The organism is Centipeda periodontii DSM 2778, assembly GCF_000213975.1.
GTDB lineage: Bacteria > Bacillota > Negativicutes > Selenomonadales > Selenomonadaceae > Centipeda > Centipeda periodontii.
In genome coordinates this window covers 1603548-1661218 of sequence record NZ_GL892076.1, presented here as the reverse complement: position 1 = coordinate 1661218, position 57671 = coordinate 1603548, and the positions used below count along the sequence as shown (strand labels likewise).

Below are 57671 nucleotides of genomic sequence, written 5' to 3'. Positions count from 1 at the left end.
CAATCGAGGCGAGACCTGTGCCGCAGAGTATCTGCGGCGGCAAGGGTATCGGATTCTAGCATGTAATTATCGCACCAAGATCGGTGAGATTGACATCATCGCGGACGATCACGGCACACTGGTCTTTATCGAGGTGAAAACACGCCGCAGCGTACGCTGTGGAACGCCTGCGGAGGCAGTTCACTACCGAAAACAGCAAAAGATTATACAGACGGCATACTGGTACCTGCGTGCACATCATATGGAAAGCTGCCTTTGCCGTTTTGATGTTCTCGAGGTCTACGCGATGAACGACGGTTGGAAGATACATCAGATCAAAGCTGCTTTCGAGGCATAAAAGATTATATGGATGTCCGTGCTTTTCGGTGCGCTGACATCTTTTTATTTTTGCAAAAATTGAATCACCTCAATGAGTATGCTATAATGGTAGTCACAGTATGCGGCGTGTGGAAGCCGCGATAGGGAGGTATCATCTTGAATGTTGCAAAGCCGATTTATGTTATCGGGCACCGCAATCCGGATACAGACTCCATCTGCTCAGCGGTCGGATATGCACATCTGAAACAGGCGATGGGCGTCAACGCAATTGCGGCGCGTGCCGGTAAGGTGAATAAGGAGACAAAGTTCGCACTTGAGTATTTCCATGTGGAGCAGCCGCTCCTCATTCCGGATCTCTATCCGCGCGTCAAGGATATTGCGATGGACTGCAAGATCGTCGTCCGTCAGCATGACACCCTGCGCAATCTCGGTGAGGTTCTGCGTGAAAACGATCTGCGCTCGATTCCCGTGACGGACAGCAAGGGCATCCTCGTCGGCATCGTTTCCGTCAGTGATCTGGCGAAGCGTTATTTTCAGGAACTCGGCATGACGAATCTCTCGGATATGCGCGTGCGCTACCGCGATATCATTCATGCGACAGACAGCAATGTTTTGGTTTCGGGCGAAGAGGGCGAAACGATCAAAGGGCAGATCCGCATTGCTGCCGGCAGTGTGGAGACGATTTATAAGCTCATCAAGGAGAATGACATCGTTCTCGTCGGCGACCGTCGTACGGAGACGATTCTCGCCTGCATTGAGCAGGGCATTGCTTGTCTTATCATGACGGGCGACGGACGCGTTCCTGCCGAAGCGTTGGAGGCGGCAGAGGCGCGCGGCATCTTCGTGCTCTCAACACCTTATGATACCTATACCGTTGCGCGCCTCATCAATCAATGTGTGCCGATAAGGCGCATCATGCACGACAATCCCGTCTGCTTCAAGCCGCTTGACCTCCTCTCCGATATCAAGGGGACGATGGAGGAGACCAATTTCCGCAACTATCCCGTCCTTGAGAACGGGCGTATCGTCGGGCTTGTAAGCCGTGACCGGCTCGTGGTATCAGAGCCCGCACAGGTCATCCTTGTGGATCATAACGAACGCAATCAGGCGGTCGAGGGCATCGAGGAAGCGAAGATCATCGAGATCATCGATCACCATCGCTTCGGCGGAATCAGCACAAGTGAGCCGATCTATACGCATGCGGAGCCGGTTGGCTGTACGGCGACCATCGTTTCCAATATGCACTGGCAGAATGACATCGATATCCCTCCATCGATTGCCGGACTCCTGCTCTCGGCGATTATCTCGGATACGGTACTCTTCAAGTCGCCGACCTGCACGTCGAAGGATAAGGCGGCAGCAGAGCGTCTGGCGGATATTGCGAATGTCGATCTCAATACCTACGGACTTGATATGCTCAAGGCGGGCTCGAGCATCGGCAATATGTCGCCGATGGAGATCGTGCGCAATGATCTCAAGGAGTTCACGATCGGTGCCTATCGCGTCATCGTCAGCCAGACGTCCGTCATGGACACGAAGGAGATCATGGCGAAGGAGGACGAACTGCTTGCTGCGATGAAGACCATCTGCGATACGGAGGGTTTCGATCTGAGTCTTGTCATGATTACGGACATTCTCGAGGAGTCGACCTATCTGCTCTTTACGGGATCGCCGCGCACGCTGATCGGAGAGGCGTTCCGTAAAGATACGAGCGGGACACATCTCTATCTGCCCGGTGTCATGTCGCGCAAGAAGCAGATCATCCCACCGCTTTCGGAGGCGGTCAAGCGGATCAAGACGTAAGGGAATCACCATATGACGGCAGGGGCGGAGTTTGCCATGATGGCGGCCCCGCCTTTCTTTATTGGAGCAAAGGAGTTCTCATGGATTTGTTTCAGGGGCTGAACGAGCCACAGCAAAGAGCCGTAGCCTGCCTTGACGGACCTCTTCTGATCGTGGCAGGAGCGGGCTCCGGCAAGACACGCGTGTTGACCTTCCGTATCGCCAACCTCTTGGAGCATCATGTTCCGCCGTATCGCATTCTTGCCATCACCTTTACGAACAAAGCGGCGCGTGAGATGCGTGACCGCGTCGATACGCTGATTGGAGAAGCTGCACGCGATGTCTGGCTGAGTACGTTTCACTCCTTCTGCGCCCGGTTTCTCCGCATGGAGATCGAGCATCTCGGTACCTATGCGAAAAATTTCGTCATCTACGACGCGTCGGACAGCAAGAATCTGATCCGCGAGTGCCTCAAGGAGCTGAATATTGACGAGAAGCATACGGCGCCGGGAGCTGTGCAGTCGCATATCTCAGATGCAAAGAATCGCCTCCTCGATGTCAAGGCATTTACATCCGAGGCTTCCGATTTCTTTGCGGAGCAGGTGGCAAAGGTGTATGAGCTCTACCAGTCGAAACTGCGCGCGAACAACGCGCTTGATTTCGACGATCTGCTGATGCTGACGGTGGAACTGCTCTCCAACAACGAGGAAATCCGAACAAAGTATCAAAAGAAGTTTCAATACATTCTTGTGGACGAATATCAGGATACGAACGGCGCGCAGTATGCAATTACGAAGCTGCTTGCCGCGGGACACCGCAATATCTGTGTCGTCGGTGATGCAGATCAGTCCATCTACGGCTGGCGCGGTGCGGATATGCGCAACATCCTGAACTTCGAGCGCGATTATCCGGACGCGACGGTGATCCTGCTCGAACAAAACTACCGCTCGACAAAGAATATTCTTGCAGCGGCAAATGCGGTCATCGAGAACAATCTGACCCGCAAAAAGAAGGATCTCTGGACCGATAATCCGACGGGTGATCCCATCATCGTCTATGAGGGGGGGACAGAGAAGAACGAGGCAGCATTCATCGTGCGCGAGGTGGAGCGCCTGCACACGATGTTCAACATGAAATACGGAGATATTGCCGTACTCTATCGCACGAATGCACAGTCCCGCAACATCGAAGAGGCCTTCTACGCAACGGGGGTTCCCTATGCGATGGTCGGTTCGGTACGTTTCTATGATCGCCGCGAGATCCGAGACATCATTGCGTATCTGCGCGTAATCTATAATCCGCGCGATACGCTGAGCCTCCTGCGCATCATCAACGTTCCCAAGCGCGGACTCGGACAGACCACTCTTGGACGTATGATGGAGAAGGCGGCAGAGTATCGCATCTCGCTCTTTGAGCTCATTACGGATGCACAGCTGCTCAGTACAATTTCAAAGCTCTCTGCAAAGGTGAAATTTGAGCTTGAGGATTTTGCTGCGCTCGTCTTTACCTACATGGGACAGCTCGGAACACGGGCCCTGCATGAGATTGTCGAGGACATCATTGAAGAGTCGGGCTATGCTGCCGCCCTTGAGGACGATCCCAAGGAGGATAACCGTGACCGCCTTGAGAATCTGCGCGAGTTTATCAGCGTTGCAAAGAACTTCGAGGACGGCGCAGAGGAGGGGGCAAACGGGCTTGAGGACTTCCTTGCGCAGATCTCTCTCATCTCCGATGTCGACGAAACGGAGCAGTCGGACGGCAATGTCACGCTCATGACCTTTCATGCGGCAAAGGGACTGGAGTTCCCGACCGTATTCATGGCGGGCATGGAGGAGGGGCTTTTCCCGCATTCACGTACGCTGCTCGACGATACGGAGATCGAGGAGGAGCGGCGTACCTGCTACGTCGGTATCACGCGTGCTGAGCGGCATCTCTACCTCACCTATGCGCGTCAGCGAACCATCTATGGGCGTACGGAGATGTCGTGCCCCTCACGTTTCCTTGCGGAGATTCCGGAGGAGCTGATCGAGCGCAAAGAGGCTGATTTCTTTGCGGAATCCGGCAGTGTGCGTGGACGCTCCGATGTTTGGGGACGGGGCGCATCGGGCGGACGGCGCGGCTATCTGCCGCCGCCGCCCCAACATACAGCAGAGGATGGGAGCGTGATCCGTCCCGATGTCGCCGCCAAGTTTGTGGCGGGGGATGCCGTGCGCCACAGCAAGTGGGGCGATGGACGCATCGTTGCCATCAGCGGTGAGGGAGAGGATGCAGAGCTTACAATTGCATTCCCCGGCGAGGGGATCAAGAAGTTCGTGCAGAAATATGCACCAATATTGAAGCTATGAGGGCGATATGAGTGATATCAAGGAGATCAAGAGCGAGCTCACAGAGCTGCGGAAGAAGATCCGAAAATATTCGAAGCAGTACTATGATGAGAATGCGTCCGATATCTCGGACTATGACTTCGATATGCTGATGCAGCAACTAAAAGCAATCGAGGCAGAGTATCCGGAGCTCATTACAAAGAATTCGCCGACACAGAAGGTGGGCGGAACAGCGCAGCGTGAAGTCGGTGTTCTCGTGCCACATGACGTGCCCATGCTCTCCCTTCAGGACGTATTCAGCGAAGAGGAGATTCGTACCTTCGTCACGGGGGTTCTTTCCCATTTTCCGACCGCAGAATTTGTCGTGGAGGAAAAGATCGACGGGCTCTCGCTTGCCCTGCGCTATGAGAACGGTGTTCTGGCGCGCGCAATTACGCGTGGTGACGGCATTGTGCAGGGAGAAGATGTCACACTTAATGCACGCGCAATCAATGACGTTGTAGAGGAACTGCACGATCCTCTGCCGTATTTTGAGGTGCGCGGTGAGGTCTACATGGAACGTGCCGCCTTTGCCGAGGTCAATGAGCGGCAGGAATTGCTCGGGCTAAAGCCCTTTGCAAATCCGCGTAATTGTGCGGCAGGAACACTGCGTCAGCTGGACGCACGCGTAACAAGGGAGCGACAGCTCTCGATGTTTGTGTTCAATTTACAACGTGCGGAGGGGCATTCATTTACTGCCCATACCGAGGCATATGACTTTATGCGGGCACAGGGGATCAAGATTATCGCGAATTACAGCGTCTGTCATACGGCAGATGAGGTCTGGGATGCAATTACGAAAATCGGTGCACAACGCGGTGAGCTTTCCTATGACATCGACGGCGCCGTCGTCAAAGTCAACAACTTCGCACAGCGCGCGGAACTCGGTGCGACGGCAAAGGCACCGCGCTGGGCAATCGCCTACAAATACCCGCCCGAGGAAAAGGAAACAGTTCTTCGCTCGATTGAACTCTCCGTCGGTCGTACGGGGCGAATTACGCCGACAGCGGTATTCGATCCTGTACAGCTCTGCGGTACGCGCGTCGAGAGGGCGACTCTGCACAATCAGGACTATATCGACAGTCTTGACGTGCGCATTGGTGATACAATCCTCGTCTACAAATCGGGTGAGATTATCCCGCGCGTCAAGGCTGTCGTCATGGAGAAGCGCCCGCAGGGAACGCAGCCCTATGTCATCGGCGATATCTGTCCCGTCTGCGGATCCCATGCCGTGCGTGAGACGGATACGGCGGATATGAAATGTCAGAATCCGGCGTGCCCCGCACAGGTGGAGAACCATATTCTGAACTTTGTCAGCCGTAACGCGATGGACATCAAAGGTTTTGGTGAATCGGCAATCATTGCACTGACACATGCGGGTTATTTGCATGATATCGCTGATATATATTCATTACATTTGCATCGAGATGAACTCATTTCCTCCGGTCTGATCGGACGAGAAAAGAGCGTCGACAATCGTCTTGCCGCAATCGAGGCGAGCAAGGCGAATACACCGGATCGCCTCCTCACGGGACTCGGAATCTCTGGCATCGGACGTGCGGCTGCGATCTCTCTCATGCAGGCATTTCCGTCCATCGACGCTCTGGAGGAGGCGGCGCTCGCAGATCCGGAGAAGATCCGCGCCGTTCCCGATATGGGTGAGATCAGCGTGCAGAAACTCTCGGAATTCTTTAGGTCGGAATCCGGACGTGCTCTGCTCAATAAATTCCGTACGGCAGGCGTGAACTTTGTGAGTGCTCCGATGGAGCGCGCCGGCGCGGCTCTCGATGGAAAGAGTTTCGTCATCACGGGGACGCTGCCGACACTTTCCCGTGAGGAATGTGCGGCACTCATCACCGCTCACGGCGGTACGGTAAAAGGATCTGTGTCAAAGAAGACCGACTACCTCGTCGCAGGCGAAGCGGCGGGAAGCAAGCTGCAGAAAGCGGAAAATCTTGGTATTCCGATCTTGGATGAAGCAGCGCTTAAGAATATGATTGCGGCAGAATGAAAGGAGCTCATATGAAACTCAGCAGATATATTGATTCCTCTCCGCTGGGTCCCGCGATGACCTTCGATGAGGTACGTGCGGCGATTGCGGAGGCAGTGCAGCAGGAGTGCTGCTCGGTCTGTGTGCAGCCGGCGGATATTCCGCTTGCCGTGGAGATGTGCCGCAATACCAAAACGCGCGTGTGCACAGTGCTGGACTTCCCGCATGGGAAGGCACCCGCTGCTGTAAAAGAGCTTGAGGCGCGTTACTATATGGAGTACGGTGCCGAAGAACTCGATATGGTGATGAACTACGGGCTTGCACGCTCCGGCAGATGGGCGGAGGTCGAGGCAGAGATACGTGCCGTTGTCAATGCAGCACACGTAAGGGATGTGCAGGTCAAGGTCATCTTCGAGGCAAGCCAGCTGACTCCGGAGGAGATCGCGCAGGCGACAGAGGTGAGTATTGCGGCGGGCGCAGACTTCGTCAAGACGGCAACGGGATTCTTGGGGACGGGTGCAACGGAGGAGCAGCTGCGCATCATGCTCGATACAGCGCGTGGACGGTGCAAGGTCAAGGCATCCGGCGGCATTCGGGACTATCGGACGGCAAAGAAGTTTTTGGCGATGGGCGTTCACCGTTTGGGCATCGGCAGTTCATCTGTCGCAAAAATTCTTGCCGAAGAAACACATTCATAAAATGAGATGAGGGAATGCAATGCGGTTCATCCATACGGCAGACTGGCATTTGGGGAAACTCTTTGGACAGCGTCACATGACGGAGGATCAGGCGTATGTATTGGAAGAACTGCTTGCGCTCTGCAAGGATGTGCATCCAGACGCCCTCATCATTGCGGGAGATGTCTATGACCGCGCCGTCCCGCCGCCGGAGGCAGTGAATCTCTTTAACGAAATATTGACACGGATTGCGAAGCAGGGCATTCGGGTGCTCTACATTGCCGGCAATCATGACAGTGCTGTGCGCCTTGATTTTGGTGCACAGCTTCTTCGTGCCTCCGGCATCTATCCGGCGGGGATTGTGCGCGCCGCAGAGCCGCCTGTCGTGCTCTCGGATGAATACGGCGATGTGTATTTCTCGCTCATCCCCTATGGGGATCCTCCGCATGTACGTGAGGCGTTTGCGCTCGATGAAAACCTGTCCTTCGACGGAGCGCTTGCCGTGCAGATTGCGGCAGCTCGTGCACAAATTCCGCTCTCCGTGCGCAGTGTGGCAGTGGCGCATGCCTTTGTCATCGGCGGACAGACCTCGGAGTCGGAACATGCGCTCTCCGTCGGTGGCAGCGATCAGGTAAGTGCGGAGAACTTTGCCGCATATTCCTATACAGCACTTGGACATCTGCACGCTCCTCAGCGTGCAGGAGCGGAGCACATCCGTTACTCCGGCTCTCTGTTGAAATATTCCTTCGATGAGGCACGTCAGAAAAAAGGAGTCGAACTTATCGAACTTGATGCTGTGGGAGCAGCTTCTCATACGTTCTATCCGCTGACACCGCGCCATGATGTACGCATTGTCAGCGGGATGATGGACGAACTGATGCACAAAGACTTTGACCTTCTCCCACACGACGACTATATCTGCGTGGAGTTGCTCGATATGGACGCCGTGCTTGCCGCACATGAGAAGCTGCGCAAGATCTATCCGAATCTCTTTACCATTACACGGCCAAACATCAACGTGAACCGGCTTTCCTCCACGGAGCGCAGCTATGAGCGTGGAAAGTCCGATCTTCATCTCTTCTCCGAGTTCTATGCCGACGTAACCGCATCGGAAATGACGGAAGCGGAGCGCAGGGAACTCATCCGTGTGATCGACGCGATGGAACAGGGGGCACGTGCAGAATGAGACCGCTGAAACTTCGCCTGCAGGCATTCGGTTCCTATGTCGAGGAGCAGGTGCTCGACTTTGAGGATGCCGTCGTGGATGCTCCCTTTGTGCTGATTCACGGGGCGACGGGGGCAGGCAAGACAACAATTTTAGATGCAATTGTATTTGCATTGTACGGAAAATCGAGCGGCAACATTCGTGAGGGTGCGACACTGCGCTCCTCCACGGCTCCTCCGGAGCGGACAACGGAGGTGGAGTATGTCTTTGCACTCGGTCATCGCCGCTATCGCGTCCTGCGTTCACCTACCTACGAACGCATGTCACGCGGTAAGATGAGGCAGCGTTTAGCGACAGGTCAGCTCTATCAGCTTCCGGATGTAGGGGAGAGTGGGGATGAGATTTTGCTCGCTTCCAATGTGACCGAGGTGTCGAAGCGCATCGGTCAGCTCATTGGATTTGACGCCGATCAATTCTGTCAGGTTGTGCTTCTTCCACAGGGACAGTTTCAGCGGTTTCTGCTTGCCGAGGTCAAGGATCGCAGCGCGATTATGCAGCGCATCTTTCGCACGGAACGATATCAGCGTCTCGAGGAGGCTCTGCTTCAGGAGTCCATCCAGCTCGAGCGTACGGCAAACGAGGAACGCGCACAGATTGACCAGATGCTTCGTTCGGAAAATCTGAACACAAGCGATGAATTGCGCGCGCGTATTGCCAAACTGAAAGAGGCGATTGTCCGCCATGCTGAAGAACTCAAAGCCCTTGAGGACCGTCAAAAGGACGCGCGTCATGCGCGTGAGGCGGGTACGGCGGCAGAACAAAAATTACAAGATCTGGCGGCAGCACAGAAGCGCCTTGCAGAGAAAGAGGCGCAGGGAGATTCTGTGCGGGATTTTCGTATTCGCTTGGAACGTGCCGAACGTGCTCACCCCGTTCTCTACAAAGAGCACATGGCAATCGAGGCAGCAGGATTGGAAAAACGTCGGACAGACGAACAAAGGACAGCAGAGAAACAGCTCAAGGTTGCACAAAAAGAGCTTCATGCGGCACAGCAAAGACGTGAGGCTGCGGAGAAGCAGGAGCCGGAGCGCACCAAGAAAGCGGAGCGCATTCAAGTACTCACGGACTATGTGGAGCGTGCCACGCAGCTCCATACCTGCCGAAAGCTTGTAGAGGAGCTGCGTGCATCGTGTGTGCGTGGCGAGGAGAGCCTGAAACACGGCGCGCGCAGCATCGAGATGCTCGGCATAGAGCACAAGGAAAACGAAGATTGCATCGCCGCACTTGAAAAAATATTGGCGACACGCGAGGCCGTTCAGCATGAACAAGAATGCCTGAAGCGGTGTCAGAGCTCCGCTGTCCGCACAGAGGAACTGAATGTGCAGGCGGCAGAACTGAGCCAAAAGGAAGCTGCCGCACAGAAGGCATGGCAGTCCTCCGTGGAGCTTCTGACAGAAGCGAAATCGAAGCTGCGTCAGATGCAGATGCTCTATGATCTCGGCAGTGCCGCGCGGCTTGCCGAAACGCTTGCGGACGGTGCACCCTGTCCCGTCTGCGGTGCTCTGTCACATCCGATGCCCGCCATCCACACGGAGGATATCCCATCCGAGCAGGTGGTGGAAAAATGCGCAAAAGCAGTAGATTCTGCGGAGCAGATGGTTCAGGAAGCCGCGTACAAACTGGAAAAAACAAAAGCAGAACATACGAGTGCACTGCAGAGCTACGCCCATGAGCAGAAACTGCTGCGCGAGTATCTTGCTTCTGATACGCTGGAAGGCCTGTCGCAGCGTGTACAGAAGCGTGATGAGGAATTAAAAACGGCGGAGACGGATCATGCAAAACGCACGACACAGCTTGCCGCACAAAAGAAACAAATGGAAAAGCTGCTTGTGGACCAGCAGGCGCAGGAGGCAGAAGCACAGAAAAATCGTGATCTCCTGCACAAACACGAGGGCGAACAGGCTGCACTTGAGGCACAGCTTCCGCAGGAATACCGCGACCACGCACAAATTGACGCAGAAATTCGCCGCCTGAAAGAGGAAGTGACGCAGGAAAAAAAGGCATATACGGAGGCTTTGGAGCGGGCTAACGAAAGTGCTGCCGCGTATGCGCGCGCGGAGAGCACACAGGCAGCGGCGCTGCGTGCCGCTGAGGAGGCATCTCAGCGTGCGCGAACGGCCCAGACGGAGTATGCGGCTGCATGGAATGCAGCAGGCTTCACCTCCGAGGAGGAATACCATGCGGCGATCGAGGGAAAGTGGGCGGATAGCAAACATCTGGAAAAGGTGCGCAAGCGTTTGAATCTGTATGACAGTGAGCGCAAGGCTGCAGAGGAGTTGTTTCAACAGGCGAAGAGTGCAGCAGATGGATGCATTGCCCCCGATATGGAGGCACTCAAAACCGCAGAGACTGCTGCCGATCAGGCCGTGCGTGAACACGCACGGGAGCAGGGGAGCCGCACGGAGCGATGCAGCGCACTCCGACGCATGCTGAGTGACATCGAGGAGCTCGAAAAAGTCGGTGCGGAACGTGCAGAGCGTTATCGTGTGATCGGCAAGCTCGCCTCCGTCGCAGCGGCGAAAGCGCCCTATCTGGTGCATTTTCAGACCTATGTGCTCCGCTCGATCCTGAGTGATGTCATTGAAGCCGCAAACGCGCGACTTATCATGATGAGCCGCGGACGCTACCGCCTCATACACGGTGAAGGCGGTGAAAAGAGAAAGTGGTGGGGGCTGGAGATCGATGTATTCGATGAGTATACGGGAATGCCGCGTGTTTCGCGCACACTGTCGGGCGGAGAGACATTCCTCGCATCCCTTGCTCTTGCGCTCGGGCTTTCCGATGTCGTGCAGCACTATGCAGGCGGCATGCACCTCGACATGATTTTCATTGATGAGGGCTTCGGCTCACTCGACAGCGAAACACTCGACGTTGCTATCCGCGCGCTGCTCGAGGTACAGCAGGAGGACGGACGTCTTGTCGGCATCATCTCTCATGTGGAGGAGCTGCGTGCACGTATTCCCGTACATCTTGAAGTCCTGCACACGGCAAATGGCAGCAGGGCTCGCTTTACACAGGGCGGCTTGGAGACATTATGACGGCAAGACTCGAGTTTATCATTGGACGCGCAGGCACGGGCAAGACGCATGCTTCTCTGGCGGCGATGACAGAGGTTCTGGTACGCGAGCCGCTCGGAAGACAGCGCATCCTTCTCGTTCCGGAGCATATGACCTATGCGGCGGAGCGTGCGCTTGCAGAGGCTCTAACGCACAGTGCGGGCTTTCTGCAGACCTATGTGTTCGGCTTTCGACGTCTCGCACGTCAGGTACTCCTCGAAACAGGGGGGGCGCATCTGCCGCGAATCAGTGAAATCGGCAGACGTATCCTGCTCAAGGATATCCTGCTGAGTCATAGGGATCAGTTCTCCGTCTTCGCACGTTCCGTCGGCAAGCGGGGCTTTACCGAAACCCTCGCACGTGCCATTGCAGAACTCAAACGCTATCGCCTGAGTCCCGCGCTTTTGCGGGATACAGCGCAGGAAAGCGCGCATACGCAGGAGCGACTCTCTCAAAAACTCACGGAACTTGCGCTTATCATGGACGAACTCTCCGTGCGCATGGAGGGACGCCTGACCGATCAGACCGATCGCATGGATCGTCTTGCAAAGCAGCTGAAAGACGCTCCCTTTCTGCACGGAGCCGAGATTTGGGTCGACGGATTCGATTTTTTCAATCCGCAGGAAATGGAGGTTTTTCGCGAACTCTTCCAAACAGCGGACACCATTCATGTGACTCTTACGATGGATGGACGCCAAGAGGGCGATCACGTACGTGTCAATCTCCCGGAAAACACACTGAATACGGGGCTCTTTGCGCGCTCCTATCAGACCATGCAGGCACTGACACATCTACTCGTGGAAATAGATCCTGCTTCCGCCCCCGACATCCGTCTTATGCACGGGCAGCAGCGCACACGAAAGCCATCGCTTATCGCAGTTGAGGCGCAGCTGGTTGGACATGCGCATCTCGCCCACATAGAGGATGGAGCTTTGCGGCTTGCAGAAGCGGCGAATCCGTGCCTTGAGGCAGAGGCGACGGCAGCCGATATCCTGCGGCTTGTGCGGGAACATGGGTATCGCTATCGCGATATTGCGGTACTCGTGCGCGATATCGACACCTATGAGGGGCTCTTGATGCCGGCATTTGCGGACTGTGGGATACCATGCTATCTGGATGCAAAACGACCAAGCAGTCATCATCCGCTTGCCGAACTCCTGCGTGCCGCAGCACAGGCGGCATGGAGAGGATGGGGCTATGATACCGTATTTCGCGCCCTGCGTACGGGATTTTTTCCCGTGTGGACGGAGCAATCCGATGAAGCGGACGAGACTTCCTTGCCGTGTGCAGACTGGCAGGAGATCATCGATCGACTTGAGAATTACTGTCTGGCATTCGGGATTCGTTCAGAGCGTCAGTGGACGGCAACGGATGAATGGAACTTTGTGCGCCGCTCCATTCCGAAAGAGGAGCAGGACAGCGCACAGAACGCGCCTCGGATCGCCGAAGAGATTGCGCTCGATGTGATACGTAGACGCATTGCTACGCCGCTCTCCATCCTGACGGAGATCCTTCGCCGCACGGAGAGCACGGCATATGAGCGCACGCGTGCACTCTATGACTTCCTTACGACACTCGAAGTACCACAGACACTCGAGGTATGGAGGACGGCAGCCGATGCAGATGGGAGGCTTGCGGACGCGGCTGCACACAGACAGATCTGGGTTTCCTGTATGACGTTGCTCGAGCAGCTGGTTGAGGTCAGCGGAGACAAGGATATCTCTGCCCGTGACTTTGAGGAGCTGCTCGGAGATGGACTGGATGCTCTCGAAATTGCGCTTATCCCGCCCGGACTGGATCATGTCACGATTGCCTCCTTCGATCAGAACAGTCTCGCGGGAATCCGCGCCGCTTATATCGTCGGCGCGAATGCGGGGACAATGCCGCGTGCAGGAGCGCCGCAAGGCGTTCTTTCGGATGCAGAACGCCTTGCCATCCGTGAATCGCTTGCGCATACAGGGCATACAATCTACGGCGGCAGCCATGAGCAGAGCTTTTTGGAACGCTATCAACTCTACCGCGGTTTCACCGAGGCGCGCGAATATCTCTGGGTATCCTATGCGCTCTCCTCCGTTGACGGCACGGCGCTCGCACCATCGCCCCTCGTGGCACGACTCCGCATGCTCTGTCCGAGCCTCCTTTCGATTCCGCTTGCCATGGTTGAACGCACGGACGATCTCGTCCTGTCTGCTCCGCATCCGGTTCTTTCTTCTCTCGCGGGTGCACTGCTGGAACAGCGGGAGCAGGGGAAGATGCAGCTCCTGTGGAACGATGTCTACAACTGGATGCGCAGCAATGCGGCGATGCATCCGCTGCTGCGCCTGATGGTGCACGGACTCTTTGCCTCTCCGCATGAGGAGAGGCTTTCTGCAGGGATTGCCGCGAAATTGTTTGCCCGCAGCGGACGTATCAGCGGCAGTACAACACGACTCGAAACTTTTCGTCAATGCCCATTCCGTCACTTTGCAATGTATGGACTCGGCCTAAGAGAACGTGATGTCTACGAGTTTCAAAGCAGCGACTTCGGTACGCTCCTGCACGAGATCCTGCATGAATACGGCGCGTGGGTAAGCACGAAGCATAAGAACGATTGGTGTGCCGCAGAGGTCGAGGGCAGGGAAAAGATCGACGAACTGCTGAAAGCTCTCGTGCCGAAAATACGGAGTTCCGTCCTCGATAGCCGTGCCAGTTACCGCCACCGTATCGAACGGATCCGACGTACGGCACAGCAGGTCATTCGTCATCTCACCTCATGGGCAGAGGCGTCGTCTTTTCACCCGCACGGCTTCGAGATCAGTTTCGGACGACACGGCGATCACATTTCGTTGATGGAATTTCAACTCAAAAATGGGATGACACTCTCTCTGCGCGGGCAGATCGACCGATTTGACGCAACGAAAGAGTGTGACTACTATCTCGTAATCGACTATAAGACGGGGGCGACATCTCTGCTCCTGCCGGAGATCAGGCACGGGCTGAAGATGCAGCTGCTGCTCTACCTCTTTGTAATACGCAGCTTTCTCGATCCTACAGACAGCTTTCCCGCAGGAATGCTCTATGCCCCCGTGGTAAATCCAGTCGTCGACACTAAGGTTCGTCTTGATGATGCGGAGCTGCAAAAGAAAGTAGCAAATGGAATGCTGCTGACCGGAATGCTGCTTGACGATGCGGAGATCATGACGAAGATTGATAAATTGGCAGATCATCTTTGTATTTCATTGAATAAGGACGGCAGCATCTCCAAAAATTCGGCAAAGTACATTCATTCACGAGAAGAGTTTGAACAGCTGCTCGCGTATCTTCCGCAGCTCATACGTGAGACTGCCGAGGAAATTCTGCGTGGAAATATAAAGGTTGCTCCATATCGTTTTCGTGAGCGCAACGCGTGCACCTTCTGTTCCTATCGCGCTATTTGCTCCTTTGATCCGGATCTCGGGTACAGCTACCATGATATTGCGGATAATGCACAGGCGGCGATGGGGGAAATTGCACGCATAGTACGTGGGGAGGTGAAGAGCGATGACGCATAAGATGCAGTTTACCGAAGATCAGGAAAAAGCGATTGAGACACGTGGACAGAATATCCTCGTTGCAGCAGCGGCAGGCTCCGGTAAGACCCGTGTTCTCGTGGAGCGTATCATCTCGCAGGTACGCAGGGGAGAACTCTCCCTCGACCGCGCCCTTGTACTCACCTTTACCAAAGCGGCGGCGTCAGAAATGCGCGAACGCATTGAGACCGCACTCAACGAAGAAATCCGCCATATCACCGTACAAGGCGGCGATGATACCGACATTCACAAGCAAATCGGAGCACTTGAACGCCAGCGGGTTCTGCTCACGGGGGCGGACATCTCGACATTTCACGCCTTCTGTCAGCGCCTGATTCAGGCGCATATCGACGCAACGGATATCCCTCCGAACTTTCGCATCGCAAGTGAGCAGGAGATCCGACTGCTGAAACATGACGTGTGTGAACAACTGCTTGAACAGGAATACAAAAACGCGGAGAATGGCGATCCGGATCATTTTCTCACCTTTTCTGATGCCTATGGGGGTATCAAAGGGGATGATGATAAGCTGCAAAGTGAAGTTCTTGCCCTTCATGCCTTTTCCCTCAGTCAGCCCTCGCCTGTAACATGGCTTGCCGCACAGGGAAAGCAGCGTGATGATACGCCGTATTGGGACCGCAGCGGATTTCACGTGCTCGCGGAAGAATTGCGTGAAAATCTTGGACAACTATGTGCAGACTACGAGGAGGCGATTGCATTTCTGTCCGATGGAGAGGAGGCTCTGCGTACAGCAGCTGCAAAATGCATTGTGGCACTCACACACAACAAGGAGCTCTATGAGGCACTGAAAGAGGAACTCAATGAATTTCTGAATGCCAAAAAAGACAGTGCATGGGAACAATTTCGTACGAAAGCGGCGGCTGCAAGAAAAGCAAAAAAAAATATTCCCCGCAAGGCAGTCGAGGATTATGATCCCGAAATCGGTGCACGCCTCAAGAAGCTGACCGGGAAGATTCATGACGGATGGGATGCCTGCCTTGCACAGCTCCCCGCAACAGCAGAGGAATTATGTGCGGCGGAGAATCGGGCAAATGCTGCAATTCGCCAATACACACGCCTTACCATTGCATTTCACGAGGCGTTTCAACATGAGAAATTAACACGCGGCATACTTGATTTCAGTGACCTCGAACACACAGCGCTTGCGCTTTTGTGTAAAACGCCCGAGCGGCTGCAGGAGAACCCGATCATTGCCGCCCCGACAGAGATTGCTGACGAACTGCGCCGGCACTATGAGACAATCATGGTGGACGAGTATCAGGATACAAACGGGCTACAGGAGGGGATCCTGCGCCAGATTGCACGCGAGCACAATCGCTTCATCGTCGGTGATGTAAAGCAGAGCATCTATCGTTTCCGTCTTGCCGATCCATCCCTTTTTCAGAGCACCTATCAGGCATATCGCAGCGGTAACGGCGAGGGTGTACTCGTGACCATGTCCGAGAACTTCCGCAGCCGAGCCGAAGTGCTCGAGCCGATCAACGAGATCTTCTCGCAGATCATGAGCAAAGAGGCCGTTGAGATTGACTATGACACAAACGCGCGCCTCAATCCCGGGCGTGTATTTGAGGAGCCCTCAGAGGGGAAAACATTGGCAGAACCGCTGGAGATCAACCTTCTCCGCGCCGACTACTCCACCACGGAAGAGGAGCCGAGCGAGGAAGAACGCAAAGCGTTTGAGGTAGAGGCTCATTTTATTGCGCGCCGTATTGATGAACTCAAAAAGGAAGGCTATGTCCTTCAAAACGGAAAAAAACTCAAAAATAAGGACATCGTAATCCTCCTGCGCGGGGCAAAAGAACGTGCGGGCATTTTGCTCGACGCTCTGCGCGCAAAGAATATTCCCGCCTATGCGGATGACACCGCAGGCTACTTCGAGGCGAGCGAAATCCGCATGGTATTATCCCTGCTTGCCGTTCTCGACAATGCCCGGCAGGACACCGCGCTTGCGGCCTTGCTCGTATCTCCGATGATCGGTCTTACGATGGAGGAAATGGCGGAACTCCGCATTCATACGCCGCATGGCAGTATCTATGATATGCTGACCGGTGCGACAGGAGATGACCTTGCGGAAGAGCTTGTTAAAAGAGCTGAAAACGCATTGGAACGAATCCGGCACTGGCGCAGCTATGCGCTTGTCCATAGCGTTCCTGAGCTGCTTCGTACGCTCTACCGAGAAACCGGATACTACGATTATGTCGGAGCACTCCCGGGCGGCATCCTGCGTCAGGCAAATCTGCGCATGCTCATCGATCGCGCCGCCGATTTCGAGCGGACAAACGAACGTGGGCTCTTTCGGTTCCTGCGCTACATCGACGCGCTGAAACGACGGAGCACAGATCTCTCGGTCGCACGAACGCTGGGTGAGAGCGAGGATGTTGTGCGGGTCATGACGATTCATCGGAGCAAGGGCCTCGAATTTCCCGTCGTCTTTCTCGCCAATATTGCGGGTGCATTTAATATGCAGGATACGAAGGGCGACCTTCTCTACCATGCACACGAAGGGATCGGACTGCGTGTCTATGAAAATACAATCGCGGGACGGCAAAAATATGACACTATGGCACGTCGAAAGGTCAAGGCGGTCATCGCTCGTGAGACGATGGCGGAGGAGATGCGCATCCTCTACGTCGCTATGACACGCGCACAGGAGAAGCTCATCCTGACGGGAACGCTCAACATTACACGCACAGGAAAAGACGCATTGGAGCAGCTGCGCGAGGTCTGTCTGAAATACACACAGACTGCGGATACAGCATTTCCAACGAGCGCAATCCTCAATGCAAAATGCTATCTCGACTGGATTGCGCTCGCCCTTATGCGGCATCCCGACGGAGCCGTATTGTTCGATGATGCTGATGACATCATGCACCGTCCACCAACCAACGAAAAGGCACGCTTTTCTGTGCGTATATTGGATGAAAGCGTGCACGTTCCGCAAAGAGAGGAGCAGGAAAGCGAGAATTCCGTTCTCGCCGCTGTTCGTGCCGATGAGCCGCTGCCCGAAGGTGGGGAGGCAGAACGTGTTGCCGCGGTTTTGGGGTGGACATACGATCTGCGCGGAACGGCACAGATCCATGCCAAGACCAGTGTTACGGAGCTGAAGCGTCAGCAGGCAGCCGAGGAAGAACATCTCGTTCCGTTTCCGCCCGTACTCGGCGATACGGCAAATACGGAGCAAGAATGGGAGATACCGCGCTTCCTCCGCTCTGCGGAGCGCGAATATCTGAGTCCGATGGAGCGCGGTACGGCAATGCATACCGTCATGCAGCAGCTTGATCTGAAGGACAGCGCGAACATCGCTGCCATCACGCGACAGGCGGACGCACTCATGGAAAAGGGCATTCTCACCGAAGCAGAACGCAGAGGCATTGAAACGGGAAAGATCTGGAAGTTCGTCGGCTCCAAACTGGGGCAGCGCATGCGTCATGCAAAGGCGGTTTATCGCGAGCTTTCATTTGGGCGGCTCCTGCCCGCACGTAAATACTACCCGGAAGCGACGGATGAGAACGATCAGATCTTTTTGCAGGGCATCATCGACGTCCTCTTTGAGGAGGAAAACGGCAACTATGTCCTGCTCGATTACAAGACCGACCGCAAAATCTCCGGTGCTGAAGCACGGGCACGCTATCAGTTCCAGATCGATCTTTACTGCGATGCCGTAGAGACCATCCTTGGAAAGCCGGTCAAAGAACGCTACCTCTTCCTGCTCGATACGGGTATGGAAGTGAAGATGTGGGACACCTAAAAACAGAGCAGTGACGCACAATATGTCACTGCTTTGTTTTTACTGTGGAGGAAGGGGAACGCATGTGCGGCTTTCGGGAACATTATCATATCCGACAATCTTTGCCGTAACCCCGTACAGTTTTTTCAGTCGCTGCTCTGTAATCACATCATTTGTCTGACCGACGAAAAACACGCCGTCCCGTCCCATGACTGCGGTCTGATCTGCACAGTAAAAGGCATGACTGGGGGCGTGCGTCGTCATGATCACCGTGATTCCCGCCGCACTGAGCGTGCGGATACGATTCATCACGAGCACCTGATTGCCGAAATCGAGGCTTGCTGTAGGCTCATCCATGCACAGGAGCTGCGGCTGCTGTGCGATGGCACGCGCCAGGAGGACAAGCTGCCGTTCTCCGCCGCTGATCTTCGTATAGATCTTTTGCGAAAGATGCGCGATGTCAAGCATTTCGATCGCATCGTCCGCAATCCGTTGATCTTTTTTCCCGGGAACGCCAAGACTGCCGATGTGGGCAGCTCGTCCCATCACAACGACATCATGCACGGTGAAGGGGAAGGGGGGCGTATGCACCTGCGGGACGTAGGCGATGCGACGCGCCCGCTCCTGCACGGTCCATGCGGACATATTCTCACCGGATAGAAATATATCACCCGCAAGCGGGGACAGCAGCCCTAGAATCGTCTTGAAGAGCGTTGTCTTGCCGACGCCGTTCGGTCCGAGCAGACAGAGCGTTTCCCCGCGATTGACGGCAAAGGAAATGTTTTGGAAGATGGGAACGCTTCCATAGCATTTTCCTTTCTCGATTGAATCCTCTGAATTGCTGTGTTATCCTAGAATCAACAGATCTGTGAGGAGGTATTTTAGTGAACTACTGGAATCTTTACGATGAGATCATCGCAGGGTTGCCGCAGGATATTTGCATCGATGGCTATGTCGTCAGCTGCCCGTGGACGTATGTCCGTGCCGGTGATCTCGTTGGCGTCTGCATGACGATCCCAGCTTACAGCCGCCCGCGTCTGCGCAAGGAGAGCTTTCTCGGCTGCTCCCTTCGTGAGGCGGGGGAGTATGTGCGCTCGTGGCAGGGGCAGGAGGCATCCATCGCCACGGCCGCTATCAACGCCTACTACAATCAGCCGTCAAAAGTACAGGTGATGCAGGGGTTTCACGGTGAGGATGCATCCGCTGAGACACTGGATGAGCGCAAGAAACTGGAAGCATTCGCCATGTATACGGAGCAGATTCGCGGAAAGAAGGTTGCTGTCGTTGGGCATTTTCCGAACTTCCAAAAGAAGTGGGAACCGATCTGCGACCTATCCATCCTTGAGATGCAGCCGGAGTGGGGGGACTATCCAGCCGAGGCGGCTGAGTTCCTCCTGCCGCAACAGGATTTTGTCTTTATGACGGGGGCGACCTTTGCCAACAAGACCATGCCGCGCCTCTTGGAACTCTCAAGGAATGCTGTGACCGTCCTTGTTGGTCCCTCTGTGCCGATGCATCCATGCCTTTTTGACTACGGGGCAGACGGACTTTCGGGATTCACCGTGACCGATGCCGCCCTTGCTGCCGATCTCGTCCACTATGGATATGGAACGGACATTGCGAGCTGCGGCAAGATGGCGGATGTCCTTCCGCAGAAGAATTTCGCATAGTTACAGCAGAGTTGCCGTACATTCTCGGAACGTACGGCAACTCTGTGTCTTGTATTTCGGCGTGCGTCAGAATGACATATCCACACCTAGCAGGAAGTTTGTTCCCTCTGCCGGATGATAGAGCTTGTCCTGATAATCCCTGTTAAAGATATTATTGACGCGCAGGAAAACGCCAAGATCCGTCTGCGGTTCATAGCGCAGGTCGAGATCCGCTGTAAAATATCCGGTACTGTTCGGATAAGAACTGCCATTCGTCCAACCGCTTACCGCGCGTCCAAGAAGCGTCGAACGCCATTTTCCTTCACGATAGGTCAGACCGAGGTTAAATATTTGATGGGGAATCCCTGTAGCACCTGTTGTTTTTCCGTTTGCCTTGTCCTCTGCACTCATCCACGTATAATTGGCAAAGCTGGAGAAGTTCTGTGTAAATTTGTGCTGATAGCCGAACTCTACGCCGCGAATTTTTGTCTGATCGACGTTGTAATACGGACCGCCGCGTACGAGACGAACAATACGATCCGTAACATCTGTGTAGAATACAGCGAGATCAAGTTCTGATTTTGGACTGAAACGGTGCTTCCAACCAAACTCAAAATTACGGTCACGTTCCGGCTTCGGCACAGGCACATTCGCACGAATATTTGTCGCTGCGGATTTTGCCTGAACAAAAACATGTGTACGACCGACAGAGAAACGTAGCGTATCCGACTTCGTCAAATCATGTGTGATATTGAGAACGGGATCGATGGCGTGGTCCGTACTCTTTATGTTGTTTGCATCCTGTGACAGTGATTCGTGACGCACACCGATCGTCATTCGAGTCTTTGCATTGAAACTCCATGCATCCTCGATATAGAATCCTGTGCGCTTATCCGTTCCCTTATCACTCAAATTTGTGTTGTTCTCATCTGTATGCCAATCGAGCTTGATATATTTTGCGCCAAAACTCAGCTGATGTTTATTGCCGAGTGCGGCAGAGGCATTTGTCTCGATACCATTTCCTGTGGAGAACCAACCACTGCGATACCATTCCAGAGCGGCGTAGCTATAACTTGAGATGCTTCCTCCTTCACTTGTAGAAAGGTTATGCACCCAAAGGTTGTTCTCGTCAATGAGATGATAGTATTTAACATCATATTGCCACTTATCACTCGGACGGCTCTCATACTGAAGAGCTATGTTGGTTTGTTTGAATCCCTTGTAATGCCAGTTGTTGGCCTTGTTGTTCCTTTTTACCGCATTTGGAATATTTTGCGCTAAACTCCAATTGATATTGGCAATAAGTGTCTTCCTTGTAATTGGATCGACGCTATTGGAAATCTCACTGTCCATATTGGAGTAATATCCGCTCAGCATCAGGAAGGATTTGTCACTCATCTTGAACTTGATCTTCCCGTCAAAATACAGTTTGTCATTTGCAGAATTTGGCAAATAACCACCCGTATGACGTTTTGACGCATTCAGAGTATAGCTGATATTTTTATCACTGCCGCTGTAACAAAGGTGCATATCATAGGTATGATGGGAACCGCCCGCAATGCTCAGGCGAAATTTCCCCGCACCGTTGCCGTCCTTCGTCGTCACAAGAATAACGCCGCCCTTATAGTCTGTCCCATACTTGACAGGTCCCGGTCCCTTGATGATCTCAACCTTTGCAATGCTGTCTGCGGGAATCGTAGAGAGATCAGCCGCAGCATTTGATGCAATTCCGTTGAGAGGGAATGCAGGGATGCCGTCGATGTAGACTTTTGTCTGTCCGACTTCTGCGCCACGAATACGCACCATCTTGCTGTTCTTATCCGCCGGTGCCATATAGAGTCCCGGTACCTGCGAGAGGATGTCGGCGAGGTTGCGATAGCCGCGCTCCGCAATCTCCTGCTCTGTGATTGTATTCGTCGTCACAAGATACTTGTCAACGTCCTCAGCCTCGACTGTGATCGCATCGGTCTTATATGCTGAGTCAGCGGCATATACCTGCGGTAGGAACACAAACCCCGCCGCAATTGCCGCCACAAGGGCTGTCTGGTACTTCTGTATTCATTTCATCAATACCTCTCCTTTTCAGTTCACCATACACACAAAAAAGGGACTGTTTCCCGTACAAAGCGCACGACAAACAGTCCCTGCACATAAAAATAGCAGTCCGTTCCTGTCGTTTTCCTTTTCAATACGGGAAGGCTGCCACATTTCTGCGATAACCCTGTGAGCGTAAACATTCCATAAAATGCTTGCTCAGGCGAAATATCATAGGCACTGCGCCCTTAGATATTTTTGCTCGGAAAACAAGTTTATTTAATTGCGAGTTAATTCTACCAAATAGATCGTTACACTGTCAATCACTGTTCTAACAAAGTCGTGATATTTTCGGAAAGACCTTTGAAAAGAGCAGGAATAAACATATTCTTCACGAATTATTTCATTGAGTACATCGAAAGGAAGTGAATCAAATGGCAGACTGTATCTTTTGCAAGATTGCACAGGGGGAAATTCCATCCACAAAGGTATATGAGGATGATCAGGTGCTCGCATTCCGCGATCTCGATCCGCAGGCACAGGAACACGTTCTCATCATTCCAAAGAAGCATCTCGAAAGCGTTCTTGCACTTAAGGCAGAGGATCGGGATTTGGCTGCGCATATTCTGATCGAGGTTGTGCCGGAGATTGCACGCAGTCTCAATATCGATGCGAGTGGTTTCCGACTCGTGACGAATACGGGAGCGGATGGCGGACAGACCGTCGGACATCTCCATTTTCATCTTCTCGGCGGACGTTCACTCACATGGCCGCCGGGCTGACATCAAAATTCATATGAGAGCGTATTAAGGCAGTGTTATGTCACGTTATATTGTGATAAATCCTGCCTTTTTTGTTTAAGTTCCATCGCAGGAAAACGATATTATTGATATAAGATAGAATAGTATGTCAATACCGATGGGAGGTGTCAGCAATGGTAGAACGTATTGAACGAGTGATGCGGATCAAGCGCCTTCGTTTTAACAAGGATGAATTGTTTGAGCGGAGAAAAGGCTTTGAGGAGCGCGAACAGGGCGAGACATTTGCTTCTATTTTTGATGATGAAGTCGAAAAGAGAAAAAAACGTCAGTCGGAAAACGCCTCTTCAAACAGTGCGTATCATTTGGAGGTCGGTCGTCCTACACAATCTCTGTTTTATCAAGGGAAAGCTGATATTTCAGATATGAAGGGGAAACTGCCCCATGCCGGATGATTCCTATGGCATGCGACTGGCACTGGCGGAGGCGCAACGCGCATATGCGCTTGGCGAAGTTCCGATCGGTGCCGTTATTTTGGATGAGGCGGGAGAAGTTATCTCCAGTGGATACAATCTGCGTGAAACAGAGCATGATGCAACGGCACACGCCGAACTGATTGCCATTCAGCGTGCCTGCCGGAGTCTTGGTCGATGGCGTCTCACGGGAATGACACTGTATGTTACCATCGAACCATGTCCAATGTGCGCCGGCGCAATCGTCATGAGCCGAATCAGCCGTGTTGTGTACGGAAGTACAGACACAAAGGCAGGAGCCTGCGAATCGCTCTTCAATATCACAGGATGTCCCGCGCTGAACCATCAACCGGAAATGCGTGCGGGCGTCCTGGCGGATGAATGTGCTGAGATTATCCGACGATTTTTCCACGAACGTCGAAAAAAGGATAAGATATCGTAAGACGCTCATTCTTCATCTCATATGAAATATAGTTTCTCCTGCAAACGTAAAAGACGTCCACAGGCTTTCGCCGCGGACGTCTTTTACGTTGGGGAAATTTGAAATTTACTGCAAGGCTTCCTGCAGTATCTTCATATTCGCTTTCATCGTGTCGATATAGGCGTTCTTTGCCGCTGGCGTCGCTTCGCCGGTCACAACAGGATCTAAGGTGTAGATCTTAGCACCCGTTTCGCGTGCAATGGTCTCGGCAGCAGCAGGGGAGTACTGCGGCTCCGTGAAAAGCACCTTAGACGGAAGAGCGTTGACCTGCTCGATCGTCTCCTGAAGCTCTGTCGGGGTCGGTTCCGTCCCCGGTTCACGCTCTACTACACCGATGATGTTCAGGTTGAACTCCTTTGCAAAGTAGGGGAATGCCTCGTGGAACGTAACGATATCCTTGTGCGGAACATTGTCGAGCGCCGCGTGCATTTCACTCTTGAGTGCCGTGAGCTTTTCGATGTATGCTGCAGCATTCTTTTCATATGCATCTGCGTGTGCAGGATCAGCCTCCTTCAGCTGATCGGCAATATTGCGCACCTGCTGAATGGCATCCGTAACACTCAGCCAAACATGAGGGTTGTCCCCCTCATCATCGTGAATGAGTTCAATGCCGAGCGAGGCATCGATGACCTTCAGCTTCTTCTGCTGCTCGGTCACCTTGTCCATGAAATCCTCCATGCCTGCTCCATTGATCACAAAGGCATCCGCTTTCTCAAGCGTCTTTATATCATCGGTCATCAGCTGATAATCATGCAGACAGCCGGTCTGGGGTTTCGTCATATTATAGACTTCAACGCCGTCCACACCGTCGGTGATGTTGATGGTCGCAACGTACATGGGATAGAATGATGTCACAATACGGAACGGCTCTGCCGTTTTCTTTTCTGCCGTCTGATTCGCTCCGCCACAGCCGACGAGGGCAATGGAAACGACAAGCAGCAGGAGAGATAGAATCTTTGTTGTTCTGTGCATGGGTAACAGGTCTCCTTTATTTAACGCAACTGGAACATTTTGTGAGTTGGAAAACTCACGAACAAAATCATAACGCACACTGAGAGGTAATGTCAATATAAAATATAAAAATTTTTTATCATTGCATACTATGTATAAATAGATGTTCAAGAAAACAGTTGATGATATCCTCAGGTGTTTTGTGAAAATTTGATTACGCGATTGACACGGATTATCTCTATGGGGTATAATGTGCTTGCATCATTTATCGGTGCAACATTACTCCGCGCGTGGAGGGAGGGGAAATGCATGGCAAATGAAATCAAGGTCGGCAAGAATGAGTCGATCGACAGTGCTCTCCGCCGCTTTAAGCGTATGTCACAGAAGGCCGGCACTCTTGCCGAAGTTCGAAAGCGTGAACATTACGAGAAACCGAGCGTTCGCCGCAAAAAGAAGTCTGAGGCAGCGCGTAAACGCAAATACAGGGGCTGATTGCAAAGAAACATCCGTGGACGCTGTGTGCCACGGATGTTTTTCTATCTTTAATACTTCTTTGAAAGGATGAAAACCTATGTCATTGATGGAAAAACTCACCGCTGATATGAAAGAAGCTATGAAGCAAGGAGAAAAGGAGCGCCTCTCTGTCATCCGGCTCGTGCGCGGTGCTGTTCGTCAAGCAGAGATCGACGGAAAAAAGACACTGAGCGATGACGAGATCATCGGTGTAATTACCAAGGAAGTGAAGATGCGCCGTGACTCCATTGAGGAGTTCGAACGCGGCGGGCGCTCGGATCTTGTGGAAAAGACAGAGGCAGAGATTGCCGTTTTGATGCCGTATCTGCCCGAACAGCTCAGTGCAGATGAGATCAAGAAGATTGTCGAGACCGCTGTCGCTGAAGTCGGCGCGACAACGGCGAAGGATATGGGCAAGGTTATGGGTGTCCTTATGCCTCGTGTGAAAGGCCGTGCCGATGGTAAGCTGGTGAATGAAATTGTTCGTTCTCTTTTGAAGTAAATGTCCAACATGGTGAAATCCCCGTACATTCCTTTTGACAAAGGCGCGGGGATTTTCGTATAATTGGGAAGAGAATAGAAGATTAAAGGAGTGCACAATATGGCAGAGAAGGATACCAAGAAGGACAGTAAAAGAGATAAGCCGATGACGCGTGAAGAGGCTCTGGAGAATGCACTCAAGCAAATTGAGAAAACCCATGGCAAAGGAGCCATCATGCGTCTCGGTGAAGCCAAGGCAAATATGAATATTGAGGTGATATCGACCGGTATCCTGCCGCTCGATATTGCGCTCGGCGTCGGCGGCATCCCGCGGGGGCGTATTATCGAAGTGTACGGTCCCGAATCCTCCGGCAAGACGACGGTCACACTCCACATGATTGCCGAAGCGCAAAAGGCGGGAGGGCTTGCTGCATTCATCGATGCAGAGCATGCGCTGGATCCGGAGTATGCACGAAAACTTGGCGTCAATACCGAGGATCTCCTGATTTCGCAGCCGGACACGGGCGAGCAGGCTCTCGAAATTGTGGATGCACTTGTGCACAGCGGTGCCATCGACATCATCGTTGTGGACTCCGTCGCAGCACTTGTGCCAAAATCCGAAATCGAGGGGGATATGGGTTCTTCCGTTGTCGGACTCCAAGCGCGACTCATGAGTCAGGCAATGCGAAAACTTACGGGTATTATCAGCAAGACCCGTACCGTTGCCGTCTTTATCAACCAGCTGCGTGAAAAGATCGGCGTTACCTATGGCAATCCCGAGACGACAACGGGCGGTCGCGCCCTAAAATTCTACGCGTCTGTGCGCATCGATGTCCGGCGCGCCGACTCGATCAAGCAGGGAACCGAGTCCCTCGGCAACCGTACACGTGCGAAGATTGTCAAGAACAAGGTTGCGCCGCCCTTTAAGACGGCAGAGTTTGACATCATATACGGTGAGGGCGTTTCGCGTCTCGGCAGCATTATCGACATGGGCGTCGAGCTGGACATCGTAAACAAGAGCGGTGCATGGTATTCCTATGAGGGAACACGCCTCGGTCAGGGCAAGGAAAATGCCAAGGAGACACTAGAGGAGAAACCAGAACTCATTGCCGAAATCGAGGAGAAGATTCGTACGAAACTTCTTGTCGAAGGAGCAACGCCGAAGAAGAAATCAACATCGAAAAAATTTTCTGCGGAGGAAGAACAGGAGGAACCTGCAGAAGAGAGCATTCCGGAGATGGATGAATGAACGACACCCACGATCAAGAGGAGAAGCGTTCACGAAAAGCAGCAAATAAAACAGCGCTCATGACAGCTGTTGATTACCTTGCACGACAGGCGCACAGCGAAAAGAAACTGCGTGAGAAGCTCACGCGCAAGGGGTTTCCGGCAGAGGAAATCCATGCCGCCATAGCGCGCCTCATCGAGCAACGTTATCTTGACGATACTGACCTCTGTACCCAGCAGTTCATGTATCTCTACAACGACAGCCGGAATTCCGTCCACCAGATCTGTGCGAAGCTCATGCAGCGCGGCTTCGATCATGATCTCGTATGGAGTGTCGTACCGGATGATACCTTTGAGCGTGAGGTTTCTGCAGCGGAGCGCGTACTCGCAATGAAGTATAAACCGACGGACAAGTATCAAAAGATGATGGCAAATCTCTATCAAAAGGGATTTTCAGTCGATGTATCGCATGCTGCCGTACGGAGTTTTACGCAAGATCCAGAAGAATAATACAAGAGAGGAATTCCATTATGAGCAGATCCGATGCCGCAGAGATGATCTTAGTGCTGGATTTCGGCGGGCAATACAATCAACTCATTGCACGTCGCGTTCGTGAGAATCATGTCTATTGTGAGGTATATCCACATACGCTGTCGCTAGACCGCATTCGAGAACTTGCGCCGCGCGGCATCATTCTGACGGGCGGGCCGAACAGCGTCTATGGGCAGGGAGCTGTCACCGCACCAAAGGAACTCTTTTCGCTCGGGATACCGGTGCTTGGAATCTGCTACGGCGCGCAGCTTATGGCGCATCTCTGCGGCGGTAGGGTCGAGACTGCACCTACGAGCGAATATGGGAAGACAGAGGTCGACATCACGGACAAAGCCTCCCTTCTATTTGACGGTATTCCCACAAAAAACATCTGCTGGATGAGCCATACGGACTATATCAGTGTACTTCCTACGAGGTTTCATACAACGGCAAACACGCCTGTTTGCCCGATTGCAGCGATGGAGAATCCGGCGGAAGGGCTTTATGCGGTCCAGTTCCACCCCGAGGTCATGCACACAGAGCATGGAACGGAGATCCTGCGGAACTTTGTCTATCATGTCTGCAAATGTATGGGAACGTGGCGCATGGATTCCTTCGTCCAGAAGGCGATTGAGGAACTGCGTAAAAAGATTGGGACGGGACGTGCGCTCTGTGCACTCTCGGGCGGTGTCGACTCCTCCGTGGCCGCCGTTCTGCTCTCCAAAGCGATCGGCAGCCAGCTCACCTGCGTCTTTGTCGACCATGGTCTTCTGCGTAAGGACGAGGGGGATGAGGTGGAAGCCGTTTTCGGAACATCCGGCACCTATGATGTCAACTTCATCCGTATTAACGCGCGTGATCGCTTTTATGCCAAACTCAAGGGGGTAACGGAGCCGGAGGCAAAGCGTAAGATCATCGGGGAGGAGTTTATCCGCGTCTTTGAGGAAGCGGCACATGAGATTGGTGCGGTGGACTTTCTCGTGCAGGGAACGATCTACCCCGATGTTATTGAGAGCGGGCTTGGCAAATCCGCTGTCATCAAATCGCATCACAACGTCGGCGGACTTCCCGACCATGTGGATTTCAAAGAGATTGTTGAGCCACTTCGTCTCCTCTTCAAAGACGAGGTGCGCGCCGCAGGACGCGAGCTTGGCGTTCCGGACGATCTCGTCGATCGCCAGCCGTTCCCGGGGCCGGGGCTCGGCATCCGCATCATTGGCGAGGTAACGGCAGAGAAGGTTCATATCGTGCAGGAGGCGGATGCCATCTACCGTGAGGAGATTGCAAAAGCCGGTCTCCAAAAGAATCTCGGGCAGTATTTTGCTGCGCTCACCAATATGCGCTCCGTCGGCGTCATGGGTGACGGACGAACCTATGACTATGCCATCGTTCTGCGTGCGGTCGAGACCAGTGATTTCATGACGGCAGAGGCGGCACAGCTCCCGTGGGAAATCCTGTCGAGAGTCACCACACGCATTGTCAATGAAGTCCGCGGCGTCAACCGCGTCCTCTACGACTGCACAGGCAAACCGCCCGCGACCATCGAACTCGAATAAACAAAAATAAGCGCAGAGATCCTTATATTTCAAGGTTCTCTGCGCTTATTTATTTTCTGTGACCCCCGATTGACCCCTTTTGTTGCAGGATCGCTTTCGATGGTGTCAATGATCATATCGCGCTCCTGCGGATACAGGTGAGCGTAGGTTTGTAGTGTAGTCTCGATTTTTTCATGACCGAGGCGTTGTGAAATCGCTATGATCGGTATTCCTCGGTGAATGAGATAGGAGGCATGAGAGTGCCTAAGATCATGAAGGCGAATTTTCTCTATGCCAACCTGTGCAGCTACACGCCTCATTTCATAAGATAATCCATGTTTACCGGTTTCAAATAATCGTGCGTTTGGATTGATTGAATGCTGCGCTTGGATAAACTGCTGGACTTCATCGACAAGAAATGCAGGGATGCTGACATCACGACGGCTCTTTGGTGTCTTAGGCGGGCCGATTATAGTCTTGTTATCTAGCCGTGCGTAGCTTTTGGTTATGTGTATCAAATTTTTGTCAAAATCAAAGTCCTCCAGGGTCAGTGCCAAAAACTCTCCAACACGCATCCCTGTCCAGAAAAGGATTAAAAAAGAAATTCTGTATAGTGGAGTAGTGGTGTGATTGATAAATTTTTGAAAATCATCAACCGTCCAGAATCTCATTGCATCGGCATGACTCTTTCCGATCATCCCTGCTCGTTTTGCTGGGTTAGTTGGTAGACCATAATAATTTACGGCAAAGTTGAAGATGGCTGCAACTTGATTGTTGATAGTACGGAGGTATGTCTCTTGATAATCGCCTTTGACAAGTTCGTTTTGCCACTGCCGTATTTTTGCAGGAGTAATCTGATCGCAGGGCAAATTTGCGAAGAACGGCAATACCTTTGAGGTGAACATATATTCTTTGCTTCGATAGGTTGTAGGTCTTATGCGCGGTTTTATATCTGTCATATACAACTCGTACAGAGCCTGAAAGGACATGGATGGAGCACCCTGTTTCTGCCGATGGAAGTCCTGCTCAAAAAGCTGCGCGTCTTTTTTCTTGGCAAATCCTCGACGTGTAGTCTCTTTTTTTTCACCTGTCCAATCGGTATATTTGATCTTTACGTACCATGTTCCGCGCTTCGTGTCTTTATGGACGGACAAGAGATCATCCCTTTCATTGGTATGATGTCTATGTTATACTCATTTTGCTGTCGCACCTCAGAATCTAGCGATAGGTGGAGGGAGGTGTGTTTCGGTGGATATTCTTATGGAATCACTGATAAAATGAAGTCCGTCAGATTGGCGCAGATTTTTTCGTCCGATTGAGGCAGCAAACCGGACGCATAGCCAAAGCTATGTGGAGGATTTGCTAACGAAAAGCGGGCAAAAAAGATGTGCTAAGATGGCGGTGCTGAATTTATCAGTGCTTCCTTATATCTTTGATGGTTGGTATTGTGGCAAGTTTGATTGCTGCCTTTATCTACGATCGTATCCGTTAGCGACAGCTTAATCTCTGCTTGTGCCTATTGGAGTGACTATCCAAGACGGTGCAACAAAAGCCCCCGCAGGTGACTAATCTGCGGGGGCTTTTGCGGTGTAGAATGATGGACAATCATTCTTATATCTTTGTAGCCCCAGTATAGCACCTTTAAGAGATTATTTCAAGCACTCAAAAAGCTGTAGTAGCGTGTGCGATTTGGTACTACATTCAGAAGTAGTTGGAAAGGTAGTTCTTGGCAACTTCCAGCCCATGATTATGAAAATAATCTACTGAAAAATCCTTTTTTCCTCTTCGTTTCCAATTCAAAAAGCTCTTTGAGATGATTCAGCTCGCTTTTCAGATGAGCGTTCTCCTCAAGTAGTTCGGTGTAGCTTGGTTTTTTTGTGCCCCCAATTTGATTGAGGGGCTTTTCCTTTTTGTTGATGGAGTTCCATTTTATACGGATCAGGTCATCTGCCAATTTTGACGGCGTAATCGAAGCAAGATCAGCGTAGTCATTACATGCGAGTTCATCCGTAGAATGACCCACACCGATTGCAATCGGGTGGCGAGCTTCGTAGATCGTTTGAATCAGCTTGGGATGATTGAAGTCTAAAAAATCATAGATACTGCCACCGCCGCGGACGATGCAGATGCAGTCCAAATCCTTTTGATCCAGCTCTTGAATGCGCTGACTCATGCTCTCAGCAGTCATCACATCGGACAAAAGTTTTACTTCGAACTTTTCTCCGATAAGTGTTATGAAGTCGTTGTATCCGGCGCTTTCTTTCGGTGCAATCACACCAATACAACCGAATCGGGTTTCAATTTTCTGTTTCTGCAGTCCGCTTCTTGAAGGATAATCTTTTTTCCATTGGGCGAGCGTTCTCTTAAATGCAGTAGGTTCATCGAGCGGACGGATGTCAGATGCCTTGACCTGAAGTTTATCTTTGTAAACACCGAGTGTTCCTGTCACCTTGACTCGAGTATCAAAGGAGGGAATATACAATTTCTGATCTGCATACACATAGATACGCTGCTTTGCGGTTGGATCGTTTGTTAAATCGAAATTCGTATAGACGTTATTTTCACTGGAAAAGACTCTGCAAACATCACCGACGACAACAACCAATAATGAGCCGAGTGCGGAAGACACGATTTTTTGATACTGAAGCAGTACATCATCTGTACTTAGTGGAGTTTTCAAGGATTGATACATTTTAGGATCAATCCATTTTTGAAAGGGATGATAGTCTATCCCGTCTGGAATATACCAGCTTTTTGATTCCTTGTCCCATCGGGCATGCAGCGCCTTTACAAGCTCTTTTTCTTCATAGGGGACATTCAGCATAATCTTCATGATGAATCCTTTCGAGGCTTATTTCCTAAAAAGCTTTATGTAAATCCGGAGGGCGCGGGATAAAAGGAACTATTTTTTTCCCGCTACAGCCCCCGCAGCAGTTTCCTCCTTATGTTTCAGATAGTTGATAAACTGCCGCACCTCGCTTGCCATCTCCGGGGTAATATCCTCTATGTCACGCAAGACTTCTTCCTGATAGGAAGGAGTCTTTTCTTTTATGAGTGGAGAAGGGTCGTTTGTTTGCCCCAGTAGATAGTCTAGGCTGACATTAAAGAAATCAGCTATTCGGATCAGCATTGTAGTATCTGGATCCCGTTTCTCATTTTCATAAAAATTATATGACTGTCGACTTATATTTAGAATTTTTGCTAAATCTGTTTGGCTTAGGTTATGTTGCTCACGCAATAGTTTCATTCTGTTCATCTGCAACCCCCTGTTACATTATGTCAACTATTTGTAGCAACTTCAATCATATGCAACATAATATAGCATGTTAAAATAATTTGCTACATTATGTTGGCAACAAGAAAAATATAACGTATTATTTTATTGTCAACAGAATGTAGCAAGTTGGGTGGTGAAGAAATGAAGTGGTTGACAGAAATGATAGTGTCAAGTTTTTTGTGTAAACGTTTCTGCAAGTGTAGCAACCCTAAATTGCAATATCAAATCGGACAGTCGAGAATAACAGAATCAAAATTTATGGACGAAGATTTTTTAGCGCGGCATCGAAGCGCTCTTGTGGCGTTTCATAACCTAGAATTTTGCGTGGCAGCGTATTGATCCAATCCTCTACGCGCTGCACTTCTTCCTCGCTCAAGTTCGTCATATCCATGCCCTTCGGAATGAAATACCGAACGAGTGCATTCTGCTTCTCGTTCGTTCCACGTTCCCAAGGGGCGTAAGGATGAGCATAGTATACCTTCGCCTCCGGAACAGCTTCTTGCAGACGAGCAAACTCGCTCCCATTGTCGTAGGTGATCGTACGAAATACCTGTGAAAATTGTGCCCCATAGAGCTCTCTTCGTTTGGCAAGCCCTTCGGCAACCGCCTCTGCGGTCTTTGCACGAATCTTTACAAGGTGTCTCTTTCGCTTCTTACGTTCATCTACGGCAAGCAGAACAGGATCCGTTCCCTTTTTCTCGACGATGGTGTCAAGTTCCCAATTTCCAAAGGTGGAGCGTTCGTCAACAATAGGGTCACGGCAGTCAATACTCTCACCGAGCGTCCTGCCGTCGTCATGGTTCTTTTTCTCTTTGCGCTTACGACGGCGTACTTCTGTCGCAGGTCGATGCTTTTGACCTTATATTGCTCGTAGTACGTCCAATCGGAACGCTTCTGCGCTACCGTGCTGCGCTTTATTTCCTCGTACAAAGTGGAGCGGGCGATGCCAAGGTCTTTGGCGATTTTCACCTTGGGAACACCAAGACGCAGCATCGCCTCGATCTGCCCACGCTGATAGGCGTTTAAGTGTTTGAATGTGCGGCGTTTTGTGGTAGAATGTGCGTGGGACATACAGAACCTCCTGGTGGTGTTTGTGCAAAGATATTTTACCAGATTGATTCTGTATGTTCTACTTTTTTATGTGTCCGATTTCATTTTACAGTGAACCCTCCACAGCAATTCATTTGACAGAAACGGACTCTTTTGTTATATTAATCTGAGAGATTTGATCGGGTCGCGTACCGATTCCCTGATCTATCTTTCTAGTGTAATAGAAAGGATAGGAGGGACTTTTATGAAATCATTGTTTGATGTCCTATCGCGGGGAATCCTGCTCGCCATGCTGTGTGCGGTGTTTGCTGTCAGTGGTATGCCGCGCGCGCACGCGCAAACGGATGAGGCCGATCTGCGCGGTACCTATGTGATCGAGGATATTGCCCAATCCGCAAAGGTGGCGTCGTTTGACTACGACGAAGGCAGCGGGACATTCACCGTCTATGATATCGGCGATCCGCAGAAGATGTCATTTGCGGGGCGGAACGTCATTGAGGTCGATGGAGATCGCTATGAAAGGCGGTCAAACGGACTCTATGAGAACAGTCGTGGATCCCGCCTTCCCGGCTTTATTGCGGGGGCGCTCGAGTCGTATCGTGATGTAGGTGACCTCCTTCAGGGCGGTGGTTCTGTCACCTATATCGCAACCAAGCCCGGCGATGGCGGTCAGTATGAGTTTGCTCTCTACAGAAAGGACGCGGACTTGAGGAGATGGGATTACTGATACAGATGATCCGGTGTTCTTGCCGAAAAAATGTGGAGAAATAACGTAAAACACAAATGGGGTTGCCGTATGAAGTGAGATGTAGTGCCCCCGAAAAGTTAAACCTGAAAGCGTAGGGAAGAGATTTCCTGCGCTTTTTGTTGGTCGCCGAAGATGCATGATATTCCCAGTTCAACATTTCCCCAAAATATTGCTCTGGACGCAGAATTTTACACTCATGTTTTCGGATTCCTGCTTGCTAAAGTTTTTGAATTGGATTAAAACAACAATGCAAGGATGTTTCTTTTGTATGGACACAGAAAGGAAAATATCTATGAGGAAATGGAATTCTGTTGCGGCAGCTGTCATTACGGCTTTTGCGTTGCTCATTCCACTAGGCGGATGCGGGAGCGACTCAAAGGATACAGCAACGACGACAGCAAAGATGGAGAATCCGGAACAAGTTTTCAAGGATATTCTGCAAAAAGCAGCAGATAGAAATACTTCAGTCGAAGACGTTTATGCAATGGATTCCTTATCCGTTGCAGCATTAATGACAACGCCTGATCACGATGGGAAAGCGTTCATAAAAAAGGGGCAGAGAGCGCAACCTAATGATCTAAAACGCGAAAATATTCAAGTCTCCAACATACAGACGCGCGGTGCACTCATGGCAGCCGACATCACAGGGACGGCTGTCTTTACGGATCAAGGGCAGAAACAACAAGTCCCCTTGTCCGGCACTATGGTTCTCCGAAATGAGAATGGTGTTTGGAAACAGCTCGTGATGGGCGTTGTCGAGGTAACTCCGATCAAATCCATTGAGATCGTCTCAGGCGGAATGCGCAACGTCTCGATTCACGGCAATGTCGGTAAGACATTCAGCGGTGAGCAGGTTGTATTCCTCTCGTTCAAGAACAACAGCATGACGAATTACAGCTTTGGATGGGTGCAACCACCAAGGATTTCTGCCGTCACAGATTCAGGCGAAGTACCTGCCGGTGCCCTCCCCCAATATGATATATTCTCGCAGCCTCATGTATACCGCCTCGCAGGTGAACTGGCAACCATCACAGTTGCATTCCCAGAGGCAACGGGAACAATCCGCGAGATCAAATTCAGCGATTTCCACATATTGGATGGAACCGGTCTTCCAACAGATTTCGATGCGCCGGTGCTGACACTATGCCTCACAATGTAATGTGAGAACAGTATCCATAGAAAAAGAACATTTCGCTAAGAAATGTTCTTTTTCTATGGATAACAAAACAGCGTCCACCATCGGTGAACACTATCTGTTCCCTACTGGTATTTGTTGTTAAACAGGAGACCATTCGGGTCGGCAGTATCCCAACGCACCTCGATCATCGTACGTGCCATCGACTCGGCGCGGCTCTTGATCTTCGAATACCCATCATCCCGCGCATCCTTCACACTGATGATGACGACCGTCAAGGGAACGCCGAGTTCCTCGGGACCGTTGCGCCGCTTTGCATGATTGAGCGCCGCCTTTTCCAGCTTGATCTCGCCGACCGTTTCCGCGACCGGCTCCGCACCGATATCCTCAAGCTGCGCCTTTGCAAGCAGTTCGTCCGCGTTTTTCCGATCAATAAGCCCGAGAATCGTACGCGTTACAAAGACGGCATTTTTTATCTGCTCGGAGCGCGCATTATCAAAGGCAATGGCGAACTCGCCCGGCGGATTGCTACCGAACCTCCGTACGTAGATTTCGACCCCCGCCTGACTGCGCCACGCGCCAATGAGGTCGCCTGGAATGTCGGATACCTTCATGAACGTGAGAGCATCCTTGTCCAGACCGTTCTTTTCCGCATTCTCCGCAATCTCTGCATTGATCATTGCGGCGACTGTGTTATCTGTGAGTTCCTTATTATCCAACTTAATCTCGCGAGCGTTGTCTCCTCCGCAGCCTGCAGCGGCAAGCACGAAAATGAGAAACATCGCGGTCAGTATCTTTTTCATGACAAGCCTCCCCTTACTCAAACGCCTCGATGTGCCCGTGCAGCCCGATGCTGTAGACAGTGCCAAAGATGCCGTAGATCTTCTCCTGTGTATCGATGGAGTCGATGACCTTTTCCTCTTTGCCGTCGCTTGCAATGTATTGGATGCGCAGATAGTCCTCCGGCGTGCGGGTGATCTCGACGCGCCCTGGCACATGGACAATGGCACCGTTGATTGCTCCTGCGCGTGTTCCGATGACGTGATCGAACGTCTTGTCACGATAGGTGATGGTGAAATGATCCTCGTAACTCGTTGCGCTCGGTGAGGAGCCTTTGATGGTCTTGCTTGTGATCTTCAGCTCAATATCGGGTTTGTCCTGCTTCTCCACGAAGAATGGGCGAATGGAGACCGTCTCAACGCTGATGCCGCCGATCGTCGCATGCCCTGCCGAGAGTCCTGAAAGTACCATGCGGTTCACGGGGCGTTTCTCGCCCGTATGCGCCCCGAGTCCTAAAAAATCCTTGGTGAAGGCAGGTTTCGTACCGTTGCCCTCCACCTGATACTGGGCCCGGATGCGATCCTGCAGGGCAAGCGTCGCTGCATCCGGCAGATCGACATCCTTGATCGTTTGGATTTTCTCCGCCTTGGGTTTCTCATCGCCGCAGCCTGCAGCAAACATACTCAGCATCGCGGCAGCCAGCAGCGCCGCAAGCCATTTTCTTTGCATGGGGAAGCCTCCTTTGTCACTTAAAACATATCAACACAAGAAATAATACATGTTTTACCAGTGATTCCCTTATTTCACCAGTTCAAGGGTCGCGTAGTAGTTTCCAACGCGGCGCATCTGCTGCCCCTTCTTTATATCCGCCATCGTCGTCACATAGTAGACGAGGTGATAGATGCCGGGCCGATCTGTCTTCTCGATGCTCAGACTCACGCTGCCCGTGGTGAGGTAGTTGAAATTCTCGCCCATATTCGCATCACCGAGCACATAGCCGTTCGTCGAAATGATGTTGTTCGGTTTGCCCCAACCATATTTGTTCGTCTCATGGCTGTAGGAGGAGAAGCGGACGGCGATGGGTTTACTCTGGTAGTCGCTTCCTTGGAACGCGCCCGTATCGTCCATCAGTGCGACAATGTTCTCGTCGTACTCATTCAACACGGCAAAGTGAACGAGCCCCGATTTCGCCGTCTCCCGTGTGAGGAGTCTCCCGACATCGCCATCTTCGGAGGAATGCGTATCATAAGCGAGCCGCATACCGTAGGAGTCCGTCAACAGGAAAACGTGACCGAGAAGCTCGGAGAGCTTCGGCACCTTGCTATAGTTCACAGACTCCGTGGAAAACTGTTCCCAGTGGAATGTACTGACAAAGTCGGGCGTGTACTTTTCCTGCACGCGCGCAATGATGGGTGCAGCAATGCGCTCAAAGCGTGCCGCTCGCTCGGCTGCCTCCCGTTCCTCGCGTTGGCGGCGTTCGGCTGCCTCCCGCTCTTCCCTCTGGCGGCGTGTAGTTGCCGCGCGCTCTTCCCGTTCCTTTTTCTCAGCCGCCAAACGCTGTGCTTCTTTGCTGTTTGGTTCACACGCCTGCACAATCAGGACGGGGCGATTCTTTTCAAGGTAGGTGAGCGCGGCATAGACGGCGTCATCAAAATCGCCGCGACTGATCTTGAAATTGCCATCGTACACGTAGTTCTTGTCGTCTTCGGGCGCACCCTTGTATTCTGTAATCGGCATCCAGCGATTATTGGTGAAGCCCGTGCAATATTCTCTGCGATAGGGGTCGATCAGGACCTCGATGCCGTGCAGATCCTTCTGCTCCTTGTCGGCGCGATAGGAAAAAACCGTTCGAATCACAGATCGTCCGTAGATTTCCACGACTTCCATTGAGTTCGTGCGTAGGGTGACCTGTCCCTTTTTTACGCCAAGCAGCGTAACTTCGTTATCTGCCCCGATCACGGGCATAAAGGCAGTGGCGTTTTCAGAGGCGGATGCCGTCGGTATCGGCGCGTAGAGAACGGATGCGCCAAGCGTAACAGCAAGCGCAAGCAGCAATATTAGATTCTTCAATGTGAGCCTCCTGTCCTCAGACGATATCAGCCTTTCGAGGCAGAAATCGCGACGAAGCTGTTTGCACCGTTCATCTCACCCGCGAAGCTCATCACATCTATGCCGTCCAGCAGGGGATCCGTGGCAAAGGCATATGCCGTGCGTCCACCCGACAGCGACAACAGCAACGCAAAGAGGAGGGGGAACAGTAGAAGTTTTTTCATGAGAATCTGCCTTTCCTTATAAAAGAGAACACTGATAAATTCGGCACTACCATCTTGACGCATCTTTTTTGCCCGCACTTCGGCGGATAATCCTCCACAGAGCACTACTCTGCGTCCGGTTTTCCACCTTGTTCGGACGAAAAAATATACGCCAATCTGGCAGACTTCATTTTATCGGTGATTCCCGTGAATTGTCAAGTCAAGTGCAACGTTTTCTTATAGAAGACCTCATAGGGCGTACGATAGCCGAGGCGTTTACGTGGACGCATGTTTAGTTCATCTACAATTTGATTTAAGAAAACAAAAAGACAGCGTTGTGCTGTCCTATGTGGTATAATCAATATGGAGCTATACGACTTTCTGGCGTTCGTGTTCATGGTAACGATTTGTATCGTTGCATTAAAGGCATAAGAAAACCCGCCTGACACTGGCAAGTTTCGGCGGGTTTCTCGTTAAGCATGTATAAGGGCTGACCGTTTACACGATAGCACCTTTTCTGTTTCTATTATACGACATTGTTGCTCCGTCGTCAAATCATATGTTTTGTGAGTTGACAAATGATAGGATTTTCAAGCTTCTTTTCCGAGTATACTAATGGGAAATGGAGGCTCTCCCCATCGTAGTTGAACTCGAATAAACGAAAATAGCGTGGAAAGCCTTGTATATCAAGGCTTTCCACGCTTGTTTTGCCGTGCCCCCCGGTTCCTTTATTTATACAACATCACCTACATTTTATCTATCACGTGCTTTATTTTTTCTGCGATGCCGCGCATCTTCGTACTGGGCACGGAGCAAGCTGCAATACGTACGCCCATTTTCAGGGGAACGGCAAAGATGAGATCCTCGCGGAGCAAATCGCAGACCGCCTGTGGGTTTGCTACAGGAATGGCGAGGAAGAAGCCGCCTTTGTAGGGCAGGGTAGGGAGCCTGCATTCCGCAGCCTCATGCATAAAGATATCCCCACGCTCTTGGACGAGACGATATAGCGCATCGCGCTCCGTTTCGTAGGAGGCATAGTCAACCTTATTCTGCTGAATGCGTGCGAGAAGCGTCATTGCACCGCGATTGATGTTCGACCATGTCGCACGCGCTGCGTACTTGCTGATCTCGTTGAACTCATCAATGACCGTCTTGCTCGCGGAGAGTGCAATGAGCGCGCCGCAACGCTGACCGTAGAAGGTATATGCTTTTGACATGGAGAATGCGAAGAGTGTGAGGATGTTTTCCGGCAGATTACTGAACTTCTGCATGAAGGCACGTGTTTCAAATTTTTCGCCTGCAAAATCGATATAGGCAATATCGACAAGCAGATATATTTTCTTTCCCGTTGCCGCGTGTTTTTTGACGCAGTCCAATACGTGATCCCAGTCCTCCGAGGAGAGGCTGTAGCCAGTCGGATTATGTGCCGGCGTGTTGAGGATGATGAGCAGACTGTCCTGTGTCTTGAGAAGGACATCAACGGATGTTGCAAATGCCGTATGATTGAAGTTATTTGCTTCATCAAAGAGCGAAAAATTCGTTACAGAGCAGCCCAGCTCCTGACAGATGACATTGTATGTTCCCCAGAACCAATCCGAGGTGAGTACCTGATCGCCTTTTTCCACGTAGTTGTCAACGGCGGTACGCACGGCACCTGTTCCCCCTGCGGTTGCAATGGCACCGAGATATCCTGCCGGACGATTTCCCGCAAATGTGATGTCAATCACCGCCTCAAGATATTCCGGCAGTCCGGAAATTGGTGCGTAGGCGATATAATCCTCGATGGGAAGGGATCGAAAGACACGCTCGACGGTGGGAAGATGAGCGAGTTTCCCCGTGTCATCCATCACAGCGCCGATGGTTGCGTTCACGACACGGTCCTCACCGTACTCTGCAATTGCTGCCCGGCACGCTGCATTGGCACCGAAAATCGCGTCCTTTAGTCTTCTCGAAGCTGCATGTGATGCTGCCATCTGTACTGCCATAATAAATACGCTCTCCTTTTTGTTTTGAAAGCACGGATACAATAAAGTCCCACAACACAGCGGCAGAACTTTAGGAACCACTGATAAATTCAGCACCATCATCTTAGCGCATCTTTTTTGCCCGCTTTTCGTCGGCAAATCCTCCACATAGCTTTGGCTATGCGTCCGGTTTGCCTCCTCAATCGGACGAAAAAATCTACGCCAATCTGACGGACTTCATTTTATCAGTGGTTCCTATGGATCCGTGCTTCCTTTAGAATTCCTTATGTATAGTAACGCCTTGTTCCGTTTATGTCCACTGCACAAGCAGGTGTATACAGGTATTCCTATGCCTCCGTGGGGAAGAACTCGTCGTGAATGCGGTTGACCGCATCCTTGACACTTCCGCCTTTAATGAGGCAGGAGATGCTGATCTCGGAGGTGCTGATGATCTCAATGTTGATCTCAGCGTTGGAGAGCGCGCCGAACATGCGAGCTGCAATGCCGGGATTGCCCAGCATGCCGGCGCCAACGATAGAGATCTTCGCTACGTCGTTGTCAACAGCGACTGCAGATGCCTTAATCTCGGAAGAGATTCCTTCGACCACCATCCGCGCCTCCTCAGCGTCGATTGTGGCGACGGTGAAGACCATATCTGTCATATTGGACTCTGCGCTGCGGATGCTCTGTACAATCATATCGACATCAATGTTTGCATCTGCGAGTGCGGAGAAGATCTTGTGTGCTATTCCGGGTACGTTGGAAACACCGAGAACGGTGATCTTGGAGACGTGTTCGTCATGAGTAACGCCGCGAATGATAAAGGACTTTTCTTCCACTGTGTATTCCTCCCTAATGATGGTTCCCGGTTCCGAAGTAAAGGTTGAGCGAACATGAATGGGAATTCCGTAGAGCTGCCCCATCTCCACAGAGCGTGGCTGCATGACGCCTGCACCGAGACGCGCCATCTCAAGCATTTCGTTGTATGTAATCTCGCGCATACGGCGAGCGCCTTTTGCAATTCGTGGGTCTGCAGAATAGATCCCATCGACATCGGTGTAGATCTCACAGGTATCTGCGCCGATCGCGCCTGCAATCGCAACGGCAGAGGTGTCCGAACCGCCGCGCCCAAGTGTCACGGGATTTCCAGCCGCATCTGTTCCTTGGAATCCTGCAATAACAACGATATTGCCCTTGTCCAGCTCCTCATGTACACGCTCCGGATGGATTCCAAGAATGCGCCCCTTCGTATGCGCACTGTCCGTCCGCAAGCCCACCATTGCTCCAGTGAGGGAGATGGCGGGGTGTCCCATGGAACGAAATGCCATTGCAAGGAGAGCAATGGATACCTGTTCACCTGTTGTCATGAGCATATCCATCTCACGGGTATACTGATAAGGCGTGTCCACAACCTCTCCCGCAAGGGCGATGAGATCATCCGTCGTATCACCCATGGCCGATACAACCATGACGATGCGATCATCGAAAGCTTTCTCCCGCAGGATTCGCTTCGCCACATTTCGGATCTTTTCAGGCGTTGCCACGGAACTCCCGCCAAATTTTTTTACAATTAGTGCCATATAATGTCCCCCTATGGATTGATATGATTCCCATAACGGTGAATACTGAACGCATTATACAAGAAAATGTGGTGCATTTCAACAACCACGTTTATTATCGGGCTTTCCGGATGCTTCACATCTGTTTCACACATGAGTTTACAATCTAAGCCTGCACTGATAAATTCAGCATTGCCATCTTAGCACATCTTTTTTGCCCACACAACGCCCTCGATCCTCTACAGAACACCACTCTGCATCCGGTATGCTTCCTCGTTCGGATGCAAAATCTACGCCAATCTGAAGGTCTATTTTATCAGTGATTCCCTAACTTTTGGGGGGCGCTATATTCTAGTTTCGTGCAACAGCCCCTTTTATGGAATGAATATGTATTGTATCAGTATCATGTATACCGCCGTCCCCGCGCCAATGGATAGGAGCATTTGGCGAAATTTCAGATGAAGAGCCGCAGTTACGATAATGCCTGCAATCTCCGGCAGACCGTGCGTCCCTCTGAGGAAGCTCGTATCCTTGAGACAGTATATGACAAGCATACCGAAGACAGCGGCGGGGAGCACATTACCGAGGTAACGCACGATGGGCGGCGTTGGTTTCTTCTCTGAGAGCAGGAGGAAGGGGAGCGCGCGCGTGAGCACACTCGCGAGGGCACAGAGTCCGATGGTGATACATGCCTCGGTGAATGTCATGCCTGCATCCTCCTCTCAATGAATGGGCGTGCTGCAAGGCAGCCCGCGAGGATGATGAACATGGTCGGGAGCATGAAGGAGTCCCTGCCAAAGGCGGCGAGCGCGATTCCCGCAGCCACGAGTCCCAAGATCCCTGTGTAATGCTGCGGATCATTCAGCCACTGCTCGATAAAGATGACAACGAAGAGCGCCGTCATCGCGAAATCAATGCCCTCGGTATTGATGGGGATCTGCGTACCCACGAGCCCGCCGATCGTCGCACCTGCAACCCAGTAGAGTTGATTGAGCAGCGTAACAAAGAACATGAACCAGCCCGTATCGATGCCCTGCGGAATCTTTGCCGTGTAGTTGATCGAGAAGGACTCGTCGCACATACTGTAGATGAGATAGGGCTTCTTCCAGCCCGTGCCGCGATATTTCTCAAACATCGAGATACCGTAGAAGATGTGGCGTCCCTGCACCATAAGAGCAAGCAGAAAGGTCTGAAGAGGCGCGAAGGGGCTCAAGAGAAGCGCTGTCGCAATGAATTCAAGCGAGCCGCCAAAGATGATTGCGCTCATCGCCATTGGGTACCAAAACGAGAAGCCAGAGACGTTCGTATAGATGCCGTAGGCAAGCCCGAGAAAGAGGAAGCCTGCGAGAATGGGAACAGTGTAGGGGAAGGCCGCGCGCAGGGCGGCGAGGCGCGGATCCCCCGTACGCGTCATGACCTGCTCCAATCACAGGCGTCCGTGTGCGCGGCGAGGACACCGATCGCCTGCAGAGTCGAGTAGATACAGGTCGAACCGACGAACCGCATTCCACGCCGCTTGAGATCCTTTGACACCTCATCTGAGAGCGGCGAGGTCGTGCGCAGCTCGCAGCTTTCACGCACGGATTTTCCGTCGGTAAAGCCCCAGATATAGCGGTCGAACGAGCCGAATTCCTTTACAATTTCGAGAAAGATCCGGCTGTTTGTGATGCTCGCCTCGATCTTGCGCCGATTGCGGATGATTCCCGCATCCTGCATCAGCTCCTCGACCTTTGCTGTATCGAATGCGGCGACGTGCTCAGGAATGAACCCCTCGTAGGCACGGCGAAAGTTCTCGCGTTTGTGCAATATCGTCGCCCATGACAGCCCTGCTTGAAACGTTTCGAGAATAAATAATTCGTAAAGTGCGTGATCGTCGTGGAGGGGCTGTCCCCACTCCTCATCGTGATATTTCACATAGATGGGATCGTCCAATTTGACCCAACTGCACCGCGTGCATTCGTTTCCCATATTTTTACCTCCAAAATAAAAAAGCCGGTGTCCCCCGAAGGGCTCCGGTTCATTGATCTATGAAAATGGTCGGGATGACAGGATTCGAACCTGCGGCCTCATCGTCCCGAACGATGCGCGCTACCAAACTGTGCCACATCCCGACATGGATAGTATTGTAGCGATCTTTACTGTTTTTGTCAAGCTGTATGCTCGGGAGGGCTGTATTCTTTGTATTGCGTCGCTCTTTCTTCCTCCGTGCGACCGGCGGCAGCATGGAGTCCCGTGAGGGCAGAGAAGGGGGCGAACTGTCCCGCACGGTCGCGCAGAGACATGGGAGGATGCGATCTTGAGATGGGACGTGGCAGGTCAATGATGTCTGCATAGTCCTCAATTCGTCTCTGCATGGTCTTCTCTCTCCGTTCTTATGCTTTATGTCCGCCGATCTGGCTGTTGCGCAGACGTGCCGTTGCGCCGTCAAGGAGGTTCGATCCGCGCAAGATGGCATTCTTTCCATACGTCTTCTTGATCGCGACGATTGCCTCCTGCAGTGCCTTTTCCTTTGCCTGCGCGGTTTTTTCGGCAGGGCTTGGGACGCTCTGTGCCGCGTCATCATCTCCGAACAGGCTCATCTGCTCGGAGGCAGAGGCTCTCTGCTCCTCTGTCATCAGATGCTGCGCGGCTACGGTCAGTCGTCGGATGAGGAGGGCGGGATTGACGATCTTGTCAAAGAGTCCCGTCAATGCATTCATGATCGTCTGTGTCGATGCACCACGTGCAATGAGCACTCTGCCGTGTGATGGCCACGGAACGCGGCGCCCGTAGTGATCCGTGCGGATGCGTCCGTGGTAGTGATTGCGTATCTCCGGACGGGTCAAGCACTCGATGTCATAGCCAATGGTTAGCTCAAGGCGGTCACTCGTGAGACGTTTTTCCGCGAGATCAATGGAGAGGGCGTCTGCCATCTCCCAGACAACAAGACGTGCCTTCTGCGCGGTGTACGGATTTTGCAGCACTTGCCCCATATGCGTGCTATGCGACTTCGGACGGTAGCTTTTGATGTCCTCCATACGCGCAGGCTCCCAGCCCCACGCATGGTCGATCAGCAGCTCTGCCTGTACGCCGAAAAGATGATAGAGCAAATCCTCGTTATGGCGTTCCGTCGTTTTTCCGAGCGAGCAGCGTGCAACATCGCCCATAGTATAGAGCCCGTTCTCTTCGAGCATGCGTGCATATCCCCTGCCGACGCGCCAAAAGTCTGTGAGCGGGCGATGTGCCCAGAGCTGTCTGCGATAGCTCATCTCGTCCAGTGTCGCAATACGTACGCCGTTGGCATCGGGCGGCATATGTTTTGCCACAATGTCCATTGCAATCTTTGCGAGGTAGAGATTCGTCCCAATTCCTGCCGTCGCCGTAATGCCCGTCTCCTGCAATACATCACGGATGAGCCGCATTGCAAAGTCGCGTGCGGAAATTTTCTCTGTATACAGATAGCTCGTTATGTCGATGAATACTTCGTCGATGGAGTAGATGTGGATATCCTCCGGGGCAATGTACCGCAAATAGATCTCGTAGATCCGCATGCTGTAGTCCATGTAGAGCGCCATGCGCGGGGGAGCGACATGATAGGTGATGCCAAGCTCCGGATGCGCCGCGAGCTCGATGGCATCCGTCGTCTCACCTACAAGCGTGCGCTGTGGGGAACGGTACTTTCGCCGCGCATTTTCCTGCTGCACGGCACGGATGACTTCGAAGAGACGCGGGCGGCCGCCGATGCCGTGGGCCTTGAGGGCGGGGGAGACCGCGAGACAGATCGTCTTGCTCGTGCGGCTCTCATCTGCGACCACGAGATACGTGGTCAGCGGATTCAGTCCTCGCTCCATACATTCGACCGAGGCATAGAATGCCTTGAGATCGATGGCGATATACATGCGTTCCTTCGGCTTCATCTTCATCCCTCCCAAGAAGAGTATAGCACAAATGTTTTTTGTCTGTAAATCAAAAGAATGCAGTGAAAAGGGAAAAACGCGGCAGCGTCGAATATACTCTAGGAAAGAGAAAAAGGAGCAGAGGTTATGAAGATTATTGTAACGGGCGGTGCGGGATTCATCGGTGCGAATTTTGTCTACTATGAGCTGCGTGAACATCCGGAGGATGCGATCGTCTGCTATGATGCGTTGACCTATGCAGGCAATCTTGCAACGCTTGATTCGGCACGGGAGCATCCACAGTTTTCCTTTGTGCGCGGCGATATTGCGGACCGTGCGGCGGTCTATGCACTCTTTGAGCGTGAGAAGCCGGATATCGTTGTGAATTTTGCGGCGGAGTCCCATGTGGATCGTTCCATCGAAAATCCCGAGATATTTCTGCAGACGAATATCATCGGGACGAGTGTGCTGCTTGATGCTTGCCGTAAGTATGGAATCAAACGCTATCATCAGGTATCGACGGACGAGGTCTATGGCGATCTGCCGCTCGATCGCCCCGATCTCCTCTTTACGGAGGATACACCGCTCCACGCATCGAGTCCGTATTCCTCGTCCAAGGCGTCCGCTGATCTGCTCGTGCAGGCGTATGCGCGCACTTACGGTGTACCCGTGACGATCTCGCGCTGTTCGAACAACTATGGTGCGTATCAGTTCCCCGAGAAGCTCATCCCACTCATGATGATCCGTGCCATGCAGGGGGAGAAGCTGCCTGTGTATGGCGATGGGCTGAACGTGCGCGACTGGCTGCATGTCGACGATCACTGCGCCGCCATTGATGCGATTATGCGGCGTGGAACAGAGGGCGAGGTCTACAACGTCGGCGGACATAATGAGCGCTCGAACATCGAGGTCGTTCGCACGATTCTAAAGGCACTCGGCAAGGGCGAGGAGCAGATCTCCTACGTTACCGACCGCAAGGGGCATGATCGCCGCTATGCGATCGACCCGACGAAGATCGGGCGCGAACTTGGCTGGCAGCCCGCGACGAAGTTCGACGACGGCATTCAGGCGACCATTGCATGGTATCAAGCACATGAGGCGTGGTGGTCGGACATCCTGAGCGGCGCATATGAGAAGCGCAATGCACAGGTGTAGGATGGCAGTGTTGCCTTAGTGTACACACCGAAAATTCAACCTTGACAAGGCGTGTGCTTTTCGCTATACTAGCCCATGTCAGCGCGAAACGCGCGGGGGCATAGCTCAGCTGGGAGAGCGCTTGCATGGCATGCAAGAGGTCAGGGGTTCGATCCCCCTTGTCTCCACCATATCGACATACTGCGGATGTGAGAGTAGAATCTCACATCTTTTTTATTGTCTGAAACGCAACAAAAAACCGCATCGCCCACGACGATACGGTTATATACAATGGTGCGCCTGGGGGGATTCGAACCCTCGACCCACGGCTTAGAAGGCCGTTGCTCTATCCAACTGAGCTACAGGTGCAGTGGTCGGGATGACAGGATTTGAACCTGCGACATCTTGCTCCCAAAGCAAGCGCGCTACCAAACTGCGCTACATCCCGATACCGCACTATTATAAAGAGCGGCATGAGAAAAGTCAATATGGCGATGCGGGACTTTGCACGAATCCGCTATTTTACAATGTGCTTGCCGCCGAGGAAGCGCGGCTTCCAATAGTCGTTCGCGAGCTCGTCGACGCGCACGCCCTTGCTCGTAGAGGCGTGAATGAACTCGCCCTTGCCGAGGTAGATGCCGCAGTGCGATGCGCCCTTTTCATACGTTTCGAAAAAGACGAGATCACCGGGCACAAGTTCCTTCGCGCTTTTCGTGCGAAGCCCGAGCTTGTATTGCTCATCCGCCGTGCGCGGGATAGAGATGCCATGCTTCTGAAAAACGTATTGGAGATAGCCGGAGCAGTCGAAGCCCTTCGGTGTTGTCCCGCCGAATACATACGGCGTACCCATGTAGGACTTTGCCGTCTGGATCACATCGGATACCTTGTTTGCAGGCAGGATGGGATTGCCGTTCGGCGCAAGCGACACTTTCTTTTCGGCAGGAGGCGGTACATCAATGCCCCACGTGGTCTTGGCAGGGAGGTTCTTGAGCGCGCGCCACGTTGCATTGTTGACAATGCCCGTGATCTTGATCTTGTTGTCGCGCTGGAATTCGGCGACGGCGCGTTCCGTATCTTTGCCGAAGACACCGTCCGCCTTTTTGATCTTGTAGCCTGCATTTTGGAGTGCCTGTTGCAGAACTTGTACCTCATGTCCTTGCGAACCCTCGCGCAGGGTAGGGGAAGCAAATGCCGTGCTCACAGCGAAAAGAAGGGCTATGCCGGTGCAAAGAAAGATGCGGCGCTTCATGAAACAACATCCTTTCATGTGTGCTGTACGTGTTCAAGTCCTTGACTGAGGAGTTTCAGAACGTGGTCGTCGTCAATCGAGTAGAGTACTTCTTTGCCGTCGCGGCGAAATTTTACGAGGCGGGCGCTGCGGAGAACGCGCAGCTGATGGGAAATGGCGGACTGTCCCATCTCCAGTCCGTCTGCAATGTCATAGACACGCAGTTCCTCCGCCGCTGCAAGCAGGGAGAGAATCTTGATGCGGGTGGGATCGCCGAGTGTTTTAAACAGGTCGGCGAGGTGCTGTGCCGTATCCTGATCGATACATTTCATTGGGGCGACAGTCATACGCTGGGGTATCCTTTCTTCCTATTCAGTAAATTTTATTGATCTCAAAGCCGTTTGCTGCAAGCGCATAGACAATACGATCGATGTGCTCCTGTCCATGCGTTTCCACCGTGACGGTGAGCTGCACCTTTTGGAAGCTGTCCGTCACCATCGTCTGATCGTGGTCGAGACGGATGACGTTTGCGTCCTGATCGGTGAGGATCTGCGCGACTGTGAGCAGCTGCCCCGGCTTGTCAGGGAGCTGGACGGAGAAGCGGAACACTCTGGCGCGCGAGATAAGTGCCTTGGAAATGAGCGCGGAGATTGTTGATATGTCGATGTTGCCGCCGCTGATGAGGACGGCGACTTTTTTGTCCTTCATGCGGAGTTTGCTGAGCGCTGCGAGGGAAAGGACGCCCGCCCCCTCGGCGATAAGTTTGTGCTTTTCAATGAGTGAAAGCAGTGCGCTCATGATCTCCATCTCGGAGACCGTGATGATCTCATCGAGATAAAGACGGCAGAATTCGAGTGTGAGTTTGCCCGCCGTACGGACGGCGCAGCCGTCAGCGACGGTATCGGCAGAAGGGAGGGTGATTGTGCGCCCGCAGGAGAGTGCCGCCTTCATGCAGGCGGCGTTTTCCGGCTCGACACCGATGACCTTTACCTGCGGATTGACAAGTTTCACCGCGAGCGCAATGCCGGAGGAAAGTCCGCCCCCGCCGACGGGGACGAGGATTGCATCCACGTCCTTGAGCGCATCGATCACCTCGAGGGCGATGGTGCCCTGACCAACGATCACATCACGGTCGTTGAACGGATGAATGTAGACGTAGCCCTTTTCCTTTTGGAGCTCAAGACTGTGCGCATAGGCGTCGTCGAATCCGTTTCCGTGGAGAACAACTGTCGCGCCGAGGGCGCGTGTCGCCTCAACCTTGAGAATTGGTGTCGTCGCGGGCATGCATATGACGGCATTGACACCGAGTTTCTGTGAAGCGTAGGCGACCCCTTGTGCGTGATTGCCCGCTGAGGCGGTGATGACGCCGCGCGCTTTCTCCTCCTCCGTGAGCATGGAGATGCGGTTGTATGCGCCGCGCAGCTTGAATGCGCCCGTGGTTTGGAGATTTTCGAGTTTCAGATAGGTGGCGTTGCCGGAGATCTCAGAGAAGAACTCACTGTAGACCAGTGGAGTCTTGCGCACAATGCCTTCGAGCCGCTTTGCCGCAGCATAAATATCCGAAATACGTGTGGACTGGGCGACTTCCTCATCCGTCAGCATAGTTTGTTCTTCTCCCATGTGTCATTGCCTCCATTTACTTACTTATATGTGAGGTCAGTCTATCATTTTCGATGAGGCACGTCAATTTATTTTCGCTGACACGAATAATCGTCAGAATAAAGAAGGAGTTTGACAGAATTTCGCGAATAAATACATCAAACAAGGCGGGACGGGAGGTGCGCGATGGAGCAATATCTGAAATACGCGCGCATACTGGTTCCTGTGGATGGGTCGCAGGAGTCCCTGCGGGCGGTTCGTCTGGCAGGTGAAATAGCACGTACCATGCACGCGACCGTGTACCTGCTCTATGTGTCCCCGTTCGACAAGAGCACAGATGAGGGGGATGTTCTGTGGCTCCCGGAGAGCATTGTCAGACCTGCGGCAGAGGAGGCACACGAGATTTTTATCGCCGCACTTAAACTGCTACCCAATGAAATTCTGTATGAACGCGTGCATCGCACAGGCGTGCCCGCAGATGAGATCCTGCGCTTCATTGACGAAACGAACATCGGGCTTGTCGTCATTGGCGGGCGAAAGCTCTCCCGTGTGAGCGGATTTCTTCTCGGGAGCGTCACGCAGACCGTCTTGGAGCACGCGCATTCCAGCGTAATGGTCGCAGGAAGCGCTGAGTAATGTCCATATGGTTCATGTTCTGTAAAGTGAGGAGGAACTGCCATGATGAAGAATATTTTGGTGCCGGTGGATGGCTCTGAGGGGGCTGACCGCGCGATTGAAAAGGCTGTGATGCTCGCAGAGATCTGCGGAGCAAAGCTGAATTTTCTTTACGTCGCAAACATCAACCAGCTTGCGATCAATGCCGTACTCTCGGATGCGATTCTCGACTCCGTGACGAAGGCGGGGAACGTCATCCTCGATCGTGCACTTGAAATGGTACCGGCAGGTGTGGAAAAGGAGTCGTTCTCGGATACAGGATCTCCGGCGGTGGTTATTCTCGACTTTGCGGAGTCCAATGACATCGATCTCATCGTTATGGGCAGCCGCGGACTCGGTGTCGTGAAGGGCGTCTTGCTCGGCAGCGTTAGTCAGTACGTCGTGGAGCAGTCGAAGTGTCCCGTGCTCGTCGTCAAGTAAGGTGCACACATAAGATTGTCGGAAAGGAGCTGCTGCGGAGGAACACACCCCGCCGCAGCTCTTTGACGTGCTATGGATAGGGCAGGGGAAGAATATGCGCGATCGGCGCTTTGCGCGGACAGAGATGCTCGTGGGCAGGGAGGGCGTGGCTCGCCTTGCCGCCACGTCCGTTGTAGTATTTGGCATCGGCGGCGTTGGCTCGTACGCGGCAGAGGCTCTTGCGCGCGCAGGGATCGGCAGGCTGACCCTCGTCGACCACGATGTGATCGACGCGACGAACATCAACCGGCAGATTCATGCCCTGACGGAGACAGTGGGCGCGTATAAGACAGAGACGATGGTGCAGCGTATCCGCTCCATCAATCCCACATGCGAGGTGCACGAAATCCGTGCGTTCTATCAGCCCGAGGAGGCGGAGTGTTTCTTTTCTCACCACTATGACTACGCACTGGACGCTGTGGATACCGTCACGGCAAAGATCGACCTCGCCGTGCAGTGCCATCGACGCGGTATTCCGCTGATTGCAAGCATGGGGGCGGCGAACAAGCTTGACCCGACACTCTTCGAGGTGATGGACATCTACCGTACGAAAGGCGATCCGCTCGCGCGCGTCCTGCGGAAGAAGCTGAAGGAGTGCGGTGTTCCGCGCCTCAAAGTCGTCTGTTCGCGTGAACGTCCGCGCACACCCGAAGGTGGAGCAGAAACACCTGCACCGGGGTGCAATGCCGTCCCCGCAAGCATCTCCTTTGTGCCGTCCGTGGCAGGTCTCATCATGGCGGGCGCCGTTGTCCGTGATCTTTTGAATATCAGGGTGGAGGTATCGTCATGAGGGTAGCTGTTCTTGGCTGCGGACGTTGGGGGTCGTTTCACGCGTGGTATGCCGCACGCGTGGGACACGCAGTCACCCTTTGGGGGCGCACGGGTTCCGCCCATCTCGCCGAACTGTGCGAAACACGGACAAACGAGTTTCTGACTTTGCCCGACGACATTCGTCTGACCGATGATCTGCATGAGGCGGTTCAGTCGGCAGAAATCCTTATTATCTCCATCCACGCGCAGGCACTGCGTTCCTTCCTCTGTGATTTACGTGTATGGGGACTCGGGGAGGAGCTTGCGAAAAAGACCGTTATCCTCTGCATGAAAGGACTTGAGATCGGCACGGGCAAACGACTTACGACCGTGGTGCGCGAGGAACTTGGCAGCGCAGTGAAGCCCGTCGTTTGGGTGGGGCCCGGGCATGTGCAGGACTTCGTGCGCGGTATACCGAACTGCATGGTGCTCGCCGGCGAGGACAGGGAGGCGCTGCGTGCGCTCGTGGATGTACTCGGCAGTCCGCTCATCCGTTTTTACTACGGTGAGGACTTGCTCGGCACGGAGGTCGGTGCGGCGGCGAAGAACGTCATCGGACTCGCTGCAGGTATGCTCGATGGGCTCAGCTACGCCAGTCTCAAGGGCGCGCTCATGGCACGCGGTACGCGCGAGCTCGTGCGTCTCGTGCGCGCGATGGGCGGCGACGGAGAGACGATCTACGGACTGTCGCATCTCGGTGACTATGAGGCGACACTCTTTTCCCCGCACAGCAACAACCGCCGCTATGGGGAGGCCGTTGTGCGCGGAACGGCAGGGGATTTTCACAAGATTGCGGAGGGCGTCTACACAGCAGAGGCGCTGATGGCGCTCTCAGAGGATTATGGTGTCGACCTGCCCATCTCCACGACTGTCTATGAGATCGTAACAAAGGGACGGGACCCGCGTGAGCAGCTCACGCAGCTTTTTCTGCGTGCAACGAAGAGTGAGAAGGAATAGCACATGAGTGAACGAAAGCATATTGATGTTGTGGCGGGCGCGATCCTGCGTGACGGCAAGGTGTTCGGTGCGTGCCGCGGCTACGGTTCCTATGCCGGCACATGGGAGTTCGCGGGCGGCAAGGTCGAGCCAGGGGAAACGGATGAAGCGGCGCTTGTGCGTGAGATTCGTGAGGAACTGGGTGTCGAGGTTGCCGTGGAGCGCCTGCTCGGCATCGTCGATCACGACTATCCGGAGTATCACATGAACATGCGCCTCTATATCTGCCGCCACATTGTGGGTGAGCCGCAGCTGAGCGTGCACTCGGCAGGGCGCTGGCTCGGACGCGCCGACCTTTACAGCGTTCCGTGGTTTGAGGCGGACATGGAGCTGATTCAACAGCTTGAAGCCGATCTCACGTAACATTGACAAATCCGTTGCAGGAATGATATAATTACGAAGCAAATTTATCACTGCCGAAGTGGCGGAATTGGCAGACGCAGCAGACTCAAAATCTGCCGTTGGCAACAACGTGCCGGTTCGACCCCGGCCTTCGGCACCATAGCAGACTATGCCCATGCGGCATTACTTTCCCTAAGAGTAAACGTGATACTCTTAGGGATTTTTTGACCATATGCAGGATTTTTCAAAACGGCGGCATTTATTACGTTCGATGCCTTGACAGGACGCACGGAAACGCGTATATTAGACAGAAAAATTTTAGGGAATCGCTGATAAAATGAAGTCCGTCAGATTGGCGTAGATTTTTTCGTCCGGTTGAGGAGGCAAACCGGACGCAGAGTGGTGCTCTGTGGAGGATTTGCAGGCGTTGTGCGGGCAAAAAAGATGCGCCAAGATGATGGTGCTGAATTTATCAGTGCTTCCTTAGGACGGACACAGAAAGGAAGGGTTTCGTTGGCGCATTATTACACCGAGCCATCGCACACATTTGCGGAGTATCTGCTTGTCCCAGGCTATTCCTCGACAGAGTGCTTCCCTGCAAATGTCTCGCTGCGTACGCCGTTGGTTAAATTTCATCGTGATGAGGAGCCGGCGCTCACGATGAATATTCCCATGACCTCCGCGATCATGCAGGCAGTTTCGAACGACACAATGGCGATTGCCCTTGCAAAGCAGGGAGGCATTTCCTTCATCTATGGATCGCAGTCCATCGAGGCGGAGGCCGCGATGGTCTCCCGCGTGAAAAACTACAAGTCGGGCTTTGTCAGCAGCGACTCCAACATCAGTCCCGACACTACACTCGGCGGCGTACTCGAACTCCTTGCAAAGACGGGGCATTCCACGATGGCCGTCACGGAGGACGGTTCTGCGAATGGGAAGCTCGTCGGCATCGTGACGAGTCGTGACTATCGTGTTTCGCGGATGTCGCTCGATACGAAGGTCGCAACCTTTATGACCCCGTTTGAAAAACTCATTTGGGCAGATGCGGATGAGACTACACTCACACAGGCGAATGACCTCATCTGGGAGCGCAAGCTGAACATGCTCCCGCTCATCGACAAGAATCAGCGCCTGCGCTATATGGTGTTTCGTAAGGACTACACCGACAACAAGGAGAACGAGCTTGAGCTGACCGACAGCAACAAGAGTTACATCGTCGGTGCGGGAATCAATACACGTGACTATTCCGAGCGTGTCCCCGCACTTCTTGCAGCGGGGGTGGATGTCCTATGCATCGACTCCTCTGAGGGCTTCTCTGAGTGGCAGCGTCTGACGATCCAGCACATCCGTGAGGAGTACGGCGATACCGTCAAGGTCGGTGCGGGCAATATCGTCGACGGTGAGGGTTTCCGCTTCCTCGCAAATGCAGGCGCTGATTTCATCAAGGTCGGTATTGGTGGCGGCTCCATCTGCATCACGCGTGAGACCAAAGGAATCGGACGTGGACAGGCAACGGCACTCATTGACGTGTGTGCCGAACGCGATAAATACTTTAAGGAAACGGGTATCTACATCCCCATCTGTTCAGACGGCGGTATCGTCTACGATTACCACATGACACTCGCACTCGCGATGGGCGCGGATTTCCTCATGCTCGGACGATACTTCTCGCGCTTTGACGAGAGCCCGACGGATCGCGTCATGGTCAACGGCACGTACTACAAGGAGTACTGGGGCGAGGGCTCGAACCGTGCGCGCAACTGGCAGCGCTATGACCTCGGCGGCAGCAAGAAGCTGTCCTTCGAGGAGGGCGTTGACTCCTATGTTCCCTATGCGGGAGCACTCAAGGACAACGTCGAGACGACACTCTCCAAGATACGCTCCACCATGTGCAACTGCGGTGCGCTCACACTGCCCGAGTTCCGCGAAAAGGCGAAGCTCACCCTCGTATCCTCGACCAGCATCGTCGAGGGTGGCGCACACGATGTTATCCTGCGCGACAAGCTTGGACGTGACTGACAAAAAGCCGAACGGCGAAGTGAAACAACTTCATCGTTCGGCTTTTTTGATTTTATCTGAGGAGGGGAGGTGCTACCCCCTTTGCCATAAATGCGCGGTAGGTGTGCTCCATCTCCTTGCGCGTCTTGCTTGCGGGCCAGAGTTCGCCAAGTGCGCCCTCGCGCATCCCTGCAGCGAGGTGATTATAGAGGTTCGGATTATCCTTGCCAAGCGTTTCGATCAGCTCCTTGACGGTCTGACGCGTAGTGTTGCCGTTGTGCGGGCAGGGGGAGGGGATCGGCGTGAAGCCGTGGTACTGAATCGCGTCGACGATCTCCTGCTCGCGGAAGTAGACGAGGGGGCGGATGACGGTGATATCCGTCTTGTCGAGGTAGGTCTTGGGGCGAAAGGTGTTCAGCTGCCCCGAGTAGAACAAACTCATGAGAAAGGTCTCCACGGCATCATCATGGTGATGCGCGTAGGCGACCTTATTCATGTGGTGCGCTACGGCGTAGCGGTTGACTGCGCCGCGCCGAAAGAACGCGCAGGTAAAGCAGGGGCTTTTATCGTCCTGCTCCGCAATCGCACCTGCGATATCGACATCGACCACCTCATAGGGGACATCGAGCTGCTTGCAGAATGACGCAATCGCATCGGTGTCAAAGGGATCGTCAAACTGCGGGTTGACGGTGAATGCCGCGATGGTAAAATCTCTTTTCAGACGCTCGCGCAGGATGGCGAGCGCGTAGGTGAGAAAAATGCTGTCTTTGCCGCCCGAGACGCCGATGAGGATGCGGTCGCCCTCCTCGATCAGTTCGAACTCCACAACGGCACGCATGAGCTTGCTGAAATAGGACTGTGGAATGTTGATATTCATGAAATCAAAACGCTTCCTTTGTTGTTATTCTTTATGGCAGAGATAGACACCGAGGATGCCGGTCTTGATGGAGACGGTAAATTTTTTCTCCCCTCTGTATTCGGGGGCGAGCTCGTTGCTGATCGCGCGTGAACTGTGTGCACTGATATCCTCGTTATCCAGTTCCCAGTATAGACGGCGTGTCTTGACCCCGCTGCATTCCGCAGTAAATGGGAGGAGGGAGATCGCGCGCGGCGCACTCTCGCACGTTACGGTTAGTTCCTCACCGGCACGGAGATAGAATAGGGTTTCGCGTTCATCCGCGAGTACGCAGGGGATAGCGGCATGCGCGGCGACGGCGGCAGTGCTCATGAGATGGTCGAGCCGCCCGCCGAATGCCGCCGTCAAGATGACAAGCGGACTCTCAATCTCCTCTGCAGCAATCTGAAGAGCAAGCTCTGTATCTGTGAAATCTTTTTCACGGGGAAAGGAATCTATCTGCACGCCCTGTAGTTTTGCAAACATTTTTGGAAATATGGACGCACTGTCACCATCGCCAATGAGACGGTTGGGAAGAATCCCTAATGCGTGTGTGATATTCACTCCGCGATCAATCGCCCATATGGGGCACCTTGCACCATTCTTTTCTCGCTGTGCAATCAGTGCTCTGAGCCAATCATCTTTAGGTGCGCGTCCGCCTGTGATGCAGACAATTTCCTCGGACGGTGGGCGTGGAATCTCAGCACGGATGCCGGGGAGGATGAGCGTGTGTGTATCTTCATACATGAAATTACTTCCTTCTTTAATCTATGATAGACTGATTATAGCATATGATTTTTCGAGCGAACAGAGAAAAACTTGAAAAAGGGGGTTGACGAGAGTCAACCCTTTGTGTTATATTATGACAGTCGCGCCGATGAGAGCTACGAGGAACTGGAAAGAGCCTTGAAGCCTTGTGCGGCGCAGGATGTACCCTGAAAACTACACAATGCAAAACACGTTAGAGGAAACTCTAACAAGCCAGATGCAACATCGTTGATGTCAGTCAACGAAACACAATTCTTTTACAAGAATGAACTTTTGAGCCAACAGGCTCTTCACATTAGCGGAGAGTTTGATCCTGGCTCAGGACGAACGCTGGCGGCGTGCTTAACACATGCAAGTCGAACGGGATGATCTTAAAGCTTGCTTTTAGAGAATCTAGTGGCAAACGGGTGAGTAACACGTAGACAACCTGCCGACAGGATGGGGACAACATTCCGAAAGGAATGCTAATACCGAATGAAGTCAGAGAAGGGCATCCTTTTCTGATGAAAGATGGCCTCTGAATATGCTATCACCTGTCGATGGGTCTGCGTCTGATTAGCTGGTTGGTGAGGTAACGGCTCACCAAGGCAACGATCAGTAGCCGGTCTGAGAGGATGAACGGCCACATTGGGACTGAGACACGGCCCAGACTCCTACGGGAGGCAGCAGTGGGGAATCTTCCGCAATGGGCGCAAGCCTGACGGAGCAACGCCGCGTGAGTGAAGAAGGTCTTCGGATCGTAAAGCTCTGTTGACGGGGACGAACGTGCCTAATGCAAATAGTATTAG

Annotated in this window: 49 protein-coding genes, 5 tRNA genes, 2 pseudogenes, 1 riboswitch and 1 other annotated feature (1 of these 58 only partly in view); of the genes and pseudogenes, 30 read left to right on the top strand and 26 right to left on the bottom strand. The window is 52.8% G+C overall.

Annotated features, from left to right (window positions below; genetic code table 11):
- The 9 genes from HMPREF9081_RS07430 to addA all read left to right on the top strand — a co-directional run.
- Positions 1–337, top strand: the 3' portion of a protein-coding gene (locus tag HMPREF9081_RS07430) for a YraN family protein (RefSeq protein WP_006306503.1). Its footprint begins 20 nt before the window's first position; 337 of the gene's 357 nt are visible here — the last part of the coding sequence; the start codon falls outside the window, past its left edge; its stop codon occupies positions 335–337.
- 137 nt (positions 338–474) lie between these two features.
- Positions 475–2121 carry a putative manganese-dependent inorganic diphosphatase gene (locus HMPREF9081_RS07425; RefSeq protein WP_006306502.1) on the top strand — a complete coding sequence of 549 codons (1647 nt, stop codon included), beginning with the start codon at positions 475–477 and terminating at the stop codon, positions 2119–2121.
- An 80-nt stretch (positions 2122–2201) separates the two neighbouring features.
- The gene (gene pcrA, locus HMPREF9081_RS07420) at positions 2202–4445 is read left to right on the top strand and encodes a DNA helicase PcrA (RefSeq protein ID WP_006306501.1); all 2244 of its coding nucleotides are present in this window, start codon (positions 2202–2204) and stop codon (positions 4443–4445) included.
- Between the two features lie 7 nt (positions 4446–4452).
- A complete protein-coding gene (gene ligA, locus HMPREF9081_RS07415; RefSeq protein ID WP_006306500.1) occupies positions 4453–6474 on the top strand; it encodes an NAD-dependent DNA ligase LigA in 2022 nt (673 codons plus the stop codon).
- 11 nt (positions 6475–6485) lie between these two features.
- The gene (deoC, locus tag HMPREF9081_RS07410) at positions 6486–7151 is read left to right on the top strand and encodes a deoxyribose-phosphate aldolase (RefSeq protein WP_040394789.1); all 666 of its coding nucleotides are present in this window, start codon (positions 6486–6488) and stop codon (positions 7149–7151) included.
- Positions 7152–7170: 19 nt separating this feature from the next.
- Positions 7171–8316: an exonuclease SbcCD subunit D gene (locus tag HMPREF9081_RS07405; RefSeq protein WP_006306498.1), complete on the top strand. Its 1146-nt coding sequence runs from the start codon at positions 7171–7173 to the stop codon at positions 8314–8316.
- On the top strand, positions 8313–11393 hold the full coding sequence (locus HMPREF9081_RS07400; protein ID WP_006306497.1) for an AAA family ATPase: 3081 nt from the start codon (positions 8313–8315) through the stop codon (positions 11391–11393). The genes HMPREF9081_RS07405 and HMPREF9081_RS07400 overlap by 4 nt, the downstream gene beginning before the upstream one ends.
- The gene (locus tag HMPREF9081_RS07395; RefSeq protein WP_006306496.1) at positions 11390–14941 is read left to right on the top strand and encodes a PD-(D/E)XK nuclease family protein; all 3552 of its coding nucleotides are present in this window, start codon (positions 11390–11392) and stop codon (positions 14939–14941) included. The genes HMPREF9081_RS07400 and HMPREF9081_RS07395 overlap by 4 nt, the downstream gene beginning before the upstream one ends.
- The gene (gene addA / locus HMPREF9081_RS07390; protein WP_006306495.1) at positions 14931–18728 is read left to right on the top strand and encodes a helicase-exonuclease AddAB subunit AddA; all 3798 of its coding nucleotides are present in this window, start codon (positions 14931–14933) and stop codon (positions 18726–18728) included. The genes HMPREF9081_RS07395 and addA overlap by 11 nt, the downstream gene beginning before the upstream one ends.
- Positions 18729–18767: 39 nt before the next feature.
- On the opposite strand, the gene HMPREF9081_RS07385 is transcribed toward addA, so the two are convergent.
- Complete coding sequence (locus HMPREF9081_RS07385; protein ID WP_280956282.1) at positions 18768–19487, bottom strand: ABC transporter ATP-binding protein; 720 nt, start codon at positions 19485–19487, stop codon at positions 18768–18770.
- A 104-nt stretch (positions 19488–19591) separates the two neighbouring features.
- Between HMPREF9081_RS07385 and HMPREF9081_RS07380 the strand changes: the two genes are divergently transcribed.
- Positions 19592–20377, top strand: a complete 786-nt coding sequence (locus HMPREF9081_RS07380) for a Rossmann-like domain-containing protein (protein WP_006306493.1) — start codon at positions 19592–19594, stop codon at positions 20375–20377.
- 66 nt (positions 20378–20443) lie between these two features.
- On the opposite strand, the gene HMPREF9081_RS07375 is transcribed toward HMPREF9081_RS07380, so the two are convergent.
- Entirely contained in the window at positions 20444–22390 is a 1947-nt protein-coding gene (locus HMPREF9081_RS07375) for a TonB-dependent receptor (RefSeq protein ID WP_006306492.1), read from the bottom strand.
- Positions 22391–22518: 128 nt separating this feature from the next.
- Positions 22519–22670: riboswitch (molybdenum cofactor riboswitch) on the bottom strand.
- 154 nt (positions 22671–22824) lie between these two features.
- Here HMPREF9081_RS07375 and HMPREF9081_RS07370 point away from each other — a divergent pair.
- The 3 genes from HMPREF9081_RS07370 to tadA all read left to right on the top strand — a co-directional run bounded on the left by HMPREF9081_RS07370 (position 22825) and on the right by tadA (position 24063).
- Positions 22825–23172, top strand: a complete 348-nt coding sequence (locus tag HMPREF9081_RS07370; RefSeq protein ID WP_006306490.1) for a histidine triad nucleotide-binding protein — start codon at positions 22825–22827, stop codon at positions 23170–23172.
- Between the two features lie 152 nt (positions 23173–23324).
- The gene (locus tag HMPREF9081_RS07365) at positions 23325–23603 is read left to right on the top strand and encodes a hypothetical protein (RefSeq protein WP_006306489.1); all 279 of its coding nucleotides are present in this window, start codon (positions 23325–23327) and stop codon (positions 23601–23603) included.
- Positions 23593–24063, top strand: a complete 471-nt coding sequence (gene tadA / locus HMPREF9081_RS07360) for a tRNA adenosine(34) deaminase TadA (RefSeq protein WP_006306488.1) — start codon at positions 23593–23595, stop codon at positions 24061–24063. The genes HMPREF9081_RS07365 and tadA overlap by 11 nt, the downstream gene beginning before the upstream one ends.
- A gap of 105 nt (positions 24064–24168) precedes the next feature.
- Here tadA and HMPREF9081_RS07355 read toward each other — a convergent pair whose 3' ends face one another.
- On the bottom strand, positions 24169–25074 hold the full coding sequence (locus HMPREF9081_RS07355; protein WP_006306487.1) for a metal ABC transporter substrate-binding protein: 906 nt from the start codon (positions 25072–25074) through the stop codon (positions 24169–24171).
- Between the two features lie 288 nt (positions 25075–25362).
- Between HMPREF9081_RS07355 and rpsU the strand changes: the two genes are divergently transcribed.
- The 5 genes from rpsU (at position 25363) to guaA (ending at position 29360) form a co-directional block, all read left to right on the top strand.
- Positions 25363–25545, top strand: a complete 183-nt coding sequence (rpsU, locus tag HMPREF9081_RS07350) for a 30S ribosomal protein S21 (protein ID WP_005841552.1) — start codon at positions 25363–25365, stop codon at positions 25543–25545.
- A 79-nt stretch (positions 25546–25624) separates the two neighbouring features.
- Positions 25625–26068 carry a GatB/YqeY domain-containing protein gene (locus tag HMPREF9081_RS07345; protein ID WP_006306485.1) on the top strand — a complete coding sequence of 148 codons (444 nt, stop codon included), beginning with the start codon at positions 25625–25627 and terminating at the stop codon, positions 26066–26068.
- 99 nt (positions 26069–26167) lie between these two features.
- Positions 26168–27295: a recombinase RecA gene (gene recA, locus HMPREF9081_RS07340; protein ID WP_006306484.1), complete on the top strand. Its 1128-nt coding sequence runs from the start codon at positions 26168–26170 to the stop codon at positions 27293–27295.
- The gene (locus HMPREF9081_RS07335) at positions 27292–27783 is read left to right on the top strand and encodes a regulatory protein RecX (protein WP_006306483.1); all 492 of its coding nucleotides are present in this window, start codon (positions 27292–27294) and stop codon (positions 27781–27783) included. Before recA ends, HMPREF9081_RS07335 begins: the two co-directional genes overlap by 4 nt.
- Before the next feature lie 20 nt (positions 27784–27803).
- Complete coding sequence (gene guaA / locus HMPREF9081_RS07330) at positions 27804–29360, top strand: glutamine-hydrolyzing GMP synthase (protein WP_006306482.1); 1557 nt, start codon at positions 27804–27806, stop codon at positions 29358–29360.
- Positions 29361–29389: 29 nt separating this feature from the next.
- Here guaA and HMPREF9081_RS07325 read toward each other — a convergent pair whose 3' ends face one another.
- Positions 29390–30493: a site-specific integrase gene (locus tag HMPREF9081_RS07325; RefSeq protein WP_006306481.1), complete on the bottom strand. Its 1104-nt coding sequence runs from the start codon at positions 30491–30493 to the stop codon at positions 29390–29392.
- 160 nt (positions 30494–30653) lie between these two features.
- On the opposite strand from HMPREF9081_RS07325, the pseudogene HMPREF9081_RS14820 reads away from it, so the two are divergent.
- Positions 30654–30764, top strand: a pseudogene (locus HMPREF9081_RS14820) (secretion protein HlyD); the annotation flags it as partial.
- Positions 30765–31086: 322 nt separating this feature from the next.
- Here HMPREF9081_RS14820 and HMPREF9081_RS07320 read toward each other — a convergent pair.
- The 3 genes and pseudogenes from HMPREF9081_RS07320 to HMPREF9081_RS14815 form a co-directional block, all read right to left on the bottom strand.
- Positions 31087–32172, bottom strand: coding sequence for an exodeoxyribonuclease VII large subunit (locus HMPREF9081_RS07320; RefSeq protein WP_006306480.1), 1086 nt, complete (start codon positions 32170–32172; stop codon positions 31087–31089).
- A gap of 69 nt (positions 32173–32241) precedes the next feature.
- The gene (locus tag HMPREF9081_RS13250) at positions 32242–32595 is read right to left on the bottom strand and encodes a helix-turn-helix domain-containing protein (RefSeq protein WP_006306479.1); all 354 of its coding nucleotides are present in this window, start codon (positions 32593–32595) and stop codon (positions 32242–32244) included.
- Between the two features lie 277 nt (positions 32596–32872).
- Positions 32873–33687: pseudogene (locus HMPREF9081_RS14815) on the bottom strand (IS30 family transposase).
- 223 nt (positions 33688–33910) lie between these two features.
- Here HMPREF9081_RS14815 and HMPREF9081_RS07305 point away from each other — a divergent pair.
- A complete protein-coding gene (locus HMPREF9081_RS07305; RefSeq protein WP_006306476.1) occupies positions 33911–34393 on the top strand; it encodes a hypothetical protein in 483 nt (160 codons plus the stop codon).
- Positions 34394–34706: 313 nt separating this feature from the next.
- Positions 34707–35573 (top strand): hypothetical protein, encoded by an 867-nt coding sequence (locus tag HMPREF9081_RS07300; protein WP_040394771.1) that lies wholly within the window; start codon positions 34707–34709, stop codon positions 35571–35573.
- Between the two features lie 101 nt (positions 35574–35674).
- On the opposite strand, the gene HMPREF9081_RS07295 is transcribed toward HMPREF9081_RS07300, so the two are convergent.
- The 12 genes from HMPREF9081_RS07295 to HMPREF9081_RS07245 all read right to left on the bottom strand — a co-directional run bounded on the left by HMPREF9081_RS07295 (position 35675) and on the right by HMPREF9081_RS07245 (position 46006).
- Entirely contained in the window at positions 35675–36352 is a 678-nt protein-coding gene (locus tag HMPREF9081_RS07295) for a hypothetical protein (protein WP_006306474.1), read from the bottom strand.
- 13 nt (positions 36353–36365) lie between these two features.
- Positions 36366–37058, bottom strand: coding sequence for a hypothetical protein (locus HMPREF9081_RS07290; RefSeq protein ID WP_006306473.1), 693 nt, complete (start codon positions 37056–37058; stop codon positions 36366–36368).
- Positions 37059–37127: 69 nt separating this feature from the next.
- Positions 37128–38399 (bottom strand): hypothetical protein, encoded by a 1272-nt coding sequence (locus HMPREF9081_RS07285; RefSeq protein ID WP_006306472.1) that lies wholly within the window; start codon positions 38397–38399, stop codon positions 37128–37130.
- A gap of 26 nt (positions 38400–38425) precedes the next feature.
- Positions 38426–38602 carry a hypothetical protein gene (locus tag HMPREF9081_RS13855; protein WP_154647297.1) on the bottom strand — a complete coding sequence of 59 codons (177 nt, stop codon included), beginning with the start codon at positions 38600–38602 and terminating at the stop codon, positions 38426–38428.
- Positions 38603–39327: 725 nt separating this feature from the next.
- Positions 39328–40566: an aminotransferase class I/II-fold pyridoxal phosphate-dependent enzyme gene (locus tag HMPREF9081_RS07275; protein WP_040394764.1), complete on the bottom strand. Its 1239-nt coding sequence runs from the start codon at positions 40564–40566 to the stop codon at positions 39328–39330.
- Positions 40567–40892: 326 nt separating this feature from the next.
- Complete coding sequence (locus tag HMPREF9081_RS07270) at positions 40893–42125, bottom strand: aspartate kinase (RefSeq protein WP_006306468.1); 1233 nt, start codon at positions 42123–42125, stop codon at positions 40893–40895.
- 353 nt (positions 42126–42478) lie between these two features.
- Positions 42479–42811 (bottom strand): branched-chain amino acid transporter permease, encoded by a 333-nt coding sequence (locus HMPREF9081_RS07265; RefSeq protein ID WP_006306466.1) that lies wholly within the window; start codon positions 42809–42811, stop codon positions 42479–42481.
- Complete coding sequence (locus tag HMPREF9081_RS07260; protein ID WP_006306465.1) at positions 42808–43518, bottom strand: AzlC family ABC transporter permease; 711 nt, start codon at positions 43516–43518, stop codon at positions 42808–42810. Before HMPREF9081_RS07260 ends, HMPREF9081_RS07265 begins: the two co-directional genes overlap by 4 nt.
- Positions 43515–44072 carry a DNA-3-methyladenine glycosylase I gene (locus HMPREF9081_RS07255; RefSeq protein WP_006306464.1) on the bottom strand — a complete coding sequence of 186 codons (558 nt, stop codon included), beginning with the start codon at positions 44070–44072 and terminating at the stop codon, positions 43515–43517. The genes HMPREF9081_RS07260 and HMPREF9081_RS07255 overlap by 4 nt, the downstream gene beginning before the upstream one ends.
- 66 nt (positions 44073–44138) lie before the next feature.
- Positions 44139–44215, bottom strand: a tRNA-Pro gene (locus HMPREF9081_RS07250).
- 36 nt (positions 44216–44251) lie between these two features.
- A complete protein-coding gene (locus HMPREF9081_RS13230) occupies positions 44252–44458 on the bottom strand; it encodes a hypothetical protein (protein WP_006306463.1) in 207 nt (68 codons plus the stop codon).
- An 18-nt stretch (positions 44459–44476) separates the two neighbouring features.
- The gene (locus HMPREF9081_RS07245) at positions 44477–46006 is read right to left on the bottom strand and encodes a Y-family DNA polymerase (RefSeq protein ID WP_006306462.1); all 1530 of its coding nucleotides are present in this window, start codon (positions 46004–46006) and stop codon (positions 44477–44479) included.
- A 120-nt stretch (positions 46007–46126) separates the two neighbouring features.
- Here HMPREF9081_RS07245 and rfbB point away from each other — a divergent pair, with 120 nt between their 5' ends.
- Both rfbB and HMPREF9081_RS07235 read left to right on the top strand, forming a co-directional pair.
- Positions 46127–47134 carry a dTDP-glucose 4,6-dehydratase gene (gene rfbB, locus HMPREF9081_RS07240; protein ID WP_006306461.1) on the top strand — a complete coding sequence of 336 codons (1008 nt, stop codon included), beginning with the start codon at positions 46127–46129 and terminating at the stop codon, positions 47132–47134.
- 94 nt (positions 47135–47228) lie between these two features.
- Positions 47229–47304: transfer RNA gene (locus tag HMPREF9081_RS07235), tRNA-Ala, on the top strand.
- Between the two features lie 101 nt (positions 47305–47405).
- Here the strand turns inward: HMPREF9081_RS07235 and HMPREF9081_RS07230 are convergent.
- The 5 genes from HMPREF9081_RS07230 to ilvA all read right to left on the bottom strand — a co-directional run bounded on the left by HMPREF9081_RS07230 (position 47406) and on the right by ilvA (position 49961).
- A tRNA-Arg gene (locus HMPREF9081_RS07230) sits at positions 47406–47482 on the bottom strand.
- Between the two features lie 2 nt (positions 47483–47484).
- A tRNA-Pro gene (locus HMPREF9081_RS07225) sits at positions 47485–47561 on the bottom strand.
- A 69-nt stretch (positions 47562–47630) separates the two neighbouring features.
- A complete protein-coding gene (locus HMPREF9081_RS07220) occupies positions 47631–48362 on the bottom strand; it encodes a C40 family peptidase (RefSeq protein ID WP_040394759.1) in 732 nt (243 codons plus the stop codon).
- A gap of 14 nt (positions 48363–48376) precedes the next feature.
- The gene (locus tag HMPREF9081_RS07215) at positions 48377–48688 is read right to left on the bottom strand and encodes an ArsR/SmtB family transcription factor (RefSeq protein WP_006306459.1); all 312 of its coding nucleotides are present in this window, start codon (positions 48686–48688) and stop codon (positions 48377–48379) included.
- A 25-nt stretch (positions 48689–48713) separates the two neighbouring features.
- A complete protein-coding gene (gene ilvA, locus HMPREF9081_RS07210; protein ID WP_006306458.1) occupies positions 48714–49961 on the bottom strand; it encodes a threonine ammonia-lyase in 1248 nt (415 codons plus the stop codon).
- Positions 49962–50126: 165 nt separating this feature from the next.
- Between ilvA and HMPREF9081_RS07205 the strand changes: the two genes are divergently transcribed.
- The 7 genes from HMPREF9081_RS07205 to HMPREF9081_RS07175 all read left to right on the top strand — a co-directional run bounded on the left by HMPREF9081_RS07205 (position 50127) and on the right by HMPREF9081_RS07175 (position 55241).
- Positions 50127–50576 (top strand): universal stress protein, encoded by a 450-nt coding sequence (locus tag HMPREF9081_RS07205; protein ID WP_006306455.1) that lies wholly within the window; start codon positions 50127–50129, stop codon positions 50574–50576.
- Between the two features lie 42 nt (positions 50577–50618).
- Positions 50619–51035, top strand: coding sequence for a universal stress protein (locus tag HMPREF9081_RS07200; protein ID WP_006306454.1), 417 nt, complete (start codon positions 50619–50621; stop codon positions 51033–51035).
- 94 nt (positions 51036–51129) lie between these two features.
- Positions 51130–51864, top strand: a complete 735-nt coding sequence (locus tag HMPREF9081_RS07195; RefSeq protein WP_006306453.1) for a tRNA threonylcarbamoyladenosine dehydratase — start codon at positions 51130–51132, stop codon at positions 51862–51864.
- Positions 51861–52841, top strand: a complete 981-nt coding sequence (locus HMPREF9081_RS07190; protein ID WP_006306452.1) for an NAD(P)H-dependent glycerol-3-phosphate dehydrogenase — start codon at positions 51861–51863, stop codon at positions 52839–52841. The genes HMPREF9081_RS07195 and HMPREF9081_RS07190 overlap by 4 nt, the downstream gene beginning before the upstream one ends.
- A gap of 3 nt (positions 52842–52844) precedes the next feature.
- Positions 52845–53243 carry a (deoxy)nucleoside triphosphate pyrophosphohydrolase gene (locus tag HMPREF9081_RS07185; protein ID WP_006306451.1) on the top strand — a complete coding sequence of 133 codons (399 nt, stop codon included), beginning with the start codon at positions 52845–52847 and terminating at the stop codon, positions 53241–53243.
- Positions 53244–53295: 52 nt separating this feature from the next.
- A tRNA-Leu gene (locus tag HMPREF9081_RS07180) sits at positions 53296–53382 on the top strand.
- Between the two features lie 353 nt (positions 53383–53735).
- Entirely contained in the window at positions 53736–55241 is a 1506-nt protein-coding gene (locus tag HMPREF9081_RS07175; RefSeq protein WP_040394755.1) for an IMP dehydrogenase, read from the top strand.
- A 52-nt stretch (positions 55242–55293) separates the two neighbouring features.
- On the opposite strand, the gene HMPREF9081_RS07170 is transcribed toward HMPREF9081_RS07175, so the two are convergent.
- Positions 55294–56097: a tRNA 2-thiocytidine biosynthesis TtcA family protein gene (locus HMPREF9081_RS07170; RefSeq protein ID WP_006306449.1), complete on the bottom strand. Its 804-nt coding sequence runs from the start codon at positions 56095–56097 to the stop codon at positions 55294–55296.
- Between the two features lie 24 nt (positions 56098–56121).
- Positions 56122–56862 (bottom strand): thiamine diphosphokinase, encoded by a 741-nt coding sequence (locus tag HMPREF9081_RS07165; RefSeq protein WP_006306448.1) that lies wholly within the window; start codon positions 56860–56862, stop codon positions 56122–56124.
- Positions 56863–57215: 353 nt separating this feature from the next.
- Positions 57216–57671, top strand: a sequence feature (16S ribosomal RNA rRNA prediction is too short).

Bases quoted from the DNA above. Each gene is read 5' to 3' on its own strand.
- pcrA (WP_006306501.1), top strand. From the start codon at position 2,202: ATGGATTTGTTTCAGGGGCTGAACGAGCCACAGCAAAGAGCCGTAGCC.
- ligA (WP_006306500.1), top strand. From the start codon at position 4,453: ATGAGTGATATCAAGGAGATCAAGAGCGAGCTCACAGAGCTGCGGAAG.
- deoC (WP_040394789.1), top strand. From the start codon at position 6,486: ATGAAACTCAGCAGATATATTGATTCCTCTCCGCTGGGTCCCGCGATG.
- HMPREF9081_RS07405 (WP_006306498.1), top strand. From the start codon at position 7,171: ATGCGGTTCATCCATACGGCAGACTGGCATTTGGGGAAACTCTTTGGA.
- HMPREF9081_RS07400 (WP_006306497.1), top strand. From the start codon at position 8,313: ATGAGACCGCTGAAACTTCGCCTGCAGGCATTCGGTTCCTATGTCGAG.
- HMPREF9081_RS07395 (WP_006306496.1), top strand. From the start codon at position 11,390: ATGACGGCAAGACTCGAGTTTATCATTGGACGCGCAGGCACGGGCAAG.
- addA (WP_006306495.1), top strand. From the start codon at position 14,931: ATGACGCATAAGATGCAGTTTACCGAAGATCAGGAAAAAGCGATTGAG.
- HMPREF9081_RS07370 (WP_006306490.1), top strand. From the start codon at position 22,825: ATGGCAGACTGTATCTTTTGCAAGATTGCACAGGGGGAAATTCCATCC.
- HMPREF9081_RS07365 (WP_006306489.1), top strand. From the start codon at position 23,325: ATGGTAGAACGTATTGAACGAGTGATGCGGATCAAGCGCCTTCGTTTT.
- tadA (WP_006306488.1), top strand. From the start codon at position 23,593: ATGCCGGATGATTCCTATGGCATGCGACTGGCACTGGCGGAGGCGCAA.
- HMPREF9081_RS07355 (WP_006306487.1), bottom strand. From the start codon at position 25,074: ATGCACAGAACAACAAAGATTCTATCTCTCCTGCTGCTTGTCGTTTCC.
- rpsU (WP_005841552.1), top strand. From the start codon at position 25,363: ATGGCAAATGAAATCAAGGTCGGCAAGAATGAGTCGATCGACAGTGCT.
- HMPREF9081_RS07345 (WP_006306485.1), top strand. From the start codon at position 25,625: ATGTCATTGATGGAAAAACTCACCGCTGATATGAAAGAAGCTATGAAG.
- recA (WP_006306484.1), top strand. From the start codon at position 26,168: ATGGCAGAGAAGGATACCAAGAAGGACAGTAAAAGAGATAAGCCGATG.
- HMPREF9081_RS07335 (WP_006306483.1), top strand. From the start codon at position 27,292: ATGAACGACACCCACGATCAAGAGGAGAAGCGTTCACGAAAAGCAGCA.
- guaA (WP_006306482.1), top strand. From the start codon at position 27,804: ATGAGCAGATCCGATGCCGCAGAGATGATCTTAGTGCTGGATTTCGGC.
- HMPREF9081_RS07320 (WP_006306480.1), bottom strand. From the start codon at position 32,172: ATGAAGATTATGCTGAATGTCCCCTATGAAGAAAAAGAGCTTGTAAAG.
- HMPREF9081_RS13250 (WP_006306479.1), bottom strand. From the start codon at position 32,595: ATGAACAGAATGAAACTATTGCGTGAGCAACATAACCTAAGCCAAACA.
- HMPREF9081_RS07305 (WP_006306476.1), top strand. From the start codon at position 33,911: ATGAAATCATTGTTTGATGTCCTATCGCGGGGAATCCTGCTCGCCATG.
- HMPREF9081_RS07300 (WP_040394771.1), top strand. From the start codon at position 34,707: ATGAGGAAATGGAATTCTGTTGCGGCAGCTGTCATTACGGCTTTTGCG.
- HMPREF9081_RS07295 (WP_006306474.1), bottom strand. From the start codon at position 36,352: ATGAAAAAGATACTGACCGCGATGTTTCTCATTTTCGTGCTTGCCGCT.
- HMPREF9081_RS07290 (WP_006306473.1), bottom strand. From the start codon at position 37,058: ATGCAAAGAAAATGGCTTGCGGCGCTGCTGGCTGCCGCGATGCTGAGT.
- HMPREF9081_RS13855 (WP_154647297.1), bottom strand. From the start codon at position 38,602: ATGAAAAAACTTCTACTGTTCCCCCTCCTCTTTGCGTTGCTGTTGTCG.
- HMPREF9081_RS07275 (WP_040394764.1), bottom strand. From the start codon at position 40,566: ATGGCAGTACAGATGGCAGCATCACATGCAGCTTCGAGAAGACTAAAG.
- HMPREF9081_RS07270 (WP_006306468.1), bottom strand. From the start codon at position 42,125: ATGGCACTAATTGTAAAAAAATTTGGCGGGAGTTCCGTGGCAACGCCT.
- HMPREF9081_RS07265 (WP_006306466.1), bottom strand. From the start codon at position 42,811: ATGACATTCACCGAGGCATGTATCACCATCGGACTCTGTGCCCTCGCG.
- HMPREF9081_RS07260 (WP_006306465.1), bottom strand. From the start codon at position 43,518: ATGACGCGTACGGGGGATCCGCGCCTCGCCGCCCTGCGCGCGGCCTTC.
- HMPREF9081_RS07255 (WP_006306464.1), bottom strand. From the start codon at position 44,072: ATGGGAAACGAATGCACGCGGTGCAGTTGGGTCAAATTGGACGATCCC.
- HMPREF9081_RS13230 (WP_006306463.1), bottom strand. From the start codon at position 44,458: ATGCAGAGACGAATTGAGGACTATGCAGACATCATTGACCTGCCACGT.
- HMPREF9081_RS07245 (WP_006306462.1), bottom strand. From the start codon at position 46,006: ATGAAGATGAAGCCGAAGGAACGCATGTATATCGCCATCGATCTCAAG.
- rfbB (WP_006306461.1), top strand. From the start codon at position 46,127: ATGAAGATTATTGTAACGGGCGGTGCGGGATTCATCGGTGCGAATTTT.
- HMPREF9081_RS07220 (WP_040394759.1), bottom strand. From the start codon at position 48,362: ATGAAGCGCCGCATCTTTCTTTGCACCGGCATAGCCCTTCTTTTCGCT.
- HMPREF9081_RS07215 (WP_006306459.1), bottom strand. From the start codon at position 48,688: ATGACTGTCGCCCCAATGAAATGTATCGATCAGGATACGGCACAGCAC.
- ilvA (WP_006306458.1), bottom strand. From the start codon at position 49,961: ATGGGAGAAGAACAAACTATGCTGACGGATGAGGAAGTCGCCCAGTCC.
- HMPREF9081_RS07205 (WP_006306455.1), top strand. From the start codon at position 50,127: ATGGAGCAATATCTGAAATACGCGCGCATACTGGTTCCTGTGGATGGG.
- HMPREF9081_RS07200 (WP_006306454.1), top strand. From the start codon at position 50,619: ATGATGAAGAATATTTTGGTGCCGGTGGATGGCTCTGAGGGGGCTGAC.
- HMPREF9081_RS07195 (WP_006306453.1), top strand. From the start codon at position 51,130: ATGCGCGATCGGCGCTTTGCGCGGACAGAGATGCTCGTGGGCAGGGAG.
- HMPREF9081_RS07190 (WP_006306452.1), top strand. From the start codon at position 51,861: ATGAGGGTAGCTGTTCTTGGCTGCGGACGTTGGGGGTCGTTTCACGCG.
- HMPREF9081_RS07185 (WP_006306451.1), top strand. From the start codon at position 52,845: ATGAGTGAACGAAAGCATATTGATGTTGTGGCGGGCGCGATCCTGCGT.
- HMPREF9081_RS07170 (WP_006306449.1), bottom strand. From the start codon at position 56,097: ATGAATATCAACATTCCACAGTCCTATTTCAGCAAGCTCATGCGTGCC.
- HMPREF9081_RS07165 (WP_006306448.1), bottom strand. From the start codon at position 56,862: ATGTATGAAGATACACACACGCTCATCCTCCCCGGCATCCGTGCTGAG.